Origin of the sequence: Lentzea sp. NPDC058436, from assembly GCF_042721515.1 — a bacterium.
In the GTDB taxonomy this organism is placed as follows: Bacteria; Actinomycetota; Actinomycetes; order Mycobacteriales; family Pseudonocardiaceae; genus Lentzea.
In genome coordinates, this window is sequence record NZ_JBHXLF010000001.1 from 1,050,840 (window position 1) to 1,099,642 (window position 48,803).

The 48,803-nt window shown below is 68.6% G+C and carries 40 protein-coding genes and 1 pseudogene (1 of these 41 only partly in view); 22 read left to right on the plus strand and 19 right to left on the minus strand.

Annotated elements, in window-relative coordinates; all coding sequences use genetic code 11:
* The 4 genes in view from ACFWN2_RS04120 to ACFWN2_RS04135 are tightly spaced (at most 34 nt apart) and all read right to left on the minus strand, a layout consistent with a single transcriptional unit that may run on beyond the window.
* Positions 1 to 899 carry the 5' portion of a FecCD family ABC transporter permease gene (locus tag ACFWN2_RS04120; protein ID WP_382424796.1) on the minus strand. Its footprint begins 151 nt before the window's first position, so 899 of the gene's 1,050 nt are visible here — the first part of the coding sequence; the start codon lies at positions 897 to 899; its stop codon lies off the left edge, out of view.
* Entirely contained in the window at positions 896 to 1,939 is a 1,044-nt protein-coding gene (locus tag ACFWN2_RS04125; protein WP_382424797.1) for a FecCD family ABC transporter permease, read from the minus strand. The genes ACFWN2_RS04120 and ACFWN2_RS04125 overlap by 4 nt, the downstream gene beginning before the upstream one ends.
* Complete coding sequence (locus ACFWN2_RS04130; RefSeq protein ID WP_382424798.1) at positions 1,936 to 2,907, minus strand: ABC transporter substrate-binding protein; 972 nt, start codon at positions 2,905 to 2,907, stop codon at positions 1,936 to 1,938. Before ACFWN2_RS04130 ends, ACFWN2_RS04125 begins: the two co-directional genes overlap by 4 nt.
* A 34-nt stretch (positions 2,908 to 2,941) precedes the next feature.
* Positions 2,942 to 4,783, minus strand: a complete 1,842-nt coding sequence (locus ACFWN2_RS04135; protein WP_382424799.1) for an SIP domain-containing protein — start codon at positions 4,781 to 4,783, stop codon at positions 2,942 to 2,944.
* 112 nt (positions 4,784 to 4,895) lie between these two features.
* Here ACFWN2_RS04135 and ACFWN2_RS04140 point away from each other — a divergent pair, with 112 nt between their 5' ends.
* The 4 genes and pseudogenes from ACFWN2_RS04140 to ACFWN2_RS04155 all read left to right on the plus strand — a co-directional run bounded on the left by ACFWN2_RS04140 (position 4,896) and on the right by ACFWN2_RS04155 (position 8,852).
* Positions 4,896 to 6,452 (plus strand): helix-turn-helix domain-containing protein, encoded by a 1,557-nt coding sequence (locus ACFWN2_RS04140; protein ID WP_382424800.1) that lies wholly within the window; start codon positions 4,896 to 4,898, stop codon positions 6,450 to 6,452.
* Positions 6,453 to 6,534: 82 nt separating this feature from the next.
* On the plus strand, positions 6,535 to 7,842 hold the full coding sequence (locus tag ACFWN2_RS04145; protein WP_382424801.1) for a protein kinase: 1,308 nt from the start codon (positions 6,535 to 6,537) through the stop codon (positions 7,840 to 7,842).
* An 80-nt stretch (positions 7,843 to 7,922) separates the two neighbouring features.
* Positions 7,923 to 8,126, plus strand: a pseudogene (locus tag ACFWN2_RS04150) (cold-shock protein); the annotation flags it as partial.
* 30 nt (positions 8,127 to 8,156) lie between these two features.
* Positions 8,157 to 8,852, plus strand: a complete 696-nt coding sequence (locus ACFWN2_RS04155; RefSeq protein WP_382425583.1) for a cold-shock protein — start codon at positions 8,157 to 8,159, stop codon at positions 8,850 to 8,852.
* 57 nt (positions 8,853 to 8,909) lie between these two features.
* Here the strand turns inward: ACFWN2_RS04155 and ACFWN2_RS04160 are convergent, their stop codons facing one another.
* The 4 genes from ACFWN2_RS04160 to ACFWN2_RS04175 are packed head-to-tail and all read right to left on the minus strand — an operon-like array spanning position 8,910 to position 14,094.
* Complete coding sequence (locus ACFWN2_RS04160) at positions 8,910 to 9,380, minus strand: (2Fe-2S)-binding protein (RefSeq protein ID WP_382424802.1); 471 nt, start codon at positions 9,378 to 9,380, stop codon at positions 8,910 to 8,912.
* 9 nt (positions 9,381 to 9,389) lie between these two features.
* The gene (locus ACFWN2_RS04165) at positions 9,390 to 11,624 is read right to left on the minus strand and encodes a molybdopterin cofactor-binding domain-containing protein (RefSeq protein ID WP_382424803.1); all 2,235 of its coding nucleotides are present in this window, start codon (positions 11,622 to 11,624) and stop codon (positions 9,390 to 9,392) included.
* Positions 11,621 to 12,835, minus strand: a complete 1,215-nt coding sequence (locus ACFWN2_RS04170; protein ID WP_382424804.1) for an oxygenase MpaB family protein — start codon at positions 12,833 to 12,835, stop codon at positions 11,621 to 11,623. The genes ACFWN2_RS04165 and ACFWN2_RS04170 overlap by 4 nt, the downstream gene beginning before the upstream one ends.
* Positions 12,836 to 12,864: 29 nt before the next feature.
* Positions 12,865 to 14,094, minus strand: coding sequence for an oxygenase MpaB family protein (locus ACFWN2_RS04175; RefSeq protein WP_382424805.1), 1,230 nt, complete (start codon positions 14,092 to 14,094; stop codon positions 12,865 to 12,867).
* A gap of 144 nt (positions 14,095 to 14,238) precedes the next feature.
* Here ACFWN2_RS04175 and ACFWN2_RS04180 point away from each other — a divergent pair, with 144 nt between their 5' ends.
* A complete protein-coding gene (locus ACFWN2_RS04180; RefSeq protein WP_382424806.1) occupies positions 14,239 to 14,886 on the plus strand; it encodes a TetR/AcrR family transcriptional regulator in 648 nt (215 codons plus the stop codon).
* Here ACFWN2_RS04180 and ACFWN2_RS04185 read toward each other — a convergent pair.
* Complete coding sequence (locus ACFWN2_RS04185) at positions 14,877 to 16,982, minus strand: 3-hydroxyacyl-CoA dehydrogenase NAD-binding domain-containing protein (protein ID WP_382424807.1); 2,106 nt, start codon at positions 16,980 to 16,982, stop codon at positions 14,877 to 14,879. The genes ACFWN2_RS04180 and ACFWN2_RS04185 overlap by 10 nt on opposite strands.
* 20 nt (positions 16,983 to 17,002) lie before the next feature.
* Complete coding sequence (locus tag ACFWN2_RS04190; RefSeq protein WP_382424808.1) at positions 17,003 to 18,211, minus strand: acetyl-CoA C-acetyltransferase; 1,209 nt, start codon at positions 18,209 to 18,211, stop codon at positions 17,003 to 17,005.
* A 231-nt stretch (positions 18,212 to 18,442) separates the two neighbouring features.
* Here ACFWN2_RS04190 and ACFWN2_RS04195 point away from each other — a divergent pair, with 231 nt between their 5' ends.
* The 5 genes from ACFWN2_RS04195 to ACFWN2_RS04215 all read left to right on the plus strand — a co-directional run bounded on the left by ACFWN2_RS04195 (position 18,443) and on the right by ACFWN2_RS04215 (position 25,364).
* A complete protein-coding gene (locus tag ACFWN2_RS04195) occupies positions 18,443 to 20,257 on the plus strand; it encodes an AMP-dependent synthetase/ligase (RefSeq protein WP_382424809.1) in 1,815 nt (604 codons plus the stop codon).
* Complete coding sequence (locus tag ACFWN2_RS04200) at positions 20,254 to 20,871, plus strand: TetR/AcrR family transcriptional regulator (protein WP_382424810.1); 618 nt, start codon at positions 20,254 to 20,256, stop codon at positions 20,869 to 20,871. The genes ACFWN2_RS04195 and ACFWN2_RS04200 overlap by 4 nt, the downstream gene beginning before the upstream one ends.
* Before the next feature lie 12 nt (positions 20,872 to 20,883).
* On the plus strand, positions 20,884 to 21,996 hold the full coding sequence (locus ACFWN2_RS04205) for an acyl-CoA dehydrogenase family protein (RefSeq protein WP_382424811.1): 1,113 nt from the start codon (positions 20,884 to 20,886) through the stop codon (positions 21,994 to 21,996).
* A gap of 11 nt (positions 21,997 to 22,007) precedes the next feature.
* Positions 22,008 to 22,979 (plus strand): NAD(P)H-dependent flavin oxidoreductase, encoded by a 972-nt coding sequence (locus ACFWN2_RS04210; RefSeq protein WP_382424812.1) that lies wholly within the window; start codon positions 22,008 to 22,010, stop codon positions 22,977 to 22,979.
* Between the two features lie 1,101 nt (positions 22,980 to 24,080).
* Entirely contained in the window at positions 24,081 to 25,364 is a 1,284-nt protein-coding gene (locus tag ACFWN2_RS04215) for a hypothetical protein (protein WP_382424813.1), read from the plus strand.
* A 12-nt stretch (positions 25,365 to 25,376) separates the two neighbouring features.
* On the opposite strand, the gene ACFWN2_RS04220 is transcribed toward ACFWN2_RS04215, so the two are convergent.
* The gene (locus ACFWN2_RS04220; protein WP_382424814.1) at positions 25,377 to 29,171 is read right to left on the minus strand and encodes an NB-ARC domain-containing protein; all 3,795 of its coding nucleotides are present in this window, start codon (positions 29,169 to 29,171) and stop codon (positions 25,377 to 25,379) included.
* 21 nt (positions 29,172 to 29,192) lie between these two features.
* On the opposite strand from ACFWN2_RS04220, the gene ACFWN2_RS04225 reads away from it, so the two are divergent.
* A complete protein-coding gene (locus ACFWN2_RS04225; RefSeq protein ID WP_382424815.1) occupies positions 29,193 to 29,870 on the plus strand; it encodes an NUDIX domain-containing protein in 678 nt (225 codons plus the stop codon).
* Positions 29,871 to 29,978: 108 nt separating this feature from the next.
* Here ACFWN2_RS04225 and ACFWN2_RS04230 read toward each other — a convergent pair whose 3' ends face one another.
* Complete coding sequence (locus tag ACFWN2_RS04230; protein WP_382424816.1) at positions 29,979 to 30,470, minus strand: hypothetical protein; 492 nt, start codon at positions 30,468 to 30,470, stop codon at positions 29,979 to 29,981.
* Between the two features lie 97 nt (positions 30,471 to 30,567).
* Between ACFWN2_RS04230 and ACFWN2_RS04235 the strand changes: the two genes are divergently transcribed.
* Positions 30,568 to 34,062, plus strand: a complete 3,495-nt coding sequence (locus ACFWN2_RS04235) for an AAA family ATPase (RefSeq protein WP_382424817.1) — start codon at positions 30,568 to 30,570, stop codon at positions 34,060 to 34,062.
* A gap of 6 nt (positions 34,063 to 34,068) precedes the next feature.
* Here the strand turns inward: ACFWN2_RS04235 and ACFWN2_RS04240 are convergent, their stop codons facing one another.
* Positions 34,069 to 34,665, minus strand: coding sequence for a DNA-binding response regulator (locus ACFWN2_RS04240; protein WP_382424818.1), 597 nt, complete (start codon positions 34,663 to 34,665; stop codon positions 34,069 to 34,071).
* Positions 34,666 to 34,867: 202 nt separating this feature from the next.
* On the opposite strand from ACFWN2_RS04240, the gene ACFWN2_RS04245 reads away from it, so the two are divergent.
* Both ACFWN2_RS04245 and ACFWN2_RS04250 read left to right on the plus strand, forming a co-directional pair.
* Positions 34,868 to 35,116 (plus strand): hypothetical protein, encoded by a 249-nt coding sequence (locus ACFWN2_RS04245; protein ID WP_382424819.1) that lies wholly within the window; start codon positions 34,868 to 34,870, stop codon positions 35,114 to 35,116.
* 642 nt (positions 35,117 to 35,758) lie between these two features.
* Positions 35,759 to 36,661 carry a hypothetical protein gene (locus ACFWN2_RS04250; RefSeq protein WP_382424820.1) on the plus strand — a complete coding sequence of 301 codons (903 nt, stop codon included), beginning with the start codon at positions 35,759 to 35,761 and terminating at the stop codon, positions 36,659 to 36,661.
* Positions 36,662 to 36,710: 49 nt separating this feature from the next.
* Here ACFWN2_RS04250 and ACFWN2_RS04255 read toward each other — a convergent pair whose 3' ends face one another.
* From ACFWN2_RS04255 to ACFWN2_RS04270, 4 genes are all read right to left on the minus strand, one after another.
* Complete coding sequence (locus tag ACFWN2_RS04255) at positions 36,711 to 37,853, minus strand: hypothetical protein (RefSeq protein ID WP_382424821.1); 1,143 nt, start codon at positions 37,851 to 37,853, stop codon at positions 36,711 to 36,713.
* A 5-nt stretch (positions 37,854 to 37,858) separates the two neighbouring features.
* Positions 37,859 to 38,410 carry a hypothetical protein gene (locus tag ACFWN2_RS04260; protein WP_382424822.1) on the minus strand — a complete coding sequence of 184 codons (552 nt, stop codon included), beginning with the start codon at positions 38,408 to 38,410 and terminating at the stop codon, positions 37,859 to 37,861.
* A gap of 14 nt (positions 38,411 to 38,424) precedes the next feature.
* A complete protein-coding gene (locus ACFWN2_RS04265; protein ID WP_382424823.1) occupies positions 38,425 to 40,344 on the minus strand; it encodes a GAF domain-containing sensor histidine kinase in 1,920 nt (639 codons plus the stop codon).
* 72 nt (positions 40,345 to 40,416) lie between these two features.
* Positions 40,417 to 41,064 carry a response regulator gene (locus ACFWN2_RS04270; protein WP_382424824.1) on the minus strand — a complete coding sequence of 216 codons (648 nt, stop codon included), beginning with the start codon at positions 41,062 to 41,064 and terminating at the stop codon, positions 40,417 to 40,419.
* A 172-nt stretch (positions 41,065 to 41,236) separates the two neighbouring features.
* Here ACFWN2_RS04270 and ACFWN2_RS04275 point away from each other — a divergent pair, with 172 nt between their 5' ends.
* From ACFWN2_RS04275 to ACFWN2_RS04295, 5 genes are all read left to right on the plus strand, one after another.
* Positions 41,237 to 41,728: a hypothetical protein gene (locus ACFWN2_RS04275; RefSeq protein WP_382424825.1), complete on the plus strand. Its 492-nt coding sequence runs from the start codon at positions 41,237 to 41,239 to the stop codon at positions 41,726 to 41,728.
* Between the two features lies 1 nt (position 41,729).
* Positions 41,730 to 42,956, plus strand: a complete 1,227-nt coding sequence (locus tag ACFWN2_RS04280) for a caspase family protein (RefSeq protein ID WP_382424826.1) — start codon at positions 41,730 to 41,732, stop codon at positions 42,954 to 42,956.
* 10 nt (positions 42,957 to 42,966) lie between these two features.
* The gene (locus ACFWN2_RS04285; RefSeq protein ID WP_382424827.1) at positions 42,967 to 43,266 is read left to right on the plus strand and encodes a hypothetical protein; all 300 of its coding nucleotides are present in this window, start codon (positions 42,967 to 42,969) and stop codon (positions 43,264 to 43,266) included.
* A 576-nt stretch (positions 43,267 to 43,842) separates the two neighbouring features.
* A complete protein-coding gene (locus ACFWN2_RS04290) occupies positions 43,843 to 44,229 on the plus strand; it encodes a helix-turn-helix domain-containing protein (RefSeq protein WP_382424828.1) in 387 nt (128 codons plus the stop codon).
* A 66-nt stretch (positions 44,230 to 44,295) separates the two neighbouring features.
* Positions 44,296 to 44,880 carry an integrase core domain-containing protein gene (locus ACFWN2_RS04295; protein ID WP_382424829.1) on the plus strand — a complete coding sequence of 195 codons (585 nt, stop codon included), beginning with the start codon at positions 44,296 to 44,298 and terminating at the stop codon, positions 44,878 to 44,880.
* 577 nt (positions 44,881 to 45,457) lie between these two features.
* Here ACFWN2_RS04295 and ACFWN2_RS04300 read toward each other — a convergent pair.
* Complete coding sequence (locus tag ACFWN2_RS04300) at positions 45,458 to 46,096, minus strand: LysE family translocator (RefSeq protein WP_382424830.1); 639 nt, start codon at positions 46,094 to 46,096, stop codon at positions 45,458 to 45,460.
* 10 nt (positions 46,097 to 46,106) lie between these two features.
* A complete protein-coding gene (locus ACFWN2_RS04305; RefSeq protein ID WP_382424831.1) occupies positions 46,107 to 46,355 on the minus strand; it encodes a hypothetical protein in 249 nt (82 codons plus the stop codon).
* Positions 46,356 to 46,452: 97 nt separating this feature from the next.
* Between ACFWN2_RS04305 and ACFWN2_RS04310 the strand changes: the two genes are divergently transcribed.
* The 3 genes from ACFWN2_RS04310 (at position 46,453) to ACFWN2_RS04320 (ending at position 48,677) form a co-directional block, all read left to right on the plus strand.
* Complete coding sequence (locus ACFWN2_RS04310; protein WP_382424832.1) at positions 46,453 to 46,632, plus strand: hypothetical protein; 180 nt, start codon at positions 46,453 to 46,455, stop codon at positions 46,630 to 46,632.
* Between the two features lie 382 nt (positions 46,633 to 47,014).
* A complete protein-coding gene (locus tag ACFWN2_RS04315) occupies positions 47,015 to 47,791 on the plus strand; it encodes an arylamine N-acetyltransferase (RefSeq protein WP_382424833.1) in 777 nt (258 codons plus the stop codon).
* Between the two features lie 64 nt (positions 47,792 to 47,855).
* On the plus strand, positions 47,856 to 48,677 hold the full coding sequence (locus tag ACFWN2_RS04320) for a 2OG-Fe(II) oxygenase (protein ID WP_382424834.1): 822 nt from the start codon (positions 47,856 to 47,858) through the stop codon (positions 48,675 to 48,677).
* Positions 48,678 to 48,803 lie beyond the last annotated feature (126 nt).

A 48,803-nucleotide genomic window follows, 5' to 3' on the forward strand; every position in this document is an offset into this window, starting at 1 on the left:
GCGGGCCCGAGGGTGATCCCGGCGGTGCGGGCGAGCCTGCGCGCGATCTGCGGGGCGACCAGGGCGATGAACGCGATCGGTCCTGAGGCGGCGGTGACCGTCGCGGTCAGCGCGACCCCCACCACGATCAGGCCGAGACGGGCCGGCTGGACCCGCACCCCTTGGGAGGCAGCGGCGTCATCGCCCAGGTCCATCTGCCGCATCGGCCGGTTCAACACCCCGACCAGCAGCAGGAGCACGGCGACGCAGACGCCGCCGCCGAGGACCTGGTTCCAGGTCACGCCGTTGAGGGAGCCGGCACCCCAGGCGGCCGCCGCCATCGCGACCTCCAGGTCCGCCTTGAGGATCAACCAGGTGTTCAACGACCCCAGCATCGCCGAGATGCCGATGCCGACGATGATCAGCCGAAACCCTTGCACCCCACGGCGGAACGCCAGCACGTACACGGCGAGGGCGGTGGCCATGCCGCCCGCCAACGCCCCGCCGACCAACTGCCAGTAGGTGCCGTTGACGGCCAGGATCACGACCAGCGCACCGGTGTAGGAGCCCTGGGTGAACCCGATGATGCCGGGGTCGGCGAGCGGGTTGCGCAGCATCGACTGGAAGATCGCACCGGACACGCCGAGCGCGGCGCCGAACACCAACGCCGCCGTGACCCTGGGCAGCCGCCACTCGACCACGATGTCGTGGACGAGCCCGGTCTCGCCGCCGGTCAGCGCGGAGAGCACCTGCCCCGGACTCAGCTGGTACGAGCCGGTCGTGAGCGCGAGCACCGCCATGCAGGCGACCGCCAGCGCGAGCACCGCGCAGACGACGACCGAACGCCACTCCAGCCGCACCGCGATCCGCCGGTGCCGCACCACCAGCACCCGCCGCCCGAAGTCCACCCGGCCGGTCACAGTCCGCTCGCCTTCCTGCGCAGCACCAGCGCGATCAGCACGGGAGCGCCGACGAACGCGGTGACGACGCCTACGGGGATCTCGCCGGGCCGCAGCACGACTCGGCCGACGACGTCGGAGGCCAGCAGCAGGATCGGGGCCAGCAGGACGCTGTAGGTGAAGATCCAGCGCTGGTGCGGGCCGACGATCCAGCGAGCCACGTGCGCCACCATCAAACCGACGAAGCTGATGGGTCCGGCGATCGCGGTCGCGCAGCCGGTGAGCAGGCTGAGCGCGAGGATCGAGAGGACGCGGGTGCGGGTCAGCCGGACTCCTTGGGCGACAGCCAGTTCGTCGCCCAGGGCGAGGGCGTTGAGCGGACCTGTCACCGCGAAGGCCAGGACGAGCGCCACCGCGAGGACCGGCAGGACCGTCCACACCAGATCGAGCGGCCGGCCCCCGATCGACCCGGCGTTCCAGGACCGCATCGCGTCGAAGGCGACCGGGTCCGTCAGTTGCAGCGCCTCGCCGACACCCCGCAGCACCGCGCCGACGGAGACCCCGGCGAGCACCATCACCACCGGCGAGGAGCCCATCCGCGTCGCCCCGAAGGCGAGCACCACGAGCGTGACGATCAACGACCCCGCGACGGCGAACCACAGGTAGCCGCTGATGTCGCGGATGCCGAGCACGCCCACGGCGATCGTCACCGCGAACGACGCGCCCGCGTGCAGGCCGAGGACGTCCGGATCGGCCAGGGGGTTGCGGGTGAGCGCCTGGATCAACGCCCCCGCCACCCCGAGAGCGACGCCCACGACCAGCCCGACGACGGTGCGCGGCAGCCGGTAGTCGCGGATCGCGAACTGGTCGATGTCGGCGGAGGGGTGGAACAGGGCGTCCCACACCACCGATGGCGCGATCGCCGTCGACCCGATCGTCATGCTCGCCACCACCACGGCCAGCAGCGCCACGAGCGCGACGACCAGACCGGCCAGGCGACGTCGCCGCAGCCCTGGCACCGTTGCGGTGCCAGGGCTGCGGGGCGGGGCGAGAGTGGTCACTTCTTGGCGGGCAGCGTGGCCAGCGCCCGGTCGAGCGAGTCCAGGTACCGCAGGACGGGCTGGTAGGAGTTGTTGCCGGGGCAGAAGAGTCCGAGCGCGCGGCCCGAGCTCACGGCGGGCAACGCCTTCCAGGTGTTGGTCTCGACCACGGGCGCGAACGCAGGCTTCGCCTTGCCGTCGGCGTCGACGGGGTAGGTGATCACGTCGTACTTGGCCAGTTCCGCGATCTGCTCGAACGGCAGGGACGTCCAGCCCAGCGGGTCCTGGCCCTCGGCCGCCTTGGGGAACTTCATGCCGATGTCGTCCTGGGCGATCTCGACGCACCCGAAGTCCGCGACGGAGAACGTCCCGGGATCGGAGCTCTCCCAGCGGTCGACGTTGACGAACGAGGTGCCGCCGATGACCTCGCGGTACGTCTCCTGGATCTTGGCGATCTTCTTCTTGAACTCCTCCTGCTGCGCGCCGAGCGCGGCCGTGACGTTGCCGGCCTCCGCGATCGAGCCGGCGAGGGCCTTCCACTCGGTGTCGAGCCCCCAGTAGAGCGTCGGGGCGATCGACTTCAGCTGCTTCTCGATCTGCTGGAACTCGCTGTCGGGGAGCTGGGCCAGGATGAGGTCCGGCTTCAGCGCGGCGAGCTTCTCCATGTCGACCTGGTCACCGCTGGCGCCGACGTTCGTGGCCGCCGTGAACTTGGCCTTCTGGTCTTCTGGGATGAGGCCGAGTTCGGAGGCGGTCACCTCGGTGACTCCCACCGGACTGCCGCCCATGTCGATGAACGGCAGGGTCGTGTTCCCGATCGTGACGACCCGCTTCGGGTCGGCGGGAACCTCGACACTTCCGTTGCCCGCCTTGACGGTGCGCGTCTGCGCGGGCGCGGTGGCGGTGTTGTCGCCACCGCTGCCGCAGGCGGACAGGACGAGCGCCGCACTCAGCAGGGCCGCCAGTCGTCTCAGGGGTGTCATGGTCATGGAGTTGCTCTTTCTCTTCTTGCCGTGCAAGGGGTCAGTGGGTGTCGGCCGGTACGAGGTCGTGGATGGTGGTGCCCCAGCCGACGGTGTGCGTCGCGCGGCGGACGAGTCCGGCTCGGGCGATGACGGCGTCGAGTTCGTCAGGGGTGCGCAGGCCGGAGCCGTGCACGGTGAGGGCGAGCAGGTCGGCTCCGCCGTCGTGGCCGTCGAACGTCTCCTCGACCAGCAGCACCCGGCCACCGGGAGGGAGGTTCTCCGCTGCTCGGCGAAGGGCGTGGGCGGCATCGGCGTCGGCGAGGGCCTTGAAGGCGCGGATGACGAACACGGCGTCCGCGGGCGGGCTGGGCTCGAAGACGGACTGCTCGACCACGGTCACCCGCGCGCGTTCGGCTTCGTCGGGAATGGTGGCGGGCAGGTCGCGGCGCAGCCAGTCCGCCTGGGCGGGCAACGCGCAGATCGTCACGCGCAGGCAGGGGTGGGCGGCGACGAACTCGCGGGCCTGGGCACCGGCCCCGCCGGAGTGCAGCACCAGGTGCTCGACGCCGGTGAGGACGTCCGACGCGGCGATGGGCGCGGCCAGCGCGGGCTGGAACCTCGCCAGGCGCTCCAGGTAGCGGTCCTCGTAGTCCTGCTCGGTGCGCACCTCGGCGTAGGTCCGGCCGGTGACCGAGGCGTACGACGCCCGTCCGGTGCGGATCGACTCGGTGAGCCCGTGCACGCCGAGCATCTCGCGGCCGGTCACCCCCGCCGGGTGCAGGGCGTCGACCACGAAGTCGTTGGTCAGCACCTCGCCCACCGGCGCGAGTCCGTAGTGGCCCGGCTCGGTCTCGGTCAGCACGTCCAGGGAGTGCAGGTACCGCAGGAGCTTGCCGAGCGCCCGTTCGTCGGCGTCCGCCTTGATCGCCAGGTCCGCGACGCCGGTGACGCCACGCGAGATCAGGTCGGGGACGCCCAGTTCGACGGCGGTGCGGATCGCGGTCGGCGCCATCAGCTCGGTCAGCTCGTGGAGCCGTTCGAACGGGGTCTTCGTCTTCTCGGCGTCGGGCACCGCCGCGTCGCTCTCCAGCGCGACGACCTCGCCGCGTCGCCAGTACCCGGCGAAGTCGACGTCCTCCTTCGGCACGCCCCGGTCCTCGACCAGGTGCCGTCGCAGGTCCCGCACGGTCGTGTGCTCCCCGGCGAGCCAGGCGAACGGCCGCCCTCGGTGCCAGCCGCCGTTCTTGACCGCGTCCACGAGACGCGTGCCCTCGGCACCGTCGCGCACCAGCCAGGTCACCTCGACGTGCGGCAGGTCGCGCAGTTCCATCCGGTGCGAGTCCTCGGCGACCTCGACGAAGACCCGTGCCCGCGTGCCCTCGGGCAATTCGTCCAGCAGCCGGGCGATCGCGGGAACGGCGGTGTCGTCCCCGACGGCCAGGAGCCAGTCCGCGTCGTCCGGCAGCGCCCGCGAGGAGCCCGGGCCGTAGAAGTGGACGCGATCGCCCGGTTGCGCGCGGTAGGCCCACGTCGTGCCCACGCCGATGCCGTGCTTGACGAAGTCCACGTCCAGCTCACCGGTCTCGGCGTCCCAGCGGCGGACCGTGTAGGCCCGCGACAGGGGCCGTGGGTTGCGCGGCAGGTGCACGCCCTTCTCCTGCTGCACCGGCAGCACCGGCTCGGCGTGGCCGGGGGAGCGGAACACCAGCCGGATGTCGTCGTCGAACCCGTGCGACTCGAAGGCGGGCTGTGCGAACCCGTTGGCCGAGGTGAACGCGCGGAGCTGCGCTCCTCCCAGCGTGACTCGCCGCATCCCCGGCGTCAGGTCGATCACCCGCAGCACCTCGACCTCGCGCAGGGTCACTGGGTGCACGGTGAGCCGGCGTGAGGTCTTGGGCATGAAGCAGCCTTCCTGGTCGTTGGGGGTCGGTCGCGCGCCGGAGCAGCGCCCCGGTAGATTAGGTAATCCTTACCTTAAACAGTGTGCGCAGACTGCCGTATCGTTTATGGGCGTGGCGCTGTTCCCCGTCGACGTGAGCGAGGCCCCGCCGATTCCGGCGGCACGATCGGACTCGACAGGGCATCCCCGCCGCCCGTTGCTCATCTGGGTCCGGACCGGCACGGCCCACGTGCGCTTCGACGGCGACGCGGTGTTCCACCTCACCGCCGGGCAGGGCGCGTGGATCCCCGCGGACGGGTGGAACCACCGCGCGATCAACACCGAGCCGGGCACGGTCGCGTTCCCCCTGTGGCTCCAGCCAGGCGCCGACGGGCCACCGGAAACGACCCGGTTCCAGGTTCCCGACGGGTGGCAGGACTGGCTGATCCAGCACTTCAACCTGCAGGTCACCCCGTTGATCGGGCACGGGTACCTGCAGGACGCGATCACCGATCTCCTCGGCCGCCAACCCGCACCGAGTGAGAACCCCTCGGCGTCGTTCACCCCGCCGGAGCTGCCGAGGGCAGCCGGTGCCAGAGCGGTGGCCGAGGAACTGATCCGCGACCCCGCGATCGACCTCACCGTCGAGCAGTGGGCGACCAGGGCGCTCTCCAGCCCGCGGACCCTGCGCCGCGACTTCCTGGCCGGCACCGGGCTCACCTTCGAGCAGTGGCGACTGCACAACCGGCTGATCGCGGCCATCGAGTTCCTGGCCGCGGGATTCGACGTCGACCAGGTGGCCGCACGGGTGGGCTTCGCCAGTCGCAACGGCTTCACCCGCGCGTTCAAACGGCAGTACGGACCGACGCCCCACGACTTCGGCCGCATGCTCGCCGCCAGTTCCGCGCACGTCGACCTGACCACACGCGCCACCCTGGCGCGGCAAACCGAAGAGCTGATGGCCATGGTCCGGGGCGACGGTTACTCCGCCTCCGACCTGCTCCCCGCCGCCCGCACCCCCAGGCACGCCAACGACATGCACGTCCTGAGCTGGATCTACCGCGGCAGCGGCTACCTGGACATCGGCGAAACCCGTCACGAACGACAGCGCGGCGTGGCCACCTGGATCCCCGCGGGCCTGAAGCACGTCACCGGCCTGCGCGAGAACTCGATCTCACTACCCCTGGGCAGCGCGACCACGGCAGACCTCCAACTGACAGAACCGCTGCAGGTCCAGTTCCCACCCGGCTGGGACGACTACCTGATGCACTGCGCCATCAGCGCCCGCTCCGGCCTGCACCCCGACGACTACGACCCCGGCCACATCCTCGACCTGTTCGCCGAACAGGTCGCCGCGCAACGAGCGCTGTCCGTGCCGATGCCCACGAATCCGACCGCCCGCGCGGCCGCGATGGACTACCTGCGCCACGTGGACATCTCCCGCGAACCGGCCGCGTTCGACGTCCCGGCCGAAGTCCACCGAGCCTTCCGCGACGAGACCGGCATGACCTACGCGCGATGGCGCTACGCCGCCCGCATGCGCATAGCCCGCGACCTGCTTCTCGGAGGCGCCAAGCCCAGCGCCGTCGCCCGTCGCGTCGGCTACGCCCACCTGCCCGCGTTCAGCACGGCCTTCAGCGGCCTGCACGGCCTCTCACCACGCGAGTTCCAGGAACGCGAGAGAGGCTGACCCAGCTCGCACCTCACTCAACCCGTCGGCTCGCGCGAGTCGACGGTGGCCGATGGTCGGCTCTGCCCAGTAGCGTCGGCATGTGCCAGAAGAGGGTGAGGTCATCGCCGGGCGGTACCGGCTGGTGTCGTCGATCGGGCAAGGATCGATGGGGGTGGTCTGGCAGGCGCGCGACGAGCAGCTCGACCGCGTGGTCGCCGTCAAGCTGCTCAACACGGACCGGCGGTCCCCGGACGCGGTGGCGCAGATGCTGCGCGAGGGCCGGGTCGCCGGCCGGCTGAGGCACCCGCACGCGATCAGCGTGTACGAGGTCGTCGAGCACGACGACAAGCCCTGCCTGGTGCTGGAGTACCTGCCCTCCCGCAGCCTCGCGGCGCTGATCGCCGAACGGGGCGCACTACCGCCGGGCGTGGTCGCGGCCGTGGGCAGGCAGGTCGCCGCGGCGCTGGCGGCGGCGCACGCGGAGGGCATCGTGCACCGGGACGTCTCGACGTTCAACGTCCTGCTGGCCGACGACGGCATCGCGAAGATCACTGACTTCGGCATCGCCCGCGCGGTCGGCGAGGGCACGGTGACCGACGCCCGCCTGATCGTCGGCACGCCGGCCTTCCTGGCGCCGGAGGTGGCGGCGGGCGAGGCGGCGACGTTCGCCTCGGACGTGTTCTCCCTCGGCGCGACCCTCTACGCGGCACTGGAGGGCACCCCGCCGTTCGGCGTGGACGACAACGCCTACGCGCTCCTGCAACGCGCGGTCCGCGGAGAGTTCGAGCCGCCGCGGTCAGGTGGCCAGCTCGCGGAGGTGCTCCAGCGCCTCCTGCGTCGTGACGCGGCACAACGCCCGACGATGGCCGAGGCCCACAAGCTGCTCGCGGCGGTCGCGGAGGGACTGCCGCTGCCCGCCGCGCCCCCGAAGAGCGGGACGCGGATGCTGCCGGTCCGCCGCCACCTGCCACGCCGCGTGATCGCGATGGCCGCCGGTGCGGCCGTCCTGGTCGCCGCCGGCGTCGTGATCGGCATAGTCGTGCAGGGCGACCGGCCCAGCAGCAGCGCCCAGACCAACCCCACCACGACGACGACCACGGCCACGACCGCCTGCGTCGCCCGTTACGAGGTGACCAACTCGTGGCCGGGCGGCTACCAGGTCGAGGTGACCGTGGGCAACACCAGCCCAGCCGGCCTCACCGGCTGGACCATCACGTGGCAGCCGGCCGCCGGCCACACCATTGGCAACCTGTGGAACGGCACCCTGACCCAGAACGCGACCGCGGTGACCGTCACCAACGCCGGCTACAACGCCGTGCTCGCCGCCGGGGGAACCACCTCGTTCGGGTTCGTCGCCACCGGCCCTGAACCCGCTCGCCCGGCCGTGACCTGCTCCACCGCCAACTGAACCGCGGGTCGGGATCAGCACGTACACGCGGCGCCTGGGACACTGGCCCCCTGACCCACCCGCCAGACCAGGAGTGCACCGTGCAGCAGGGAACCGTCCGCTGGTACGACATCGAGCGCGGCTTCGGCTTCCTCGCCCCCGACGACGGCAGCGACGACATCTTCGTGCACGTCTCGCAGGTGCAGGGCGAAGGCGCGGCCAAGGCGCTGCGCGAGGGCCAGACGGTGGAGTTCGAGCCCGGCGAGGGCCCCCGCGGCCCGCAGGCGCTGCACGTCGCCGTCACCGGGGACGTCGCGCCCAACGCGACCCTGGGCGTGCTCGCCACCGTCTCCTGGTACGAGCCGGCCAAGGGCTACGGGTTCGCCGCACCGGACGGCGGCGGCGCGGAGGTGTTCGTGCACTCCTCCGCCATCGTCACCGGGGGCGTCCTCGCAGCCGAGCAGCGAGTGGCCTTCGTCGTCACCGCGGGGGAGAAGGGCCCGCAGGCCCAGCACGTCGTGCCGCTGAGCTTCGACGCAGGGGTCAGCCGAGCCCCTCTGGTAGCACCCGGCGACGGCGCCGACGGCTCCGTCCTGTGGTTCGACGAGGAGAAGTCGTTCGGCTTCGTGGCCGCCGACGACGGGGCAAGCGACGTCTTCCTGCACGTGCGCGCCCTGGTAGACGACCGGTACCTGCCGGTCGAGGGCGACCGGGTCTCGTTCACCACGGTCACCGCAGACCAGGGCCGTCAGGCGCGGGACGTGCGGTTCGTGGCCGCTGGCGAGCCGCCGGAGGCCCCCAACCAGGCCCGTTCGGCCGCCCGTCCCGCGGCCCGAGCCGGCGACGGCACGGTGGCCCGCTACGACGGCGACCGCGGTTTCGGCTTCATCACCCCCGACGCGGGCGGGCCCGACCTCTTCGTGCACGTCTCGGTGGTCTCGGGCGAGCCCCTGGAGGCCGGCGATCGGGTGCGCTTCCGCATCCGGCAGAGCGACCGGGGCCCGCAGGCCGACGCCGTCGAGCGCGCCTGACCGTTCGGGACGGTCCTCGACAGTGGCCATTCGAGTGGCTCTGCACCCGCTTGGGCTTCACATCGCCTGAGCGGCCGCTTTGATCGCTTCGCGGATCCTGGGATAGGTGCCGCAGCGGCAGATGTTGCGGATGCCGTCGAGGTCCGCCTCGGTGATCTCACGACCTTCCGCCTCCACCCGGCGGACCAGTGCGACCGCGGCCATGATCTGGCCGGGCTGGCAGTAGCCGCACTGGGCGACGTCGTGGGCCAGCCAGGCCCGCTGCATCGGGTGCGGTCCGGCGGGTTCGGCAAGGCCCTCGATGGTGGTCACCTCGTCGTCCGGGCGCAGGTCACCGACGGGGATGGAGCAGGGGCTGACCGCTTCTCCGTTGACGTGGCTGGTGCACGCCTTGCACACGTTGATGCCGCAGCCGTACTTCGGGCCGGTGACGCCGAGGAGGTCGCGCAGGACCCACAGCAGCCGCACGTCGTCGGCCGCGGTGACGGTGACCTGGTCGCCGTTGAGGCGGAAGGTGTGCTCTGGCAACGAGTTCTCCTATCGTGCGAGGCCGTCGGCCGGGGACTGGGGGACGGGTGGCACGGTGGGCTTCGGGGTGAACGACAGCGTGCCGTGGTTGATCGGGAAGCTGGTCGGCATGGTTCCGGTGGCGCGGCCGTAGGCGCAGGCGACCGCGGCCATCGACGCGGCCACGCCGAGTTCGCCGGCGCCGCCTGGGCGGTCGGTGGTGGAGGGCGTGACGAAGATCTGCACGTCTGGAGGTGTGTTCCACTGCCGTGTGTAGAAGTAGTTGTCCCAGCTGGCTTCCAGGAAGTGTCCGTCGCGCAGGTGGAGGCTTGAGGTCAGCGCCAGCGCGATGCCGTCCATGAGACAGCCGGTCATCTGGGCTTCGAGGCCTCGTGGGTTCACCGCGAGGCCCACGTCGACGGCGATGACGGCCTTGGTGACGCGGGGGCCAGCGACGCCGTCGCGGATCGGGCGGTTCAGCGTGGCGGGCCTGCAGTCGATCTCCACCAGCACAGCGCTGAACGCGTGGTACTCGCCGTGGAACGCGATTCCCTGTGCAGTGCCGGGCGGCATCGGCCGGCCCCAGTTCCCCGCGGCGGCGACCTTGTCCAGCACAGCTCGTGCGCGATCGTCCCGGAGGAAGCCGAGACGGAACCTCAGCGGGTCCTGGTTCATCCGGGCTGCCAGCCTGTCGACGACGAGTTCGCGGGCGCAGGTGACGTCGGGGGAGTAGACGTTGCGCATGCTGCCCGTGTTGAAGCCCTTGTCGGTCTCGGCGAGCAGGTGGGTGGCAGTGCCGAAGTCGTAGGGCATGGACTGGGAGAGGTGGAAGAACGTCTGGGAGAAGCCGATGTGACCCACCGGCAGTCGTGCGGCCATGGCGGTGAACAGCTCGCCGAGGCCGTGTCCCAGGTCGGTGCTGACGCCTGTGTGCCGTTGCGCGTAAGACAGAACGGTGTTGCCCACATAGGACACTCGGACCCGTGAGGTCGCCATCGGGTGCGCACGGCCCTGGCGGGTGTCATCGGCGCGGTGCCACATCAGTTTGACCGGCTTGCCGATCCGGTGGGAGACCTCGGCGGCTTCCAGCGCGGCGTCGAAGAAGAGCTTGCGTCCGAACGAACCTCCGCCCTCGGTCACGTGCACGGTGACCGCGCCCGGCGGCAGTCCGATCCTCGCCGCGATCAGCTTCTGGGCAACGATCGGCGCCTTGACCGAGGCCCAGATCTCGGCCCGGCCCGGTCGCACGTCCGCGATAGCGCAGTTGGGTTCCAGAGCGCTGTTGCCGCGGAAGTAGAAGGTGAACTTGGCTTCCACACTCGGCGTCAGCGTTGGGGGACCGAGAGGAAGTTCCGCCGCGCGGAGTTGCGCCAGCACCGTGTCGTCGGATTTCCCTTCCGCCGTACCGGGCTTCCACGACACGCGCAGCGCTCGCACGGCGTCGATGCACTGGCCGAAGGTTTCCGCGCGCACCGCCACGCCGGTCGAGATGGTCACGACGTCGGTGACGCCGGGGAGAGCGCGGACCTCCGCGAGGTTGAGCACCGAGCCGACCTTGCCGTTGATGGTCGGCGGCCGGCACAGCATCGTCGGCAACGCGCCGGGCACGGCGAGGTCCATCGTGAACTTCTTGCGGCCGGTGACCGCGGCCAGGCCGTCGACGCGGTTCTGCGGCCTGCCGATGACCGTGAAGCACTCCCTCGGTTTCAGCGTGACGGTGACCTGCCGCGGCTGAACGCTCGCGGCCTTCTCCGCCAGGGAACCGATGCCGAGACTGCGACCGGCCCCGGTCACAACTCCGTTGGAGAGCGCGAGGTCCGAGGTGCCGAGCACGGTCGCGGCCGCCTCCAGCAGGCGGAGCCGTGCGGTCGCGGCGGCGACCCGGATCGGCGTGTACGTGGAGATGGTGGTGTTGGACGCGCCGGTGAGCTGGTTGAACAGCAGTTCGGGGCGTGCGTCGGCCAGCGAGACGCGGACCTGGTCCGGGGACACGTCCATCTCTTCGGCGATCAGCATCGCCGTGGAGGTGGTGATGCCCTGTCCCACTTCGGCCCGTGGAAGGGCGAAGGACACGATGCCGTCGGTGCCGACCTCGACGCTGATGAGCCCGGACGTGGGGAGTGCCGCCGCCGTCATCACGTCGTTGAGGTCGACGAGCCGGGTGAGGTCCGGCGAGGGGATGTCCTCCTCGCCGGACCCGAACCTGGCCGCGGTCACCAGCGTCGGTGCCGCGAGCACGTACCCGAGGAAGCCGCGTCGCCTCACGAGGGCCGGTTCATGTCGGGGATCTCGATGGAGATGCGCCGTCCCTCGGCGAAGAACAGCAGCACGAACCGGCGGATGACCTCCTCCAGCGTCCAGGCGGACTCGGGGATGAGCGGCAACGGGATCAGGTGCTCGCGGAACGCCACGAGCTTCGGCCACGCGGCACCGATGAGCGCCTCCCAGAAGGGCTCGCGGCTCAGTCCGATCCAGTTGCCGACGCGGTCGCCGACCGTGTACCTGGAGAACGCGCTGATCATCGGCCGGGTCAGACCGCCGTCGACCTCCGCGACGATGTCGAGCAGGTCGTTCGCCAGCGCGACTCCTTCACGGGTCGGTCCCAGTGCCGGGTCGAGCAGCTGCCGCGACTGCTCGTTGGCGGCGGCCCAGGTCGCCGGGATGTACTCGTCGCGGATGCCGAGCATGTGCGCGGTCACCTGCCACACGTGCAGGTAGGCCGCGGAGTCGGACGGGCTGATCCGGACGCCCCACTCCAGCATCTTGCGCATGACGAACGTGGGCAGGCTGTGCCACGTGACGAGCATGTCCGCCAGGCTGATCGGGATCGTCTGGCCGCCGTTGTTCCCCGACCAGCCGGGTGACTGGGGGAGCAGGTGACGCACGGCCGCGTGCACCATGCGGGTCTTCACCGCGGTCACGATCATCTCGCCCTGCGGCTGGTAGGCGTCCAGGTCGCCGACGTCGTAGCCGAGCTTGGCGGTCTTGGCCACGCGGTCCTTCATGTCCGCGCCGCCCTTGGAGTAGTAGACGGCGCGAGCCTCCTTCGGGATGGCCGTGCTCATCAGACCACTGCCCAGTCCATAGAGGACACCGACGTAGATTCCCTTGGTCCTGTTGAACTGCGCGGCCGCGTCGAGCTTGCGCTGATCTGCCCAGCTGGGCAACTGGCGCGCGTGCTCGATGAAGTCGCGCACGTCGGCGGGCATTCCGGACGGCACCGGCTGGTCGTTGCGGGTCCACGTGCGCAACGCCTGGTTGACGCGCGGGACGTCACCGCGGTCGATCACCGACGCGAGCAGCGGGTCCGCCTCGTCGTCCCACACCCAGTGCGGGTCGGTGCCGGCACCCGAGCCCGCGAGCGAGCCGCTGGGCGACCAGGACCACAGCGACTTCGCGCCGGCGGGGGACGCCAGGCAGAGCGCGCCGAGCGTTCCGCCCGCGACCAACATGCTGCGCCTGCTGATTTCGTTCATGACAGGAACTCCTCGTCGAGTCCGCGTGCTCAGGAAGGCCGGTTGGTGTCGGGGATCTCGATGTGCGTCTCTTGTCCCTTGGTGAGGAAGAACATGATGTAGCGGCGCGCGGCCTCGTCGAGGGTCCAGGCGAGCTGTGGCACCAGCGGGAGCGGGATGAGCTTCTCGCGGAAGCCCACGAGCTTCGGCCAGAGCGAGGCGATGGTCGGGTCCCAGAACGGTTCGCGGGAGATGCCGTCCCAGTCCGCGATCTGGTCGCCGACGAGGTAGCGGGCGAGTGCGTTCACCAGCGGGCGGCTGATGCTCGCGGGGCTCGTCTGCTCGGCGAGCTGTCCGAGCAGGATGTCGGTCAGCTCCACACCTTCACGCGTGGGGCCGAGTACCGGGTCGAGCAGTTGCCTGGACTGCGCGTTGGCCGCGTCCCACGTGCCGGGGATGTACTCGTCGCGGATGCCGAGCAGGTGGGCTGTCACCTGCCACACGTGCAGGTAGGCCGTGGACTCGGACGGGGTGATCGGGACCCGCCACTCCAGCATCTTGCGCATGGCGTACGTCGGCAGGGTGTGCCAGGTGACGAGCATGTCGGCGAGGCTGATCGGGATCCGCTGGCCGCCGCTCGTGCCGGACCAACCGGGCGACTGGGGGAGCAGGTGCCGGACGGCCGCGTGCACCATCCGCGTCTTGACCGCCTCGACGATGATCGAGCCGCTGGGCTGGTAGGCGTCGAGGTCGCCGACGGCGAACCCAAGACGGCTGGTCTTGGCGACGCGGTCCTCCATGTCGGCGCCGCCCTTGGAGTAGTACACGGCGCGGGCCTCGCGCGGGATCGCGGTGCTCAACATGCCGCCGCCGACACCGTTGAGCAGGTTGAGGTAGAAGCCCCTGTTGACGTTGAACCGGGCCGCGACGCCGAGCTTGTTCCGGTCGGCCCACACGGGGAGCTGCCGGGCGCGCTCCATGAAGTCGCGCACGTCCGCCGGCAGGCCGGTGGGCAGCGGCTGGTCGTTGCGCGTCCAGGTGCGCAACATCGGGTTGATCCTCGGTACGTCGCCGCGGTCGATCACCGAGGCGAGCAGCTGGTCGGCTTCGTCGTCCCACACCCAGTTCGGGTCCGCGCCCGGACCGGAGCCCGCCACCGAACCGGCCGGCTCCCAGGACCACGGTGTTCGCGCCAGCGCGGGGGAGGCCATGCCGAGGGCCCCGAGTGCTCCGAGCGTGCCGCCCGCGATCAACATGTCGCGCCTGCTGAGTCCGTCCATCGCAGGGAAGTCCTCCTCGACTTCGATGTCGGGTTGATACAATGAAACAAGTTCAGTATCTCTGTATCATGGGAGCACGGGAGCGGTCATGATCGCCAGAGGTCGACAGGGGTAATGACAGTGGAACCTGTACCGTCGGTCGCCATGAGTTCTCCTGACGCCCCTTCGGTTCTGGAGCTGGCGTTCAGCGACGCGGTCGAAGGCGCGGACTCCGACGACGAGGTGACGACGCGCCTGATCGACGCCGCGTACGAGCAGTTCCGGCGCAGGGGCATCAAGCGGTCGAGCATGGCGGACGTGGCGAAGCTCGCGGGCCTGTCGCGGATCACCGTGTACCGCCGCTTCGCCACCAAGGACGCATTGGTGCAACAGGTGGTGCGCCGGGAGTTCCGGCGCTACTTCGACCAGTTCATCGTCGACGTCCAGGGCGCCGAGACCGTGGCGGACCGGGTCGTCGTGGGGTTCGTGAGCTCGTTGCGCGCCATCCGCGACAACCCGCTCATCGGCGGCCTGATGGAGGTCGAGCCGGACGCTGTCGTGCCTTCGATGACCGGGGACGAGGGACGGACGCTCGCCGCGGTCCGGGAGTTCGTCGCGAGCAGGCTGCGCTGGGAGCAGCACGCGGGCAACGTCGCCGAGTCCGTCGACGTGGAGGTGGTGGCGGAGATGATGGTCCGGATCTCCGCCTCCTTCCTGGTGATCCCCAGCCACGTCATCGACCTCGACGACGACGAGCAGCTACGCGTGATCGCCCGTCGGTACCTGGTGCCGATGCTGGAGCCTCACTCGTAGCGCTCGCCCTTCTGCGCCTTCTCGACCAGTGAGTCCGGCGGCGCGAACCTGTCGCCGTACGCGGCTGCCAGTTCCCTTGCGCGTGCGACGAATCCGGGCAACCCGCCGGGATAGCCGTTGACGTACTGGAGCACGCCGCCGGTCCAGGCGGGGAAGCCGATGCCGAGGATCGAACCGATGTTGGCGTCGGGAACGGACCGCAGCACGCCCTCGTCCAGGCATCGGATCGAGTCGAGCGACTCGGCGAACAGCATCCGCTCCTTCATGTCCTCGAAGGGGATCTCGTGCCCCGCCACGGTGAAGTGCTCCAGCAGGCCGGGCCACAGGCCGGCGCGCTTTCCGTCGGTGTAGGAGTAGAAGCCCGCGCCGCTCGACCGTCCGCCCCGCCCGAACTCGTCGATCATGCGGTCGACGACGGCCTCGGCGCCGTGCGCGTGCCACTGCCCACCGCCGGCCAGCACCGCGGCTTTGGTCACCTCGCGGATCTTGCGCGGCAGCGTCAGGGTGAGCTCGTCCAGCAGCCGCAACGGAGGCGCGGGGTAGCCCGCCTGCGACCCGGCCTGTTCGATCGACGCGGGATGCAGGCCCTCGCCGAGCATCGCCACCGCCTCGTCGATGAACCGGCCGATCACCCGGCTGGTGAAGAAACCCCGGCTGTCGTTGACCACGATCGGCGTCTTGCCGATCTGGCGGGCGAGGTCGACCGCCTTCGCGATGGTCCGCTCGCTGGTCTTCGCGCCGGCGACGATCTCCAACAACGGCATCTTGTCCACCGGCGAGAAGAAGTGCAGGCCGATGAAGTCCTCGGAACGCCGTACGCCCTCGGCGAGCGTCGTGATCGGCAACGTCGAGGTGTTGGACCCGAGCACCGCGTCCGGTGCGACGACGTCCTCGACCTCGGCGAACACCTTCCGCTTGACCTCCGGGTCCTCGAACACCGCCTCGATCACGAGGTCGCAGCCCGCCAGGTCGGCGGCGTCGGCGGTCGGAATGATCCGGGCGAGCGCCTCGGGTGTCTTCGCGGAGTACTGCCTGCCCTTCTCCGCCGCGTCGAGCGTGACGTCCTTGAGCACGACGTCGATGCCGGCTTTCGCGCAGGAGTAGGCGATTCCGGCGCCCATCATGCCCGCGCCCAGCACGGCGACCTTGTAGGTGACGTGGCGCGGGTGGCCGAGCGGGCGGTTGCCGCCGGAGTTGACGTGCTGCAGGTCGTAGAAGAACGCCTGCATCATGTTCTTGGCGACCTGGCCGGTCATCAGCTCGACGAGGTAGGTCGTCTCGACCTTCTCGCCGGACTCGAAGCTCAGGGAAGCGCTCTCGACGGCGGCGGCCAGGATGTTGCGCGGTGCGGGCAGGTTCGCGCCCTTGAGCTGTTTGCGCAGGTTCGCGGGGAACGCGGGGAGGGTGGCCGCGACCTTCGGGCTCGACGGCGCACCGCCGGGAATCCGGTAGCCGGCGACGTCCCACGGCTGCCGCGCGTCCGGGTTGGCCAGCACCCATTTCCTGGCCTTCGCGAGCATGTCCGCGGGCGTGTCGGCGAGTTCGTGCACCAGTCCCTTGGCGAGGGCCTTCGCCGGGCGGTACCGGGTGCCGGTCAGCAGGACGTCCATCAGCGCGGTCTGCAGTCCGAGGAGCCGGACGGTCCGGCTGACGCCACCGCACCCCGGTAGCAGCCCCAGGGTGACCTCCGGCAGGCCGATCCGGCTGTCCTCGGTCTTCAGAGCGACGCGGTGGTGGCAGGCGAGGGCGATCTCGTAGCCGCCGCCGAGCGCGCTGCCGTTCATCGCCGCGGCGACCGGCCTGCCGAACGTCTCCAGCCTGCGCAGCTGGGACTTGAGAACCCGGCACACCTCGCTGATCTCGGCGGCGTTCTCCGGTTCGGCCCTGCTCATGAAGCCGACGTCGCCGCCGGCGAAGAAGCTCGCCTTGGCGGAGGTGAGCACCACGCCCGTGACGGACTCGCGTTCGGCCTCCAGTCTCGTGACCGCGGCCTCCATCGAGTCCACGTAGGACTGGTTCATCGTGTTGACGGGCTGGTCGGGGTCGTCCATGGTCAGCACGACGACGCCGTCGGAGCCCTGCTCCCAGTGGATCACGCTGTTCCTCCTCGGTGTCGTCAGAGGCGTTCGACGACGGTGGCGATGCCGATGCCGCCACCTGCGCAGAGACTGACCACGGCCCGGCGCGCGTCGCGGCGTTCGAGCTCGTCGACGACGGTGCCGACGAGCATCGCCCCGGTCGCGCCGAGCGGGTGGCCCAGGGCGATCGCGCCGCCGTTGACGTTGACCTTGTCCCACGGCAGGCCGAGGTCCTTGACGTACTTGAGGACCACGGACGCGAACGCCTCGTTGATCTCGAAGAGGTCGATGTCGTCCACGGTCAGGCCGGCGATCCCGAGCGCCTTGCGGGTGGCAGGCGCCGGACCGGTGAGCATGATCGTCGGGTCGGCACCGCTGACCGCGGCGGCGAGGATCCGGGCGCGCGGGGTGAGGCCGTGTTCGGCACCCGCCCGCTCGGAACCGACCAGCACCAGCGCGGCGCCGTCCACGACACCCGACGAGTTGCCCGGGGTGTGCACGTGCTCGATCCGCTCGACCCGGTGGTACTTCTGCAGGGCCACAGCGTCGAAGCCGCCCATCTCGCCGATGCCCGCGAACGACGGCGTCAGCCCGCCCAGCGTCTCCTCGGTCGTGCCAGGGCGCAGATGTTCGTCCTGGGCCAGCACGACCACGCCGTTGCGGTCCTTCACCGGGATCACGGACTTGACGAAGTAGCCGCCGGTCCAGGCCTGCGCGGCCAGCAGTTGGGACCGGACCGCGTACTCGTCGACGTGGTGCCGCGTGAAGCCCTCGATCGTCGCGATCAGGTCCGCGCTGACGCCCTGCGGGACGAAGTACGTGTCGTAGGCCGTTTCCGGGTCGGCGGCCATCGCGCCGCCGTCGCTGCCCATCGGCACGCGGGACATCGACTCGACGCCGCCCGCGAGCAACAGGTGCTCCCAGCCGGACCGGATCTTCTGCGCGGCCGTGTTCACCGCTTCCAGACCGGAGGCGCAGAACCGGTTGAGCTGCACGCCGGCGGTGGTGTCGGGCAGCCCGGCCGCGAGCGCCGCGGCCTTGGCGAGGTTCATGCCCTGGTCGCCGACCGGGGTGACGACGCCGAGGACGACGTCGTCGAGCCGTTGCGGGTCGAGGCCCGGATGGCGGTGCCGGAGCTCGTCGACCAGGCCCGTCACCAAGGTCACGGGCTTGACGTGGTGCAAAGCGCCGCCACGACCCTTGCCGCGCGGGGTGCGGATGGCGTCGTAGATGAATGCTTCGGTCACGGGTCCTCACGCTTCCTCTTCGCCCGCGGCAGACCGGCGGGGACAGGTGGTGGGGGATGTTGACTGACTGTCAATAAGCTCGAACGTAGCAGTCAACCTTTCGAATGCAACAGGTTCAGGCTCTGAATCGACACCGATGACCGGTGAGTTCGAAGCTATTGACACTCAGTCAACAGTGGCGGCACGGTAGGAGCCGCTCACCGAGTGGATCGCGCTGGAGAGGAGCCCGCCGTGACCGCAGCAGAGCGGCTGCACCAGTCCGTCGAAGGTCTCACGATCACGAAGCTGTTGCGCCGCAACGCACAGCTGTTCGCCGACCACCCCGCGCTCACCGACGGCATCGGCGAGGACCCGCACACGCTGACGTGGGCGCAGCTGCGTTCCGAGGTCGCCGTGCTCACCCGTGGCCTCGCCGCGGTGGGGCTCGGTCGTGGCCACCGGATGCTGATCGCCATGTCGAAACGGCCGGAGCACTGGATCGCCGACCTGGCGGCCGTCCACCTCGGCGCCCTGCCGTGCAGCACCTACGACACGTTGAGCACCGAGCAGGTCCGTTACGTGGCGCGGCACAGCGCGGCCACCGTCCTCGTGCTGGAGGGCGAGGAGCAGATGCGCCGCTGGGGACCGGTGCTCGACGACCTGTCGCAGCTGCGATCGGTCGTCGTGCTGGACCCGGACGTCGCGCCGAGCGGCGACATTCGGTTCGTCAGCTACGCGGACCTTCGCGGCGCGGAGGATCCCGCGTTCGAGACGCTCACCGACGAGATCACCCCGCACCAGCCGTTGGCCGTCGTCTACACCTCGGGCACCACCGGCGAACCCAAGGGCGTGGTCCTGTCCCACCACAACGTGATCTACGAGTCGCTGATGCAGGACGACCTCGTGCCGTTGACCGAACACCCGAGATCCGTGGCGTACCTGCCCATGGCGCACATCGCCGAACGGGTGCTCGGCATCTACATGCCCATCTGCAACGCGGGTCATGTGACGATCTGCGCGGATCCGACGCGGCTGTTGGCGTCGTTGCAGGCGGTGCGGCCGCACGGGTTCTTCGGTGTCCCCAGGGTGTGGGAGAAGCTCGCCGCCGGGCTGCGGGCCAAGCTGGCCACGCTCACCGGGGACCAGGCCGCGGCGGTCGCGCTGGCGCGGGAGACCTCGCTGGAGGTGTTCCACCTGCGGTCGGCGGGCAAGGAGGTCCCGGCGGGACTCGCCGCCCGCCAGGGACAGCTCGACGCGCAGGTGCTGCGGCCGATCCGAGCCGCGATCGGGTTCGACGAGTGCGGGCGTGCATTCAGTGGCGCCGCACCGATCCCCACCGCCGTGCTGGAGTTCCTCGCCGGCGTGGGGCTGCCGGTGTACGAGGTGTGGGGCCTGAGCGAGACGACGGGCGCCGCCACGGTCAGCACACCGGAGGTGTTCGCGCTGGGCGCCGTGGGACGTCCCGGACCCGGCATCGAGATCAAGGTGGCCGACGACGGCGAGCTGTTCGTGCGCGGTCCTGTCGTGTGCCAGGGCTACCTCCGCGCAGACGGGGGAGTGGACCCCGCGACCGACGCCGATGGTTGGTTCCCGACCGGGGACATCGGTGTCGTCGACGACCGGGGCATCGTGAGCATCACGGACCGGAAGAAGGAACTGATCATCACCGACGGCGGCAAGAACGTCGCCCCAACGAGGATCGAGTCGCTGCTGCGGGCTCACCCGTTGATCGCCTACGCCGTCGCGATCGGCGACCGCCGCCCGTACCTCACCGCCTTGATCGTGCTGGACGAGGAAGCCGCGCCGTTGTGGGCGCGGGCCCGCGGACTCGACGTCGCCGATCTTGCCGGGCACCCGGAAGTGGTCGAGGCGATCAGCGGTGCGGTGGCGGAGGCGAACGAGGTGCTGTCCCGCGCCGAGCAGGTGAAGGAGTACCGCGTGTTGAGCGTGCCCTGGACGGCGGAATCCGGTGAGCTGACCCCGAAGCTGAGTCTGCGGCGCAAGGCGATCGACGGCCTGCACGCCGCGACGATCGAGTCGATGTACACGAGGGGAACCACGGGATGAGCGGTCAGCGCCAGGCACAGCGGCGCCGGATGGAACCGGACGCCAGGCGGGCGGAGATCCTCGGCGCCGCCCGCCGGCTCTTCGGGGCCCACGGCTACACCTCGGTGTCCACAACGGACATCGCGACCGAGGCGGGCGTGACCCGTGCGTTGATCCACCACTACTTCGACACCAAGCGCGCCCTCTACCTGGAGGTGGTGCGGCAGATGATGGTCGTGCCCGCGTCCGTGTCGGAACGGCTGCCGCCCACGACGGCCGTGGAGCGCGTGTCGATCTGCGTCGACCGGTGGCTGGAGGTCGTGGAACGCAACAGGGAGATGTGGCTCTTCGCGATCGGCCTGGAGAACCTCGGCAACGACCAGGAGATCGAGCAGATCATGCTGGAGGCCGACGAGATCGCGACGGACCGCGTCCTCGAAGCCGTGATGATGACCGACGTCGCCGAAGGGCAGCAGAAGCTGCGGGCGATGGTCCGAGCCCACAGCGGCATGCTCAAAGCCGCCTCCCGCGAGTGGCTCGTGCGCGGCACGCTCAGCCGCGCCGACCTGCACGTGATGCTCACCCGCACCGTTCTGCACCTGGTCGACACCGTCTTCCCCGCCGTGCGGGACTGAGGAGGTCACGTCATGCCCCGAAAGCTGACCGACGAACGTCGCGACCTGGTCGACGCGATCGCGGACTTCTGCCGCCGTGAGCAACGGGTCAAGGGTGAGCCGCACGACCAGGTCGTCTATGAGAAGATGGCCGCGCTGGGCTGGCTCGGCATCGCCGTCCCCGAGCAGTACGGCGGGGCAGGCCTGGGCATGACCGACCTGTGCCTGTTCCTGGAGGAGACCGCCTACGGCCTCGCGCCGATCAGCGGGTTCGGCACCACGATCATCGCGGCGGCCGCGTACGAGAAGTTCGGCACCGAGGAACAGAAGCGCGTCGTGCTCGAAGGTGTCGTGAAGGGCCGCGTCGAAGCCATCTCGATGTCCGAGCCGGGCGCGGGTTCCGACGTGAGCGCGCTGACGTGCCGCGCGGACCGGGTCGACGGCGGCTACCTGGTCAACGGGCAGAAGACCTGGTGCTCCAACGCGCACTTCGCCGACCATGTCCTGCTCATCGCCCGCACCTCGCAGGAGGAGTCCCGGCACCAGGGGCTCACGCAGTTCATGGTGCCCACCGGTGTGGACGGCCTGCAGATCAAGGGCATCGACACGATGGGCGGCCGCGAGGTCAACGACCTGTACTTCACCGACTGCTTCGTGCCGGACTCGGCGGTCGTCGGCACGCCCGGCGCCGCGTGGGTCCAGCTGATGGCCGGGCTCAACCTGGAACGGATGATCCTCGCCGCGCTGATGCTCGGCGTCGCCCGGCGCGCGTTCGACGACACGCTGACCTACGTGCGTCAGCGCGAGCAGTTCGGCCGCCCGATCGGCTCGTTCCAGGCGCTCAAGCACCGGATCGCGGACATGGCCACCGAACTCGAATGCGCCCGGCTGCTGCTCGACGACGTCGCCGCCGCGATCACCGCCGAACCGGACCGCGTCTTCGCCCGCGAGGCGTCCATGGTCAAGCTCAAGTGCACCGAACTGGCCAAGCACGTTGCCCTGGAAGGCATGCAGATGATGGGCGGCTACGGATACGCCACGGAGTACGGCATGGAAGCGTTGTTGCGTTCGGCCGTCGTGTCCACCGTGTACGGAGGAACGAGCGAGATCCAGCGCGACATCATCGGCAAGACGTACGGGCTGTAGAGGAGCCGCGGGTGCTGAGGACGAGGTTCTGCGAGACGTTCGGTGTGGAACACCCGATCGTCCAGGGCGGCATGCAGTGGGTGGGCAGGGCGGAACTGGTCGCGGCCGTCGCGAACGCGGGCGCACTGGGCTTCCTCACCGCGCTCACCCAGCCCACCCCGGAGGCGCTGGTCCGCGAGATCGCGCGGTGCCGGGACATGACGGACAGGCCGTTCGGCGTGAACCTGACGATCCTGCCGTCGATCACCCCGCCGCCCTACGACGAGTACCGGCGCGCGATCGTCGAGTCCGGCGTGAAGATCGTCGAGACGGCCGGCTCCAACCCTCGTGAGCACCTGCCGGAGTTCCACGCCCACGGGATCAAGGTGCTGCACAAGTGCACCAGCGTCCGCCACGCCGTAAAGGCACAGGAGATCGGCGTGGACGGCGTGAGCATCGACGGGTTCGAATGCGCGGGCCACCCCGGCGAGGACGACATCCCGGGCCTGGTCCTGATCCCCGCGGCCGTCCGGCGGCTGACGATCCCGGTCATCGCCTCCGGAGGCTTCGCGGACGGCAGGGGACTGGTCGCCGCGCTGGCGCTGGGAGCCGAGGGCATCAACATGGGCACCCGGTTCCTGTGCACGCGAGAAGCCCCCGTCCACCAGCGAGTCAAGGACCAGATCGTCGCGAACAGCGAGCTCGACACAGAACTGATCTTCCGGCCGCTGCGCAACACCGCGAGGGTCGCGGGCAACGCCGTGAGCCGCAAGGTGGTCGAGATCCTCGGCGACGGTGGCGAGTTCCCCGACGTGCGCGATCTGGTGGCGGGCGCGAGAGGCCGGAAGGTGTTCGAGGACGGCGACCTGCAGGCCGGTATCTGGAGCGCGGGTCTCGCCCAGGGGCTCATCGACGACGTCCCGACGGTGCGCGAGCTGGTCGACCGCATCGTGCGAGAGGCCGAGGAACTGATCACCGGTCGCCTGACGGCCGTATGCGGTTGAACCCTCGATGCGGCTGCTACCTCAGCTTGCTGTGGCAGGTGGTCGAGCAGCACTGTCCCGTCGCGTTTGGGGGAACCCGTAGAGGTGTGCCGGGGCGTTCTGCCAGCGCCAACAGCGACCGGGTGAGATGCTCGCGCCCAGCCGGGGCACCGAGGATCCGGTTCACCCAAGTGGGGTGGAGCACGGCGACGGCTTCGGCCGGCCGCAACGCGGAGCCGCGCACACGTGGGCCGCTCCCAGAGTTGCGGGCAACCGTTCAGGCACCAGCCCTGAACCACCCCGCCGCCGCGCCGGCCGGGGAGTGCTGGTCCTGGCGGTGTCGCTTCATCGCGGCACCGGTGTCGATGCCGACTGGGCAGGCAGCGGTCCCCGGCACAGGAGTCGACCGCCCTCGCACCGAGACCTGCCAGTGCGGGAACCGCTGCGGCTGCATGCGGTTCGTTCGTGAGCGCGGAGGGCGCGCATTGGGCCACTTCGAAGGTGGCGCGGACGCAGGTCGTCGTGGTGTCGGCGTCACTCTTTTCGAGGTGTCCGACGACCTGTTGCGCGACCGAGTAGCAGTTCGCTGTCTGGAAGGCCTTCTTGTGCCTGTGAGGGCCAGCGGACCGTCACGACAACCGAATCTGCGCGGGCTTGCCAGGAGTGATCTACCTCTGGTCCCCACAAGATGTAGTCGCCCTGGCGACTCAGGGTTGTGCTGCCATCAGTTGTGTCGACGCGGAAATCGCCCTCGATCAAGATGGTCAGGGTTGTGCGCTGGTCGTCCGTGGTCCACTCCGTGCGCTTGTCGCCGGCAGGATGGATCCCCCACTTCACTTCGATGCCCTTCTGGGATCTGATGCCGATCGACGGGTCGATGAAGTGCCCGACTCGATCGCCGGGTGAGACACCGGCCGGGCCATCACAACACCCTGGCGACCCTCGTGATGGGGCCGGCGGTGCTCGCGACTTTGCGTCGTGCGTCGCGCAAGGCCTCGTACAGCGAGATCTTGAGCTTCGCGGCATTCAATTCGCGGAAAGCCGCCCAAATGTATGAACGTGCGTTCCTGTCGGCAGACGTACCGTGATCCTCGGATTCTGGCGGCCAGTGTCCGGAGGGGGATGGTGCAGGTGCCGAGCTTGTTCATGGTGCGGTCAGACCGCTCACTCGATGAGCTGTGCCGAGTGGTGCGGTCCTACCTTGAGTGGAATGGAATAAGTGTCGCGACCCATGCCAACCGTCCAGGGAATTCTGACGAGGGGGCGATTCTCGGTCTGATCGAACGGTCCGACGTTTTCCTGGTGCTCCAGAAAGGTGAGCTGGGAGATGCTTGGTCGGTCCGCCAGTTCGAGCACGCCCTGTCTGCCGGGAAGAGGATCGTGCGGGTGGCGGTCGCTGACGATCGGCAGGCCAATGATGGGGTCGATGTCACGCTGCACTCGGTGGAGCCGAGCGTGTCGGCACTGCGCTCGTTGTGGAGCGTGATCGTTTCGGAGCCGGTCGCACCCGATCAGGAATTCGCGGATCTCAAGGTGTCGGATGCCGACTGGCACGCGCTCGTCGAAGGCGCGCGATCAGCGGCCGGCATCATGGGATCGTCCTCTTCCTCTCCACAGCCGGAGGGACAGAGTTGGAGCGGCGGGACGCTGCGGGAGTGGTGCGACGGGATCGCCGAACCGGTGGAACGGTCCGTCGCGCGGTGTGCTGTTCTCACCGCGTTGCTGAGGGGGATGCGGCGGAATCAGGACGGCGCGGGGCAGCCATCCGATGCTCGTCCATTGTGGACATTCGTGCGCGCTGCTGTGGACTGCTCGTTCCGCCGGGCGCAGGTCAGCTCGCAGGGCTTCTACTGCGTGCCGCTGTTCTCGGTCGTGCGGCAGGGGCAGATCGAGGAACTGCTGAGACTGCACATCTGGCCGGCGAACGGAGCCGCTGCGGAGGAGGAGACGGGCGGTGCCTTCTCGGTGCATTCCCATCAGCCGCACGCGACCAGTTGGGTGCTGACCGGTGGCCTGCACAACCGCGTGCACCGGGTCAGGCAGTGGCCGGTGGCAACCACGCGGTCACAGCGGCTCTTCGCCGTGTCCTGGGACGGCAGGCGGTCGTACTCGGTGGCCCACCGGCAGTCGAGCCTGCGCGACACGGGGGTGCCGGTCTCGGTCGTCCTGGACCACGAGGCGATGTTCACCGCCGGACACAGCTACACCGTGCCGGCGGGGCAGTTCCACGAGACGGGGCGAATGGACAGCTCGCCCGTGGTGACCTTGTTCTACTTCGACGCGAGGATCGGATGGTTCGAGAACGCGGGTGTGGTTGGACCGACGGCTGCCCACGTGCCGGTGGCCAAGGCGAAGGAGACCGTGGACGTGGCGCCGCTGCTTCGCGAGATCGACCTCGGCGACTGAGATGCCGATCGGCTAAGGGTGGTACGCGAAGACGTAGACACCTCCACGCCCGGCCAGAGCGAGCGTTGTGCCGTCGGGAGACCAGCCGCACGCGAGCAGTTCTTTCTCGGTTCGCATGAGCGTCACGCAGCGGCCGGTGCGCCAGTCCCACACTCGTGCGGTCCGATCACCGGCCGTGGCGAGCAACTCCCCGTCTGGGGACCAGTCGCAGGCACGGACGGCGTCCGTGTGGCCGGTGAGCTCGGCGAGGAGCGAGCCGTCGGTGGCGTCCCACACCCGTGCTGTCCTGTCGGCGCTAGCGGACGCGACAACGGCGCCGTCAGGCGACCACGCACAGCTCGTGACCCATCCGGTGTGGCCGCTGAGCACCATCATCTGCCTGCCACTCGCGGCGTCCCAGATCCGGACGGTCTGATCGCCAGCGGAGGCGATCAGCGTGCCGTCTGGCGCCCACGCACAGTTGTGGACCCAACCCGTATGTCCGGCGAGGACCGCTTCCTGCGCACCGGTGCCGACGTTCCACAGCGTCAGCGACTGATCACCGGTGGAGGCGATCCGCTTGCCGTCAGGTGACCACGCGCAGCCGTAAACCCAGCCGGTCTGGCGGCCGAGTTCGGTCCACGCCTCCAGCCTCCCGGGGTGCCCCACCCGGACGAACCCGTCATCGCTCGCAGAAGCCAGCCGAGTGCCGTCGGGAGACCACGCGCACGCCCGAACAGGACCGGTGTGCTCGCTCACCTGCTGCCGCACAGCGCCAGAGGCGTCCCACAGACGAACTGTGTGATCGTCGCCGGCGGTGGCGAGACGTTTACCGTTGGGCGACCAGGAGAGTCCGTAGACCGTGCCGACGTGATCCGCCGGATGGATCGGTTCGGCGCGGTGAGCGACGTTCCACAGGCGAACGGACGAATCGTGGCCTGCGGACGCCAGGAGCGTGCCGTCAGAGGACCAGGAACAGGCTCCTACCCATCCCGTGTGACCGGACAGCACACTGTGTTGCGCGGCGTCGGCGACACTCCAGACGCGGACCAGACCGTCATCGCCCGCAGCGGCCACGAGAACGCCGTCGGGTGACCATGCGCAGTCGGTCACCCAGCCGGCCTCTCCGTGCAGCGCGGCGTTCTGGACACCGCTCCGCACGTCCCAGATCCGCACGACTCCGTCCTGACCGCAGGACGCGAGACGTTCGGCGTCCGGGGACCAGGCGCACGCTCTCACCCAGCCGTTGTGGCCGACGAGTTCCAGCGCCAGGCGACCGTGCGCTACCTGCCACAGCCGGACCACGCCGTCTTCGCACGCGGTGGCGATCAGCGTTCCATCGGGCGACCACGCGCACGCGTTCACCGGTCCCGTGTCCGAACCGAACTCGTGTCGCAAGAGGCCGGTCGCGACCGCCCAGATCTGCACGACACCGTCCTGGCCGCTGGACGCGAGGAGAGTGCCGCACGGTGACCACGCGCAGCCCGTCATCGCGCTTCCTCGTCCGGTGAACGACGTGCTCTCAGTTCCGTCGCCGACTCTCCACACGCGGACGTCGCCGTCATCGCTCGCCGTCGCGATGAGCGTTCCGTCTGGAGACCACGCACAGGCGTTGACCGCGCCGGTATGACCGGGCAGCTCGTGTTCCTGGGCGCACTGGGCCACGTTGAACAACCGGACGATCCGATCTTGGCCGACTGTCGCCAGCAAGGTGTTGTCCGGAGACCAGGTACATGCCCTGATCGGTTCGTCATGACCCGTGATCACCCGCACCAGCGCCGGGTTCGGCAGGTCGGGCAGGTCCCACAGGTTCGACAACCGCGGTGTGTTCGCGGCGAACGCCTCCACGTGCGGTCGGAGCACCGGGTCGGCGTGCAGACGGCTCAGCAGCACGGACTCGACGGCGTCAGCCGGGTCCGTCGGACCCAGCAGGTGCGCGGACTGCGCGACCGAGAACCGGAGCGAGGCCGCCAGGGGTGCGTCCACGCCCGCGATGTCGGCTTCCGCGTTCAGCGGTCCGGACACTCTCGTCTTCTTCGTGAGCCAGCGCAGGTCCGTGACGAGCGCTGCGTGTTCTGCCCGGCGGCCTGCCTCCTCGAGGTGATGCGGCAGCCAGCGCCACAGGTACTCGGCGTCGAGCGGCAGGTCCCACCAGCGTGGATTCCTCTCCGCGTCGGGGGACCCGACCAGGGGCGCGACGTTGTCGAGCAACCACCTGTGGTCGGCCGCGAGGTCGCGTCGACCGCGCAGGTATCCGCGAACGACGTCGTGCAGGCGGATGGCGGCTCCGTCACCCGCTCGCCGGCCCGCGACCAACGACATCCTCGCCATCTGCCGGCAGAGCCGCGTCGCGTCCGTCTCGCCCCACACCACCGCGAGCAGGTATTCGGGAATCCACACGTCTTCGGGGAAGAGACCCAGCTTGAGGAATCGTTCGCGGTCCGCTGCGCTGAGGAACGAGAGACTGAGGTCGATCGTCGCACCGACGAGGTGCTCGCGCTGTTGTGCGTCACCGAGGTCGAGCGCGGCCGGGCCGTCGCGGCGGAGAGTCACGCCGATCCCGACGGCCGCGGTATCGGGTTCGGCGCCGTCGTCGATCGCTTCCATCAGGGCCCGGTTGACGAGTGCCACCAGCAGGGCCCAGCGGCCGGTGAGCCGGACGAGGTCGTCCACGACGTGCCTGCTCAGTCCGTCGACGCCTCTGGTGAGCAGCGCGCGGGCCTGTGCGACGGTGAGTTCATCGACCTTGATGTGCGGGGAACCGTCGGGCAGGGCAGCGGCCATCCGCGTCGTGATCAGCCGGACGCATCCTTGCCCGCCGTACAGGAACGGGCGGAGGTCCTGAGCGGACCAGACGTCGTCCACGACGAGCAGAGCGCGACCGCGGCGCCCGAGCAGGCGCCCCAGTTCCTGACCGGCCTGGTGAAGGTCGTTCAGCGGAGGCGAGTCCTCGTGGGTGTCCCGCAGTTGACGGCAGAGGTCGTTGATCATCTGGGTCAACTCGGACTTCTTGGGCCGTTCACCCAAGGTGACCCAGAAGATGCCACCCGGGAACCGGTCGACGATCACGGGATCACGGCACACTTCGGCCGCGAGCATGGTCTTCCCGAATCCGCCGGCGCCTCGCATCGCGGTCGTCAACCCGATCGGTGTTGATCGCTCCTGCCCGGTGAGCAGGTGGACGATCTCGGCGTGCAGTTCTGGCCTCTGCACGACCGAACCGCTCCACACGGGTGCGGCGGGGATCTTGTCGATGCGGCGCCGCGGCCTGATCCAGTCCAGCAACGCGAAGCGCCGCTGGGGGATCACCGCGGGGGTGTGAGCACCGAGCCGCGGCACGTGCTGTGCGATGTTGTCCGCGAGCCGCCGCACGTCCGGGCCGAGCAGTTGGTGGCGGACCCTGGCCACCTGTCGCCGCGTGAGCCCGGCGACGTCCGGGGGAAGGTCGTCGGCGGACGGCAGCGACGCTTCGTCCAGCAGGAGTGGAATGACGAGGATCTCGCGGTCGAGCGCCCGCGCGATCTCGCGTCTCACCCAGTCTCGCGGGTTGTCGATCAGCTGATTTCCGGAAGCGTCCGTCGCGAGCCAACGGGGACCGATGATCGCTACGAGAACTTGCACTTGTTCCAACGCAGTGTTGATTGCGCTGGGGTAATCCTGGCCGGGTGTCATGGAAATGCAGTCGCGGAACACGCGATCGGCACCGAACTGGGCGGCGAGCAGCTCGTAGCAGGCCGCTGCCCCGTGCGCCGCGTCGGCGGTGCGGTAGTTGATGAAGATGTCGACCAAAGTTTCCCCAACTCCTATGGAGGTACCCGCGTCAAACACCGGTGGTTAGGCTGCGTCCCCGTGCCCGATGCCCCGACGCAGTTCTTCAGCGTGGCCGTGGATCTCGTCGTGCTGACGATCCGGGACGGCCAAGTGAACGTCCTGCTCGTCGAGCGTGGCAATCATCCATTCCGGCACCGATACGCGTTGCCAGGCGGATTCGTGCGACCTGACGAGGATTTCGGCGCCGCCGCGGCACGCGAACTGCAGGAGGAAACGTCGATCGATGGCGTGCCCCTCGAACAGATAGGCGCATACGGTGCCCCAGACCGGGATCCGAGAGGGCGGGTCGCGTCGGTCACGTACCTGGCGGTGGCCCCGAACCTGCCCGCACCCCAGGCTGGAACTGATGCCGCCGCAGCGAAGTGGGTGCCGCTGACCGAAACTGGTCACCTCGCGTTCGACCACGACATGATCCTCGGCGAGGCGCTCGAACGGGCGCGGAGGAACCTGGAGTCGACGCCGGTAGCCCTCGGCTTCTGCCCGGAGCAGTTCACGGCCGACGACCTCAAAGCCGTCTACGAGACGTTCTGGGATGTTCCGCTCGACGTGCGCGAGTTCGAGCGGGAGATCGTGGGTGTCGAGGGATTTGTCGTGCCGGTGGACAGGAAACCGAAGTGGCTGGGGGGCCGCGCCGCCGTCTATCGCCGCGGTGAGGCCACCAAGCTTCATCCGCCGCTACGACGCCCCCTCGGGTAGCGCCTGTTCACTGGACTGCGCCGGCGACGTTCTCGCTGAAGGGAGAGGTCGAAGTGCCTGATTTCGTGGACACTTCGTTGACATCATGGAGCGGAGCGGTCTCATCGTTCACAATGCCACCAACGACAAGGTGATGCCCGACAACAGGATCAGGCCCGGCAGGATGAACCAGAACCTCCGGGTGCTGCCGGTGAGTCTCCTGCTCCACCGGTAGAGGCCGCTCGCCTCGTGATCCCTGTCGGCGTCGTCCAACAAGGAGGTCGTGGTGACACCACCCTGCTCCAGGAACTCCGCGTCCAGTGCGACGCGGATCTTCACCGCCCTCTTGCGGTTGCGTTCGTAGAGTTCGGTGTACGACGCGGCGAACGCGATGCCGATCAGGCCCACCACCGATATCACCAGGGACAGGGGGAGGTCCTTCCTGGTGATCTGACCATCGTTGGCGATGACCGCGATCATCACGGACGCAACGACGATCATGAAGTTGACGACGTTGGTGCGCAGGGTCTCCGCGTGGCGGGCATGAGTCCGGACGTCGGTGTAGAGCCCCCAGAGCAGATCTTTTCTCACCTTGGCCTCGTCGGACAGCTGATCGCTCATCGGTCGTTCCCCCTCGTTGCACCCGCTGGGCGTATTCAGTTGACCGCCCTCGCGGTCTAAGTTTCCTGTGTTGCGCGAATCAGGGGTAGGAGGCGAAATGGGGAAACTCCGCAACCCCGAGTCGTGGGGCGAACCGCTGAAGGACATCTTCCCTGCCTTCGAGCAATGCATAGCCGGACAAGGCATGGCCTTGACGCACCGCCGCTGGTTTACCGCAGGGCGCAGCGAGGATCCCGTGGCCAGTGCGATCCGAGAGTTGGAGACCGAGCGTGGCGGAGACCACCTGGCCCTGAAGTTCTTTCGGTCGGGCGGAGAGCTGAAGATCGAGCGTCTCAAGGAGGCATGGGCTCTGTCCACGGGCTTCCAGCAGCACCTCGGTGAGACCGTCGGCTGGTCGTTGATCTTCGGGCAGTGGCGAGCGGTGTTCATGAGGATCGCAGGTGGCGACATCGGGGACGTCGAGGCGTTGTCACAGTTGGTGGACCGGCCCGAGTTGCCGGATTACTGCGAGTCCATCGTGCGTTCGGTCGTCGGTGACTGGAATCCGGGAAACCCTGGGCATGCCGCGGGCACCGTCGGAGCGTTGGTGCACGAGGTGCTCGCTCACCGGGAGGACCAGACGATCGCGTGGGCCCGCGAGGCGGGTATCCCGGTCGACGGTTCCGCGGCACCTGTCGACCGCGGTGAGTGGTCCACACGGGTGAACCCGTTCGCGCTGTTGAAGGGGGCCCCGTCGACAGCGTCGCTGGAGGCCGTTCTGGTGGGCAGGACGCACGGGGATCTGAGCGGCCGGAACATCCTGCTGCCACAGGGTATGACCGTGAGGCCCGATGAGTTCGTCCTGATCGACTACGACCGCTTCCGCCACAACGGGCCCTTGGCGCGCGACCCGATGCATCTCCTCGTGGCGCTCGTGCTCGACCAGATCGGCCAGGAGGACCTGCGCGTGTCGCCGCGGCTCGCACAGGCGCTCGTGCACCCGGAGGACGTCTCCCGTTCATCGTTCAACGAGGTCCAGCGGCGTCTCGCGATCAAGATCCGCGATGCGCCCGACTTGAGGACGAGCGGCTACCGCGCGGACTGGCGGCAGCAGTGCCTTCTTTTCCTTGCAGCGACGGCACTGCTGCACTTGGGCAGGAAGTTGCACGTGCCGGACGAGCGGAGGACGAAGGAGTGGTGTTTCCACCTAGCGGCCCTTGCCGCGGAACAGTTCCTTTTCACCGTGCCGGAACCGGCCGGCGGATGGAACGCCGCTCATGGCGTCGGCAGGTCCAGCGAGGGCGAGGGGCGGCTGATCGGGCGGGCTGCTGACTCGCAGCGCGTCCGTTCACTGCTGACCGACGGCCAGCCCGGTGTCGCGGTGGTGAGCGGGAAGCCTGGAGTGGGCAAGACGAGTCTGCTCGACGAGGTCGTCGGTGCGCTTTCAAGCGGGCCGTCCGGGGTAGCGCCGGATGTCCGGATCACTCGGCACGAGGCACGGGTCGGAGTGGGACTGGACGCCCACACGCTGATCAACTACATCGAGGGTAAACCGAGCCGGGCACGGCGAGGCGGTTCCGCGTTCGTGCAGTTGCTGGGTGCGCTGCGAAGGCTGGGCGAGACACAGGTGGTTCTCGTCGTCGACGCTGCGGAGAACCTGCTCGTGCCGGAGACGCGGACGCTGGCGGACGCGGAACTCGACCATGCACTGGACTTGCTCGTCAACGATCCCGAACACCGGGTCAAAGTGGTGCTTGTGAGCCAACATCCGTTGGCGTCGGCGAATGACGACAGCATGTGGCCGGAGAACGACCACATGGTTCTCTCCAAACTCGACGCGCACGACTACCGGGCGTTCTTGGTCAGTCTCGGCCAGGACGGGCGCTGGGACGTGCCGAGCCTCTCGCCGAGTGCCTACCGGTCGCTGTACACGAGGTTGCAAGGGAATCCCCGTCTCGGCGAGTTGGCGCGAGCCGTCGTGCTGCTCGACGCGGCAGGCCCGACTCTGGAGGTGCTGGAAGGTCTGCTGTCGAAGGACCGAGGCAACGTGGGCGCCAGTCTGATCCGCCGGCTCGTGCGGAGACTTGACCCGGACCAGCTCGCGGTGATGGAGGCTCTAGCCGTCTTCGACATTCCGGTTCCGGAGACGACCGTGACGGACTTTCTCGACGCCGATCCGGCGACGGTGGGGAAAGCGTTGAGTGAGCTCGTGGACGCGAGGGTCGTTCAGCAGGCGGAGCCTGGTCGTTATCTGCTCAGACCACTCGAGAGGAATCTGATCGAGGTCGCGCTTCCCGCCACCGCGACCCGGCCGGACCGATACGTCCGGGCAGCAGGACACTTGACCCGGCTCAAGATGAACCATCCCGGCGAGTTCGCCATGCTGCGCGAGAGTTTCGCCGAACTGCGCGCGCTGATCAACGGGGAACAGTGGGCCGATGCGGGCAAGAAGATCGAGGAGCTCGACGACGTCCTGATCGAGTGGAACTGCCGTCACCAGTTGCTCGAACAGCGGCGGAAGGTCGTCGGGAAACTCGGAGCCGAAGACGCCGAGATGCGGAACCACAACGTGCTGGGCCAGATCTATGCGACCAACGGGAGCTACGCGAAGGCCCATGAGGAGTACGACATCGCGTTGACGCTGGCGGAGGACGCGGCGGATCTGGCCGTCCTCAGCGTCAGGGGCAACCTGGCCACGTTGCACCAGCAGCAGAACGAGGTGTTCCTCGCTCAGGGCCAGTACGAGCGGATTCGCGACCTGGCGAGGGCGTACGAGCGTGACGCCGATTTGATGCAGGCGCTCGCAGGAATCGCTGACTGCAGGCGCCGAAACGGTGACTACGACGGAGCTGTCGCGAACGCGCGAGCAGCTTTCGCGCAGTCACGAGCACCAGCCCTCGCAGAGGGCAGGAAGGCGTCTCGAGCGACCAGCAGCCGGGTGAATCTCGCCCTGAAGCTCGCGAGGTGGTTCGGCGAGCTCGGGCAGCCGTCTGACGCCGAGGAGTGGCTGCTGGTGGCACGGAACGAGGCGATGGACCTCGGCGAGCAGCTCGTGCACGCGTCCTGGCTTGACGGGCAAGCGGTCGCTTTTCTCGAACGGGGCGATCTGAAGGCCGCGAGGGCCGATGCCGTTTCTGCAGTCGAACTGGCAACCATGCAGGGCGACGACGTGATCGTGCTACAGGCACGCACAACACTGGCGTTCATCGGCGTCATGTCCGGTGAGTTCGACGAGGCCTGGCGGGAGGCGCGCGCGGCGTTGGCGGTGCGCAAGCCGCGGAGGTCTCTGGTCGTGCTGGCGCTTGCGGCACTGGCCGCTGAACGCATCGGCGAGTCGTCCAGAGCACGAACCTTGTTCGACGAGTTGCGCGACGACGCGGCGAAGCGGCTGGCCGTGAACTCGGAGGACTTCACCGCCGCGGACATGCAGGCCTATGCGATTTGCGGGAAGCACGTGATTTCCGGAGCCGATCTCGGCGCTGCGATCAAGGCGCTTCGCAAGTCCCGGCAGATCCTCGTGCGGCCACCGAAGCTGACCGCACGGCTGCGGGTCATGGTCGAGGAGTTGGGAATCGGCGAGGACGAACTGCGCGAGGTGCTCGAAGCACTGTGACAGACCTCAGACCCAGTTATGGCGTTGCGCGTACATGATCGCTTCCAGGCGTGTGCCCACTTCCATGTGGTCGTAGAGAACCTTGAGCAGTCGGTACATGGCGCGCTCCGAGTAGCCGGCGTCCTTCGCTAGTTGCTCCACCGTGCTTCCCGCTGCCAAACGTCGTAACCACAGGAGTTGTTCGGGCGAAGGAACCCAGTTGTCCGCCACCGGACCACGGGCGAGGGCGGCTGCGACCTCGGCCGGCATCACGGCCTGGCCGTCGCATGTCGACTCGACCACCTGCCGCAGCCGCTCGACCGTGGAATCACGGGAGATCACCGAGACCGCGCCCGCCTGCACAGCTCTTGCGCCGGTGTGCGCTGACACGTTGTCTAGTACCACGATCACTAGGTGTCGCCCGGCGGATTGGAGCAATCTGTCGAGGACTTCCCAATCCGACTCGGCGCGCACGGTGAACAGGACCACCGAGGGCCCAGGCCGTTGTATCCACGCGATGATGTCGCTCTGGGCGACGATGGCGCAGCCCCGCCCGGACAGAGCCGCCACGACACCTGTCTGGAAGATCGGCAAGGGGTCGACCACCGCTACAGGGATGTCCAACAGCGCTGACACCCCCTTTCGGACGGCGTCCAGCAAATGGCTCAGCAGGTGGAGACGATCATCGCTCCTCCCGCGGCCACGAGAGGTGAAGACGGTCCGGGACACGCCGCTGTTGGCGGTCGTCTGCCAGAAGGCGTCATAGACCTGCGCGATCGCAGGTTCTTAACGTCGTTGCGTTCCAGGGAAGAGGGGACCGCGACTCATGGTCTACGACGACGACACGGGCCGACCGGCCAACTTCGAGATCGACCCGCCAGAACCGGACGGCGCGAGGAACGCCCCGCGGACCGAGACTGAGGAGCGGATAATCGGCGCCGCCCGGCAGCACCCCACCTGGAGTGCCGGTGACGTGGCGAAGCACGTTAGCTCGACCTCGAATCAGAACATCACCGCGGATGTCGTGTCGTTCGTGTTGCGACGTGCCCAGCGGGACAGCCGACACCGCCGTTGACCCATCCTCGCGCATCGACCCATGCGAGGGCTGCAGGTCTCCTGCGTCCTGCTTCATGTTGCAACGTTGGCTCCGGATTCTCAGGCTCGGAGCAAACAACACCAGCCGCACGGCTTATGGTTTCTGCCGAGCTGTCCCCGCGAGTTCCTTGCCCGGGAGGGGACACGACCTGGCGCGGTCGGCATGTGTGCCAAGCCGTGCGGCATCTATCGGCGGTGGCCCCTGACGTCGTCCCGTGGCCACCGCGCCGTTCCTCACGGCCTGTCTTGACGCTGGCAGGCGGTGTTATCAGGCCGATGTGCCAACCACGTCGCGCGTTGGCGAACGTCTCCACGAAGATCGGCCTCGCCGAGGGTTCTCGAACTCGGCCGCGACACGGTCGTGCGGGTCTACTCAGAGACGATCAACGCGGATGACTCACCGCGCTCCACGTCGCAACGCTCAAATAGCTCGGCACGAACCTCAAAATAGAGGTAGAGAGCGTATTGAGGCGGCCCATCATGAAGCCCGGTGGTGCTCCACGACCGCCTGAAACGTCGGGCAGACGTCCCACGAGGCCGGGACGTGCGCACCGGGTGCACGGGTCAACGGACGGTAGAAGGTGGTCGGCGTCAGAACATCCGGACGCTGGGAGAAACCTCCATGACCATCACGACCAACTCGCACCAGACCGCCGAGGATGTGCGGGACGCCGATCTGCCCGTTCCCCACCTTCCGGAAGGTGAGCAGACGGGGGAACGGTTCCTGCCACTGCTCACCGCGATCCTGCCGGTGCTGGCCCAGGCGATTCCCTCCATCGTCAGCCTCTTCTCGAACGCGTCCCGCGACGTGCTCGGCGACAAGGCGCCAGAGGTGGACAAGCTCGCCGTGTACGCGACGCTCGTGCCGCACGTCGTCGAGGCCGTGGCCGGGCTGTCCGGCACGGTGTCGCGGGACGTACCGCGCGGCCCCGACGACGTGGCGGCGCGCTTCCTCGGGCCGCTGCTGCAGATGCTTCCGTCGATCATCGGTGGCGTGGTGCCCGACCTGTTGCAGCAGTTCTTCGGGCACCGGGACATCCCGCCACCGTCGGTCACGAGCCCCGAGTACGCCGAGCGCTTCCTCAGTGGCCTCTTCAACGTGCTGGTTCCCCCGTTCGTGCAGGCGCTGCCGTCGATCGTCTCGGTGCTCACTGGCATGCCGCGCGGCACGCAGCTCAACTGGGTCAACTTCGACGGGCAGTGGCTGCCCGACGGGGACGGGGTGCTGTTGCGGGAACACGACATCGAGCCGGGCATGATCGAGATATCGCTGCAGCAGCCCTACAACACGTGGGGCAAGGAGATCAGGCTCTACGCGGGCAACACGCTCATCGACAAGGTGGCCGTCAGGAACGCCAACCGCGAGTCCGGGGTGATTCGCGTGCCCGTCGAGCAGGTCCGCGGCATCGGGAGGCTGGAATTCGTCAAGGCCAAGCTCTTCGGCTTCATGACGGGGATGTACGACATCGCCGGGCTGGAGCAGAAGGCGGGCAAGCACCTGGAGTTCATCTGGCTCAACGGTTGAGAACGGCCGGGGTGGCAGCGAGCTGAACGCCGCCGCCACCTCAGGCACCTCACAACTCGATCATCCTCACCTGATATCCCTCCACCCGGTCGGGGACTGGGATGGCCGCGGTGACGCGGACGTCGATCGTCACCTCGTCCGTGCGAGAGCGGCCGACGCTGATCGCCACCGCCTCCGGGACGCCTGCCAGCTCTTTGCGCATCGTTTTCAGTGCGTTGCGGAGTCCGGCGGGCATCGCAGGGTCTTCGGGATCCGGCTTCGACACCGTTCGCGCCACCTCGATCCGCAACTGCCGCTGCACCTGCGCGATCGGGTTCACCACGGCATAGGTCTCCGCGATCGCGAACAGCAGGCCCACCGCCCGGTTCTCCTCGTCGACGACCAGGCTTCCCGAGTCCCCGAAGTCGCTCTTGAGCTCCACGATGAGCTGCAGGTCGAAGTAGGCGGTCGAGCCGTCGACGACTACGGCCGCGCAACCACCGATCCCGATGATCTCGCCGGCGGTGCACCCGGTCGTCCTGCCGGTCTTGCGAACCCGTGTGCCCAGAGGGGGATCGGTGTTGATTCCGCTCACCTGGCCGATGTCGGCGATCGACCACTCGACGTTGAGCGGGTCGACCGAGACGACCGCCCCGTCGACTTGGTTCCAAGGGATCACGCCTTTGGTGGGATACCGGATGCTGACCTTTCTGGTGAGCGAGCCGATGGCGTCCTCCCTCGTGCCACCGTCGTGGAGCGCCGGCTGGTACACGACGTCCTTCCGCCGACCGTCGGGGAAGGTGGCGAGCACGTGGTTGTTGGACAGCACGTAGACGCGCTCGTCGTCGGCTCTGGCATCGGCGCAGATCGTCCCGATCGTGCCCGCTCCACCGTTGGCGCGGCCGATGCTGTACCCGCCGCGCAGGGGGTCCTGCTCGGCCGCGTACACCGGTATTCCGCTGGTGCCGCACCGTATCCGGCCCCACTGCACCACGTCCGTCACGACGTCCGGTATCTGCACGAGGTCCCTGGGCGGCAGGACGTCCCTGTCGATCTTCTCCTGGACGTACACCAGCACCGCGAGCTCGCCGGTCCGGTTGCCGCCGGTCTGCTTGAAGCCGACCGCGAGACCGCGGACGTTCGGCAACGCCAGCAACTGGGCGGCGTGCGTGCGCTGCACGTCGATGAGCCTGTTCAGTTCGTCCGATGGCACGATGATCACCCGAACGTCGCGTGCATCAGGTTGTGCATCCAGCCGCCGGTGTCACCAGGGTCGGCCGGTCCCCGAGGTCTGCCGGCGTAGGCGGGGTGGTTCAGCAACGTGGTCGCGAACGTCGCCACCGTGTCCCCGTCGGCCGGACTGGGCACGGCGTACGTCAACTCCAGCCGTTGTTGTTCACTCGGAGTCACCTCGCCGAGAGCACTGATCTGCAAGGCGATCTGGCTGGTGTGCGCGTCCTGCACGATGGTCGCCATGCGTTCCAAGAGCTCGGAAGGCCTCACGGCTTCCCCGCGCTCGGCGAATCGGAAACCGGTCGGCACCCACCCCCGAAGCGGCATCGGTTCGAGCACCTTCCCGTCGCTGTCGAAGAACTCCAGCGTGACGGGCCTGACGCGGGCAGCTCGTTTCTCGTCCCAGTTCCTGGCCACGACGGCGTCCTCGTACATGTGGTTCTGCAGGCCTCTCAGGTCACGACCCAGATGTAGGAACGTGTTCTCGGCCGAGATCACGATGATTGGCCATTCCGGTTGCGGCAGTGGCCCGTTCACGGCGTTTCCTCCCTCTACGGTTGGTTGAGCGGTAGCCGTACGGCGACACGGGTTCCGTGTGGCTGCACGGCGCAGACGGTCAGTTCGCCGCCAAGCTCCTCGGCCCGTTCCCTCATCGAGCCCAGGCCCACGCCGTCGCGGCGACGTCCGGGGATGCCGTCGCCGTCGTCGGTGATGTGCAGTTCGAGTGCATCCGCGCAGCGCAGGGCCAGTTCACACCTCGTGGCGGACGAGTGCTTGCTCGCGTTGGTCAGCGCCTCGGCCGCGATGCGGAACGCGGCAACCTCGACCGCGGCCGGCAGATCGACGGTCTCGTCGTCGCAGCACACCTCGACGGTGAACTCGTCGGAGGTGAACCGCCGTGCCTCCAGCCGGAGCGCCTCGGGCAGCCCCTGGTCGAGGCTCGCCGGGCGCAGCTGGTCGACGAGGGAGCGGATCTCTTTGCTGCACAGCACGAGGTCCTGCGCGAGGGCGTCGAGGATCGCGGCGGGGCGCTCACCAGAGGGCAGCAACCTGCGGGCGGCCCGCACCTGCAGTGCCATGCCCGCGAGTCCGGGGCCGACGCCGTCGTGCAGATCGCCGCGCAGCCTGCGGCGTTCCTCCTCGCGCGCCACGACGAGCTTCTCCCTGGACCGTTGCAGGTCCAGCGTGAGCCGGCACGCTTCGACCGCGACAGCGGCCTGCCGGGCGAGATCGCGCAGCAGCGCCAGCTCGCGTTCCGTGAAGCTGTCCACTGTGGAGCGTGGAGAGACGAGCAGTGTGCCGACCAGGTTGCCGTGCGCGGTCAGGGGGAATCGAACGGGCGGGATGGCCAGCCTGCCGTCGGCGGCGGCAGGGGTGGCGTGGCCGCTGGTGTCGATGATCTCGACCGCCGCGTACGGCACCCGCAGCGAGTCGGTGATCGTCGAGACGAGCTTGGGGAGCACCGCGGTGGGCTGGACGACCTCCTCCAGGTGGCTGCCGAGCCGCGCGATCACGCTGTACGGGTCGTCGCGGTGCCCGAAGACGAGGCGGTCCACACTCCGCTGCACCGCGCGCCGGAGCGGGTGGAACGTCACGGCGACCAGCATCGTCACGCCGATCGACACGAGCTGGAGCTGTTGCTCGGCAATGGTTCTTCCGATGCCGTACACCACCGCGACGTACGCAGCGACCACCGCGAGGCTCAGCACGACCCACACGAGGATCCGGTTGACGTACAGGTCGAGGTCGTAGAGGTGGTGCCGCAGGATCGCGAGCGTCATGGCCAGCGGCAGCGCGACACCTTCCGCGACCCACCCGACGGGCAGGTTGGTCACGTCGAGCACCTGGCCCGCCAGCACCACCGCGCCCGCCGCTGCCAGCAGAAGCAGTTGGGAACGGACGGCGCCCTCCGCTCTCCGCCAGCGCCCGACGAGGGCGCCGAGCACGCCGACGAGCCCGAGCGCGACCAGACCGATGCAGCCGAACGCGATGAGCAGGAAGGTGCGCGACGGCTCGCCGATCACGGGAGAACCGCTGAACAGCAGGTGCCTCGGACCGGTCAGGGCGGCCGCGGCGAGCCCGACCGCGGCGACGACGACGGCGGTGACCAGGCCGACCGCGCACGACGTCCACCGCCGCGACGGCAGCTGCCCGTCCGGGAAGATGAGCAACGCCAACGGGATCAGGCCGAACGGCAGCCACCACGACCACTGGCTGAACCAGGCAGCCGGTGCCCACCCCGGCCAACTCAGCGACACGACCGATATTCCCGCCGCCACGCCGATTCCGGTCAGCAGCCAGCTCAGCCGGTGGTGCGGCAGGTGCAGGAGCAGCAGCACGCCAAGCACCGTGAACGCGACCGCCATCGAGGCGAGCAGCGCGAACTGCGACACGGACGGTCCCGGGCCTCCCGACCGCAGGCGCGTGACCATGCCGGCGATCACCAGGCCGCTCAGACCCAGTCCCAACATGAGAAAGCTGCGCCGCAACCAGCGTGGGACCTTCAGCTGGTCAGCTTCTCGCTGTGTGTGAGAGCTCTGCCATCACTTCCCCCTGACGCGGGTGCCGGGCTCGGCGACGATGCCGGCCTCCTTGGCGAGCAGCGCGGCTTCCAGCCTGCTGCGCACCTGCAACTTCCCGATGACTACGGACACGATGTTGCGCACCGTTTTCTCGGCCAGTGACAACGCCCGCGCCGTCTCCTGGTTGCCTCTGCCCGCCGCCACGAACGCGAGCACCTCGAGCTCGCGCTCGGTCAGCCGGTCGAACGGCGACGGAACTTCCACCGGTCCCGCCCGCAGCATCGCGACCACCGACGACGCCACTCGCGCACCGAGCACGGTGTTCCCCGCCCGCACCGAACGCAACGCGTCCAGCACGACGCCCGCGTCGGACTCCTTGAGCACGTAACCGGAAGCGCCGCTGCTCAGCCCTCGCATGACCAGCTTGTCGTCGTCCACCATCGTGAGCAGCAGCACCGCGGTTCCAGGCCTGGCCTTGACTATCCGCCTGGTCGCGTCAATGCCGTCGCCCTGCGACAGACGGACGTCCATCGCCACCAGGTCGATTTCCTCGAGGAGCGCGGTGCGGACGGCATCCTCCTCCGTAGCGGCCTCGGCGACATACGACACCCACGGCTCGTCTTCTAGGAGCGTCACCAGCCCTCGCCGGAACACGGGGTGATCGTCCACGACGAGCACCCTGGCGACTGGTTCGTCACCTGCTGCGTTCACAGTTGACGAAGTTAGAACGGCCGGCGTTACAGGGCCAGTGGCGAAGGTCCCGGACGAAGGGGCGGACGTCCCTGCGAGACAGGACAACGCCACCGGACCGCAGGACGGCGGCTGTCCGATCGTGGACGGCATGACAGAAATGTTGCAGAACGAGATTCCTCCCGACGCGGCGGGAAAGTTGACGCGGCTCGTGGTGAGCGCCGTGGCGGGCGCGGTGCCCGGCATCAGGCAGAACCTGTTCGACCGCAACGCCGACGTGCTCGGAGAGCAGTCGCGTGACACCTCGAGCGTCGAGCGGTTCTTCCACACGGTGCTGGACGTCCTGGCGCCCAAGGTGATCGAGGCGGTACCCGCGCTGGTCGAGGAATTCCGCACCGTGCGGAAACTGCCGGCCGACGACCACGAACTCCGTTCGCGGTGGCTGATCCCCTTGCTGCTGAACACGTTGCCCGTCGTGGTGCACGCCGTTCCCGACCTCGTCGACCAGCTCGTGCCCGAGCCGGAGGTGACCGATCCGAACACCGCGTCCCGCTGGTTCGGTCCGGTGCTGAGCGGTGTGCTGCCCGAGTTGGTCAGCCGTGTCCCGCAGGTCGTGTCGATCTTCCACCCGGAAGGGGTGTGACATGGGCAGAACTCTCTTCCGCGGCCACCGCGGTGAGGACGTCCGCGAACTGCAGAACCTGTTGAGCGCCGCCGGCCACGACCTCAGTCCGGTTGACGGTGTGTTCGGGGCGGCGACCGAGTCGGCCGTGCGCGCGTTCCAGCAAGCACAGAAACTCGTGGTGGATGGCGCCGCCGGGCCGGTGACAATGGCCAGGCTGCGCGCGGTCCGTCCGCCGGGCCGTCCGCAGGGTCGCTCCCTGCACATCGGACTGAACAGGGTCGATCCCGCCGCGTACCCGGTCGTGGTGCCGGAGTTGCGTGGCTGCGAGAACGACGCGCGTGACATGTATTCCATTGCACGGGGACAGGGATTCGACGCACGACCACCATTGCTGAACGGCGACGCCACGTCGGCGCGGGTCGCCGCCGAGATCGCCGACGCCGCGACCGCGTTGCGGCCGGGAGACTTCTTCTGGCTGACCTACTCCGGCCACGGCGCACAACTGCCCGATCTCGACGGGGACGAGCCGGACAAGCTCGACGAGACGTGGGTCCTCTACGACCGCCAGCTGCTCGACGACGAGCTGAAGTCGTTGTGGCGCCGCTTCCGGGAGGGAGTCGAGATCTTCGTCTGCTCGGACAGTTGCCACAGCGGCACAGTAGCGAGGTCGGCGAACCTGACCTACCGCGCGGTCCGGCTCGTGGACGGCGTCGACGGGTTCGTCGACAGGGAGATCAGCCGCGACATCGGCACAGACCCCGAGCTGAACAGCGCGCTGAGCGAGATCATGCCCGCCGTCGCGAAGTCGTTGTACGGCGAGGAGACCGGACCGGAGCGGGCGGGACGGCTGGTGTCGCTCACGGTGGAGACCGTGCGCACCGCACTCGGTTCCCGAGACGGTGACCCGACGATGAGGTCGCTGTCCGACACCACCGCACGGGCGGACCTGGCCGCGCGCCGCGACCTCTACTCCGCGGCGAAGCGTCGTGCCGCGGACACCGGTGACATCGCGGCCACTGTCCTGCTGCTCTCCGGCTGCCAGGACAATCAGGTCTCGCTCGACGGCAGGAAGAACGGGCTGTTCACGCAGAAGTTCCTCGAGGTGTGGTGCCAGGCGAGCTCCTACGAGGACCTGCACCGTCGCGTCGTCGCGACGATGCCGCCGCAGCAGACCCCGAATCTGTACCGCGCCACCCCACAGAACCTCGTCCTCGAGAACCGCCTCCCCCTGACCGTGAAGCACTGAGGAGCAGAACATGTCCGATCAGTTGAGGGCCTGGCTCGCCGATGCACTCGCATCCTTCACCCATCCCGTGGGTCCCGGCCCGGTGCGCGACCTCGGCGTCGTGCTCGCCGACCGGGCGGAGCGCGAGAAGTTCCTGCGCGAGCTGCGGTACTCGGTGTGGCAGCGCAGCGAGGGCAGGGTTTCGCTGGCTGTCGTCGATCCCCGCGAGTTCACGGCGTTCCCGAGGGACCTGCTCGCGGTTCCGCTGAGGCTGACCGGCACCCGGCGCGTCGCGCTGGTGCCGGCGGACCAGCCGCTCCAGTACGACTAAGTCCGTTGTGGAGGAGCGATGTCCGACGTGAACCAGCGTGAGTGGCAGATGCTGGCCGCGGTCGCCGCCGGCAGGGGAGAGCTGGTCTGCGGTTGCGAGCCGGATCTGCTGATCGACGGTGGCTGGTGCGACCACGCCGCAACCCGCAGTCTCGTCAGGGATGGTCTCATCTGCGGTGTACGGGAGGGGTCGGTGGGCGCGGGTGGACGCGGTCGTGACAGCGGCCAGCTGGGAGGCGTTGAGCGCGTGACGGGAGGCACGCTGATCACGTTGCCTGCCCAGAGCTCGAGCCTGGACCGGCTCCAGACTGCCGTCGCGCAGGCGGGCCGCGACGATCAGCGGAACAGACCAGGAGCTGGAGGTACGGCAAGACGAGCTGCGCAACCGGCAGGTGGAGCTCGCTCAGCGCGACCGCACTTAGGAGCACGCTGAGCGCTGTGTGTGCCGAAAAATGTGTCCGTGCAGGTCAGCAGGCGTCGGCCTGTTACCGATCATAATCGGTCATGATCGCGGCCGTGCTGGTCCGTTTCGCCTACCTTGCCGTCTCACGCTTTCGCCGCGCTGTGGTTCTTGCGCATGACAGAGAGTGAGAAAGATGTCGAGATCCTCGCGCTACGCCATCAACTCGCGGTCCAGCGCCGGCAACTCGGCGGTCAGCGCCCACGATTGTGGCCAGAGGACAGGGCGCTGTTCGCAGCCCTACTTGTGCCCTTCGCTCGCGCGACGCTGCGCCGGCTCCGGCTGCTGGTCAGCCCGGACACGGTGCTGAGGTGGCATCGCGACTTGATGAAGCGCCGCCATGCCTGCATGAGCGTGAACCGTAGGCCTGGGCGTCCGCGCACTGTCGCTTCGATCCGCCGTCTTGTCCTGCGCCTGGCGGCCGAGAACCCTTCATGGGGGTATCGACGTATCCACGGTGAGCTCACGCTGCTCGGTGTCGTGATCGCCGTATCCACCGTGTAGGAGATCCTCAAGACCGCCGACATCGATCCGGCCCCGCGTCGGACAACCGTTAACTGGGCGGAGTTCTTGCGTTCGCAGGCGGAGGCGATTCTGGCGATGGATTTTGTTGAGACTGTCACGCTGGCTGTGCAGCGCCAGTACATTTTCGCCGCCGTCCACCACGCCAGTCGGCGTGTATGGATAGTCGGCACGACCGCGCACCCCACCCATGCCTGGATCACCCAGGCTGTCTGCAACTTGCTCATGGGCCTCGAGGACACCGGATACGTCGCGCGGATCACGTTCCTTATTCGCGACCGCGACGGCAAGTACCCGGCACTGATCGACGAGATCCTCGGCGGCGCCGGGATCGCGACGATTCTGACCGGTGTGCGGATGCCCCGCATGAACGCGATCATGGAACGCTGGGTCAAGTCACTGCGTGGCGAGCTCTTGGACCGCACCCTGATCTGGAACGAAGCCCATCTCCCACACGCGCTACGCGAGTACGAGCGGCACTACAACGAGCACCGCACCCACCGATCACTCGCCGCCGCAGCACCCTTTCGAGCCCGACTGCAACCCCTTGGACCTGACCGGATCGAACGCCTTGCGGTACTCCGACAGGACCGTCTCGGTGGAGTCCTCCACGAGTATCGGCATACCGCTTGACCTGTGCGGGCGTAATTTTCGGCACGCACAGGGCCGAGTTCGGTGAACTGGGAGCCTGCACGGGATTTCCGCATCACGTGTGGCATCGACCTGCTCGGCATTGTTCTCGCGGGCTGGCTGCGCGCCCTCGCTGCGGCCGCGCCGACATGGCTGACGCGATACCGCACGGTGATCATGGTCAACGGTATGACACTGCAGGCGTCGGTCAGGCGCTCGCCAGGGTTTATCTGCTGTCCGCACTGGACATCGCGGCGCTCACGATCGAGATAGGCGAGGCCTTGGCCGGATGCCCGCATCCTCGTGGTGGCCCTGCTTGTTGGGCTGACACAGGCCACCAACGTCGGCAGTCATAGCTAGTATGCCGTCGTGTTTGCGGATGCTCAGCCGGGTGACTGCATTCCAGTCCAGCGAGGCTGTGACATTGCGGTCGGCGACTCGGTCGCGAGCAGCCACAGTAAGTTCTTATGCGACGACTTCAAATCGGATGCGCAGGCCGTCGTCTATGTGCTCGACGAGGTTTGGCGTGCTCGTCCGAGCTGGTCAGCGAGCGCTAGGGCTTCGCCGAACTGCGCAGCGGTCATCGTTCGATGGCGAGCTTGCCGGCCAGGCCGATCATGGCGACACCGCCGCCCGCCTTGAGGTATTGGAGTCGCCGCGGCCGGCGCCGGAACCACTGGCGCAGTGATCCGGCGGCGAACACCCAGACAGTCTCGATGAGTGCTTGGGCGACCGCGCCCAAGACACCGATGATGAGCATCTGGACGGCTGGGTGGCCGAGGTCGTGGTCGACGAACTGGGGCAGGATCGCCATCAACGACACGATGCTCTTGGGATTCGCCACGCCGACGGCGAAACCCTGGCGTGCGGCCGCGAACCCCGTGGAGGACGCGGCCACCGGCCCTGTCTCCTGCGCGGGTTCAGGGCGGCGCGCTGCCCGCAACGACCGCACGCCCAGCCACAGGAGGTATGCCGCGCCCGCGATCTTCACGACGAGGAAGAGTTTTGCGGACGCCGCGATGATCGCGCCCAGCCCGACCAAGACCAGGGCGAGCAGCGCCAGGCCGCCGACCGCGTTGCCGAGCACGATCCACATGGCCGGTCGTCTGCCTCGCGTCACCGCGCGACTGGTCTCCAGCAGGACCGATGGACCGGGAATCGCCGACAACAGAGCCGACAGGAGCAGGAATCCGACAGCCAGGCTCGGGTTGACAGGCACGCCGAAAAGCCTAGACGTTGTTGGTCTGCATCGCCGTGGTCAGTTGCTCAGGAACAGGCATTTCCTGGACGAGCCGTGCTCGCTGGTCCTCCTCGCGATCGGCGGGCGAACTCGTGCTGCTCGGTGTTGCGAATCGCCGCGTCGACATGTGGGAGATCCTCAAGACTTCCGGGGTCGATCCGGCCACAGGCCGGACAACCGTTACCTGGGCTGACTTCCTGCGCTCGTAGGCAAAGGCGATCCTGGCGATGGACTTCATCTAGACAGTCACGCTGACCGGCCAGCGCCAGTGCATTCTCGCTGCCGTCCACCACGCCAGCAGGCGGGTGCGCATGCTCGGTACCGCGCACCCTGCCATGCCTGGGGTTACCCAGGACGTCCGCAACCTCCTCATGGACCTCGACGGCACCGGACACCTCGCGCGGATCAGGTGCCTCATCCGGGACCGCGACGCCAAATACCCGGCGTTGATAGACAAGATCCTCGGCTCGGCCGGGATCGAGACGGTGCTGGCCGGTGTTCGGATGCCCACGTGAACGCGATCATGGAACGCTGGGTGAAACTGTGTCGCGGTGCTCGATCGGCTCGATCGGCTCGACGTGAGCGGTCTGAGCGTTCGGTAGCGGGCATCGGGCTCAACACGTTTGCGAGCGGGGTCGATGCAGTTGTGAAGACCTGATGGGTCGCCGCTGATACTGAGCGGACGGTTCGTCAATTGCTCAGTCAGCGAGCTCTTCACCGGAACCCGTCCTACACACTTTAGAGATTCATCAGTTTTCGGAGGTATTTCTCGACGTGTGCGAGAACTTCGGGAGGCGTGGGCGATACCGGAATGAGAACGCTTCGCCCTAGCCTCGTTGTGCGGTCGGCTTCTTGCCGGTCACCGACCTGGACTTGATTCCGGAAAATGGAGAAGGCGTGGATGACGAGACCGTCGACGCGTACCTGGAGCGCATCGGCGCCAAGCGGCCGGAGCGGCTCGATCTGGCGGCGCTGCGGGAGTTGCACGAACGCCACCTGCTGAGTGTGCCCTTCGAGAACATCTCGCGAACCGAGCGGCCTGCCTTCGACCTCGTTGAGGCGGAGCTCGTCGACAAGATCGTGAACCGCCGCCTCGGCGGGTTCTGCTACGAGCTCAACGGCACGTTCGGGCTCCTGCTGCGCGCGCTCGGGTTCGAGGTGACGATGTGCGCCGGCCGTGTCCTTCTTGGGACGGAGCCGGGACCGGCGGAGTGGGACCACCTGTCGCTTCGGGTGGACCTCGACGAGCCCTACCTGGTCGACATCGGCCTCGGCTGGTTCAGCCGCCATCCGTTGCGGCTGAACTCGGCGGAGGTGCAGACGGACGCGGCCGGGGAGTTCCTGATCGAGCCCGCCGAGGACGGCGAACGGATCGTTCACCACAACGGCAATCCGCTGTACCGGCTGTGGCCGCAGGCGCGTGGGCTGGACGACTTCCGCGAGAGCTGGTGGTGGCACCAGACGTCGCCGGAGTCGCACTTCACGCAGGAGTCGACCTGCTGGCTGCCGACGCAGGACGGGCGGGCGCTCATGCTCGGCAACCAGCTCGTCTGCCAGAAGGGCGACCAGTGGACCGACGAGTTCTTCACCGACGACGAAAGCCTGCTCTCCGCGTACAGGCAGTACTTCGGCCTGGAACTCGAACGGGTTCCGCCGCCGGCCGCGCAGAGTTGAGCCAGCCCCGATCCGCCGGCTGCGACCACCGCAGCCAGGTCCAGAAAAATGGAGGTCGCACGACATGACCAACACCGACACGAGCTTCGTGTACGACGCGTCGGTCGAGTCGATGACCGTGCACACGCTGTTCGACCCGGTGGTCACCGATCAGCTCGCGAGGGCCGATCTGGTCCGGCTGGCGGCGGGGGTGGCCGCGGTGATCCGGGTGCGGAACTTCCTGCCTGTCGAGGTGTGTGCCGAGATCATGGACAACCTCGAGCGGCACAAGATGGGCAGGTACGACTTCACGCCGCCGATGGCGAAGCTCGGCTCGGCCGCCTACGACCACTACAAGACCGGCGAGCTCGGCCCGGAGTACTTCGAGCAGGCGGAAGTCGACATCGCGGCACGCCGGTCGCTGCTCGCGGACGCAGATCCGCTCGACCTCGTGTTCGACAAGCTCGCCGCGGCGTGGGGCGACGAGGTCACGCTCGCGACCTCGAAGGGAAGGCCCCTATTCGCGGGCATCGTCCGGGAGATCAACAACGGCGCGCGCCTGCACTTCGACGAGATCGCGCGGGAGTGCCCGACCGCGCTGGACGTCCCGCCGGTGAGCCAGTTCGCGTTCAACTGCCACATCGCCATGCCGCCCACCGGCGGCGAGGCGGTGGTGGTCCGCAGGCGGTGGCGCCCGAGCGACGAGCAGCACCGCGACGGGTACGGATACCAGGACTACCTCGCCGACGAGGAACCGACGGTGGCGATCCGGCCCGAGGTGGGCGACGCCATCCTGTTCGATCCCCGCAACTTCCACCGCGTGGAGCCGGTCACCGAGGGACGGCGCGTGTCGCTGTCGTTCTTCCTCGGGGTGACCGGAGCGGGCCCGCTCATCGCCTGGTCCTGACCGGTGATCGGTGTCGGGGGGGGGGGGCCGCCCCCCCCCCCCCCCCCCGCCCGCCCCCCCCCCCCCCCCAAGAAGGGCCCAAGAGGGGGAGAGGGGGGGGGGGCAGCGAGGCGGGAAAGAGGCGCG

Coding starts and splice junctions, on each gene's coding strand:
- ACFWN2_RS04130 (WP_382424798.1), bottom strand. CDS start 2,907: ATGACCATGACACCCCTGAGACGACTGGCGGCCCTGCTGAGTGCGGCG.
- ACFWN2_RS04135 (WP_382424799.1), bottom strand. CDS start 4,783: ATGCCCAAGACCTCACGCCGGCTCACCGTGCACCCAGTGACCCTGCGC.
- ACFWN2_RS04170 (WP_382424804.1), bottom strand. CDS start 12,835: ATGAACGAAATCAGCAGGCGCAGCATGTTGGTCGCGGGCGGAACGCTC.
- ACFWN2_RS04175 (WP_382424805.1), bottom strand. CDS start 14,094: ATGGACGGACTCAGCAGGCGCGACATGTTGATCGCGGGCGGCACGCTC.
- ACFWN2_RS04180 (WP_382424806.1), top strand. CDS start 14,239: ATGAGTTCTCCTGACGCCCCTTCGGTTCTGGAGCTGGCGTTCAGCGAC.
- ACFWN2_RS04200 (WP_382424810.1), top strand. CDS start 20,254: ATGAGCGGTCAGCGCCAGGCACAGCGGCGCCGGATGGAACCGGACGCC.
- ACFWN2_RS04205 (WP_382424811.1), top strand. CDS start 20,884: ATGCCCCGAAAGCTGACCGACGAACGTCGCGACCTGGTCGACGCGATC.
- ACFWN2_RS04215 (WP_382424813.1), top strand. CDS start 24,081: ATGGTGCAGGTGCCGAGCTTGTTCATGGTGCGGTCAGACCGCTCACTC.
- ACFWN2_RS04230 (WP_382424816.1), bottom strand. CDS start 30,470: ATGAGCGATCAGCTGTCCGACGAGGCCAAGGTGAGAAAAGATCTGCTC.
- ACFWN2_RS04235 (WP_382424817.1), top strand. CDS start 30,568: ATGGGGAAACTCCGCAACCCCGAGTCGTGGGGCGAACCGCTGAAGGAC.
- ACFWN2_RS04245 (WP_382424819.1), top strand. CDS start 34,868: ATGGTCTACGACGACGACACGGGCCGACCGGCCAACTTCGAGATCGAC.
- ACFWN2_RS04250 (WP_382424820.1), top strand. CDS start 35,759: ATGACCATCACGACCAACTCGCACCAGACCGCCGAGGATGTGCGGGAC.
- ACFWN2_RS04265 (WP_382424823.1), bottom strand. CDS start 40,344: ATGTTGGGACTGGGTCTGAGCGGCCTGGTGATCGCCGGCATGGTCACG.
- ACFWN2_RS04275 (WP_382424825.1), top strand. CDS start 41,237: ATGACAGAAATGTTGCAGAACGAGATTCCTCCCGACGCGGCGGGAAAG.
- ACFWN2_RS04280 (WP_382424826.1), top strand. CDS start 41,730: ATGGGCAGAACTCTCTTCCGCGGCCACCGCGGTGAGGACGTCCGCGAA.
- ACFWN2_RS04285 (WP_382424827.1), top strand. CDS start 42,967: ATGTCCGATCAGTTGAGGGCCTGGCTCGCCGATGCACTCGCATCCTTC.
- ACFWN2_RS04290 (WP_382424828.1), top strand. CDS start 43,843: ATGACAGAGAGTGAGAAAGATGTCGAGATCCTCGCGCTACGCCATCAA.
- ACFWN2_RS04305 (WP_382424831.1), bottom strand. CDS start 46,355: ATGAAGTCCATCGCCAGGATCGCCTTTGCCTACGAGCGCAGGAAGTCA.
- ACFWN2_RS04310 (WP_382424832.1), top strand. CDS start 46,453: ATGCCTGGGGTTACCCAGGACGTCCGCAACCTCCTCATGGACCTCGAC.
- ACFWN2_RS04320 (WP_382424834.1), top strand. CDS start 47,856: ATGACCAACACCGACACGAGCTTCGTGTACGACGCGTCGGTCGAGTCG.